Annotated in this window: 50 protein-coding genes and 3 tRNA genes (2 of these 53 only partly in view); 35 read left to right on the forward strand and 18 right to left on the reverse strand. The window is 71.2% G+C overall.

Going from position 1 to position 57671, the window contains the following annotated elements; genetic code table 11:
• The 3 genes from ITJ56_RS09315 to ITJ56_RS09325 form a co-directional block, all read left to right on the forward strand.
• Positions 1-1155, forward strand: the 3' portion of a protein-coding gene (locus tag ITJ56_RS09315; RefSeq protein WP_194630021.1) for an alpha-mannosidase. It extends 1863 nt beyond the left edge of the window; the window shows 1155 of its 3018 coding nt (coding positions 1864-3018); its start codon lies beyond the left edge, outside the window; its stop codon occupies positions 1153-1155.
• Between the two features lie 28 nt (positions 1156-1183).
• A complete protein-coding gene (locus ITJ56_RS09320; RefSeq protein WP_194630023.1) occupies positions 1184-2149 on the forward strand; it encodes an endo-beta-N-acetylglucosaminidase H in 966 nt (321 codons plus the stop codon).
• Between the two features lie 286 nt (positions 2150-2435).
• Entirely contained in the window at positions 2436-2663 is a 228-nt protein-coding gene (locus ITJ56_RS09325) for a DUF1905 domain-containing protein (protein ID WP_194630025.1), read from the forward strand.
• Positions 2664-2686: 23 nt separating this feature from the next.
• Here the strand turns inward: ITJ56_RS09325 and ITJ56_RS09330 are convergent.
• Positions 2687-2760 (reverse strand) — tRNA-Gly (locus ITJ56_RS09330).
• A 54-nt stretch (positions 2761-2814) separates the two neighbouring features.
• On the opposite strand from ITJ56_RS09330, the gene ITJ56_RS09335 reads away from it, so the two are divergent.
• The 5 genes from ITJ56_RS09335 (at position 2815) to ITJ56_RS09355 (ending at position 6107) form a co-directional block, all read left to right on the forward strand.
• Complete coding sequence (locus tag ITJ56_RS09335; protein WP_194630026.1) at positions 2815-3090, forward strand: hypothetical protein; 276 nt, start codon at positions 2815-2817, stop codon at positions 3088-3090.
• A 93-nt stretch (positions 3091-3183) separates the two neighbouring features.
• A tRNA-Pro gene (locus ITJ56_RS09340) sits at positions 3184-3260 on the forward strand.
• A gap of 53 nt (positions 3261-3313) precedes the next feature.
• Positions 3314-4621: a trigger factor gene (gene tig, locus ITJ56_RS09345; RefSeq protein WP_194630028.1), complete on the forward strand. Its 1308-nt coding sequence runs from the start codon at positions 3314-3316 to the stop codon at positions 4619-4621.
• 170 nt (positions 4622-4791) lie between these two features.
• Positions 4792-5421, forward strand: a complete 630-nt coding sequence (locus ITJ56_RS09350) for an ATP-dependent Clp protease proteolytic subunit (protein WP_194630030.1) — start codon at positions 4792-4794, stop codon at positions 5419-5421.
• A 26-nt stretch (positions 5422-5447) separates the two neighbouring features.
• Complete coding sequence (locus ITJ56_RS09355) at positions 5448-6107, forward strand: ATP-dependent Clp protease proteolytic subunit (protein ID WP_111075987.1); 660 nt, start codon at positions 5448-5450, stop codon at positions 6105-6107.
• A gap of 64 nt (positions 6108-6171) precedes the next feature.
• On the opposite strand, the gene ITJ56_RS09360 is transcribed toward ITJ56_RS09355, so the two are convergent.
• Positions 6172-6780, reverse strand: coding sequence for a copper resistance CopC family protein (locus tag ITJ56_RS09360; RefSeq protein ID WP_194630032.1), 609 nt, complete (start codon positions 6778-6780; stop codon positions 6172-6174).
• 50 nt (positions 6781-6830) lie between these two features.
• Positions 6831-7559: a YcnI family protein gene (locus tag ITJ56_RS09365; RefSeq protein WP_194630034.1), complete on the reverse strand. Its 729-nt coding sequence runs from the start codon at positions 7557-7559 to the stop codon at positions 6831-6833.
• Positions 7560-7781: 222 nt separating this feature from the next.
• Between ITJ56_RS09365 and clpX the strand changes: the two genes are divergently transcribed.
• The gene (gene clpX / locus ITJ56_RS09370) at positions 7782-9062 is read left to right on the forward strand and encodes an ATP-dependent Clp protease ATP-binding subunit ClpX (RefSeq protein ID WP_194630036.1); all 1281 of its coding nucleotides are present in this window, start codon (positions 7782-7784) and stop codon (positions 9060-9062) included.
• Between the two features lie 88 nt (positions 9063-9150).
• Here clpX and ITJ56_RS09375 read toward each other — a convergent pair whose 3' ends face one another.
• Positions 9151-11175, reverse strand: a complete 2025-nt coding sequence (locus ITJ56_RS09375; protein WP_194630038.1) for a M3 family metallopeptidase — start codon at positions 11173-11175, stop codon at positions 9151-9153.
• 225 nt (positions 11176-11400) lie between these two features.
• The gene (locus ITJ56_RS09380) at positions 11401-11982 is read right to left on the reverse strand and encodes a TetR/AcrR family transcriptional regulator (RefSeq protein WP_194630039.1); all 582 of its coding nucleotides are present in this window, start codon (positions 11980-11982) and stop codon (positions 11401-11403) included.
• A gap of 124 nt (positions 11983-12106) precedes the next feature.
• Between ITJ56_RS09380 and ITJ56_RS09385 the strand changes: the two genes are divergently transcribed.
• The gene (locus tag ITJ56_RS09385; RefSeq protein ID WP_194630041.1) at positions 12107-12946 is read left to right on the forward strand and encodes an alpha/beta fold hydrolase; all 840 of its coding nucleotides are present in this window, start codon (positions 12107-12109) and stop codon (positions 12944-12946) included.
• A gap of 136 nt (positions 12947-13082) precedes the next feature.
• On the opposite strand, the gene ITJ56_RS09390 is transcribed toward ITJ56_RS09385, so the two are convergent.
• Both ITJ56_RS09390 and valS read right to left on the reverse strand, forming a co-directional pair.
• Entirely contained in the window at positions 13083-13334 is a 252-nt protein-coding gene (locus ITJ56_RS09390) for a hypothetical protein (RefSeq protein WP_194630043.1), read from the reverse strand.
• A 44-nt stretch (positions 13335-13378) separates the two neighbouring features.
• Positions 13379-15973, reverse strand: coding sequence for a valine--tRNA ligase (valS, locus tag ITJ56_RS09395; protein ID WP_228517433.1), 2595 nt, complete (start codon positions 15971-15973; stop codon positions 13379-13381).
• Between the two features lie 267 nt (positions 15974-16240).
• Here valS and proP point away from each other — a divergent pair, with 267 nt between their 5' ends.
• Positions 16241-17806, forward strand: a complete 1566-nt coding sequence (gene proP / locus ITJ56_RS09400) for a glycine betaine/L-proline transporter ProP (RefSeq protein ID WP_194630045.1) — start codon at positions 16241-16243, stop codon at positions 17804-17806.
• Between the two features lie 150 nt (positions 17807-17956).
• Here proP and ITJ56_RS09405 read toward each other — a convergent pair whose 3' ends face one another.
• The 4 genes from ITJ56_RS09405 to ITJ56_RS09420 form a co-directional block, all read right to left on the reverse strand.
• On the reverse strand, positions 17957-19663 hold the full coding sequence (locus ITJ56_RS09405) for an ABC transporter ATP-binding protein (RefSeq protein WP_194630047.1): 1707 nt from the start codon (positions 19661-19663) through the stop codon (positions 17957-17959).
• Positions 19660-20559, reverse strand: coding sequence for an ABC transporter permease (locus ITJ56_RS09410; RefSeq protein WP_194630049.1), 900 nt, complete (start codon positions 20557-20559; stop codon positions 19660-19662). Before ITJ56_RS09410 ends, ITJ56_RS09405 begins: the two co-directional genes overlap by 4 nt.
• A complete protein-coding gene (locus ITJ56_RS09415; protein ID WP_194630051.1) occupies positions 20556-21524 on the reverse strand; it encodes an ABC transporter permease in 969 nt (322 codons plus the stop codon). The genes ITJ56_RS09410 and ITJ56_RS09415 overlap by 4 nt, the downstream gene beginning before the upstream one ends.
• Positions 21525-21624: 100 nt before the next feature.
• The gene (locus ITJ56_RS09420; protein WP_194630053.1) at positions 21625-23262 is read right to left on the reverse strand and encodes an ABC transporter substrate-binding protein; all 1638 of its coding nucleotides are present in this window, start codon (positions 23260-23262) and stop codon (positions 21625-21627) included.
• A 32-nt stretch (positions 23263-23294) separates the two neighbouring features.
• Between ITJ56_RS09420 and ITJ56_RS09425 the strand changes: the two genes are divergently transcribed.
• Positions 23295-23894: a TetR family transcriptional regulator gene (locus ITJ56_RS09425; RefSeq protein WP_194630055.1), complete on the forward strand. Its 600-nt coding sequence runs from the start codon at positions 23295-23297 to the stop codon at positions 23892-23894.
• A gap of 244 nt (positions 23895-24138) precedes the next feature.
• Here ITJ56_RS09425 and ITJ56_RS09430 read toward each other — a convergent pair whose 3' ends face one another.
• On the reverse strand, positions 24139-25161 hold the full coding sequence (locus tag ITJ56_RS09430) for a cation diffusion facilitator family transporter (protein ID WP_194630057.1): 1023 nt from the start codon (positions 25159-25161) through the stop codon (positions 24139-24141).
• Positions 25162-25402: 241 nt separating this feature from the next.
• On the opposite strand from ITJ56_RS09430, the gene ileS reads away from it, so the two are divergent.
• Genes ileS through ITJ56_RS09455 form a run of 5 tightly spaced genes read left to right on the forward strand, consistent with a single transcriptional unit; the run spans position 25403 to position 31887 of the window.
• Complete coding sequence (ileS, locus tag ITJ56_RS09435) at positions 25403-28660, forward strand: isoleucine--tRNA ligase (protein ID WP_194630059.1); 3258 nt, start codon at positions 25403-25405, stop codon at positions 28658-28660.
• A complete protein-coding gene (locus ITJ56_RS09440; protein ID WP_194630061.1) occupies positions 28657-30150 on the forward strand; it encodes a bifunctional folylpolyglutamate synthase/dihydrofolate synthase in 1494 nt (497 codons plus the stop codon). Before ileS ends, ITJ56_RS09440 begins: the two co-directional genes overlap by 4 nt.
• A complete protein-coding gene (locus ITJ56_RS09445) occupies positions 30147-30563 on the forward strand; it encodes a DUF4233 domain-containing protein (RefSeq protein WP_194630063.1) in 417 nt (138 codons plus the stop codon). The genes ITJ56_RS09440 and ITJ56_RS09445 overlap by 4 nt, the downstream gene beginning before the upstream one ends.
• Before the next feature lie 41 nt (positions 30564-30604).
• Positions 30605-31024, forward strand: a complete 420-nt coding sequence (ndk, locus tag ITJ56_RS09450; RefSeq protein WP_194630064.1) for a nucleoside-diphosphate kinase — start codon at positions 30605-30607, stop codon at positions 31022-31024.
• Positions 31025-31038: 14 nt separating this feature from the next.
• Positions 31039-31887 carry a DsbA family protein gene (locus ITJ56_RS09455; RefSeq protein WP_194630065.1) on the forward strand — a complete coding sequence of 283 codons (849 nt, stop codon included), beginning with the start codon at positions 31039-31041 and terminating at the stop codon, positions 31885-31887.
• Between the two features lie 73 nt (positions 31888-31960).
• On the opposite strand, the gene ITJ56_RS09460 is transcribed toward ITJ56_RS09455, so the two are convergent.
• Together ITJ56_RS09460 and ITJ56_RS09465 are read right to left on the reverse strand one after the other, a co-directional pair.
• Complete coding sequence (locus ITJ56_RS09460; protein WP_194630066.1) at positions 31961-32812, reverse strand: DsbA family protein; 852 nt, start codon at positions 32810-32812, stop codon at positions 31961-31963.
• A gap of 122 nt (positions 32813-32934) precedes the next feature.
• Positions 32935-33537, reverse strand: a complete 603-nt coding sequence (locus ITJ56_RS09465; RefSeq protein WP_323749771.1) for a vitamin K epoxide reductase family protein — start codon at positions 33535-33537, stop codon at positions 32935-32937.
• 350 nt (positions 33538-33887) lie between these two features.
• Here ITJ56_RS09465 and ITJ56_RS09470 point away from each other — a divergent pair, with 350 nt between their 5' ends.
• Positions 33888-36872 (forward strand): Rne/Rng family ribonuclease, encoded by a 2985-nt coding sequence (locus tag ITJ56_RS09470; RefSeq protein WP_194630067.1) that lies wholly within the window; start codon positions 33888-33890, stop codon positions 36870-36872.
• A gap of 227 nt (positions 36873-37099) precedes the next feature.
• Positions 37100-37795 carry a hypothetical protein gene (locus ITJ56_RS09475; RefSeq protein ID WP_194630068.1) on the forward strand — a complete coding sequence of 232 codons (696 nt, stop codon included), beginning with the start codon at positions 37100-37102 and terminating at the stop codon, positions 37793-37795.
• Between the two features lie 206 nt (positions 37796-38001).
• Here ITJ56_RS09475 and ITJ56_RS09480 read toward each other — a convergent pair whose 3' ends face one another.
• Positions 38002-38274: a DUF4031 domain-containing protein gene (locus tag ITJ56_RS09480; RefSeq protein ID WP_194630069.1), complete on the reverse strand. Its 273-nt coding sequence runs from the start codon at positions 38272-38274 to the stop codon at positions 38002-38004.
• A 178-nt stretch (positions 38275-38452) separates the two neighbouring features.
• Between ITJ56_RS09480 and rplU the strand changes: the two genes are divergently transcribed.
• The 15 genes from rplU to ITJ56_RS09555 all read left to right on the forward strand — a co-directional run bounded on the left by rplU (position 38453) and on the right by ITJ56_RS09555 (position 54540).
• A complete protein-coding gene (rplU, locus tag ITJ56_RS09485; protein ID WP_027464715.1) occupies positions 38453-38761 on the forward strand; it encodes a 50S ribosomal protein L21 in 309 nt (102 codons plus the stop codon).
• A 12-nt stretch (positions 38762-38773) separates the two neighbouring features.
• Positions 38774-39025, forward strand: a complete 252-nt coding sequence (rpmA, locus tag ITJ56_RS09490; RefSeq protein ID WP_111081199.1) for a 50S ribosomal protein L27 — start codon at positions 38774-38776, stop codon at positions 39023-39025.
• Between the two features lie 104 nt (positions 39026-39129).
• Positions 39130-40674 (forward strand): GTPase ObgE, encoded by a 1545-nt coding sequence (gene obgE / locus ITJ56_RS09495; RefSeq protein ID WP_194630070.1) that lies wholly within the window; start codon positions 39130-39132, stop codon positions 40672-40674.
• Between the two features lie 7 nt (positions 40675-40681).
• The gene (gene proB, locus ITJ56_RS09500; RefSeq protein WP_228517434.1) at positions 40682-41500 is read left to right on the forward strand and encodes a glutamate 5-kinase; all 819 of its coding nucleotides are present in this window, start codon (positions 40682-40684) and stop codon (positions 41498-41500) included.
• A gap of 236 nt (positions 41501-41736) precedes the next feature.
• A complete protein-coding gene (locus ITJ56_RS09505; RefSeq protein WP_194630071.1) occupies positions 41737-43002 on the forward strand; it encodes a glutamate-5-semialdehyde dehydrogenase in 1266 nt (421 codons plus the stop codon).
• Between the two features lie 41 nt (positions 43003-43043).
• Entirely contained in the window at positions 43044-43244 is a 201-nt protein-coding gene (locus ITJ56_RS09510; RefSeq protein ID WP_194630072.1) for a hypothetical protein, read from the forward strand.
• A gap of 11 nt (positions 43245-43255) precedes the next feature.
• Positions 43256-43855: a nicotinate-nucleotide adenylyltransferase gene (nadD, locus tag ITJ56_RS09515; RefSeq protein ID WP_194630073.1), complete on the forward strand. Its 600-nt coding sequence runs from the start codon at positions 43256-43258 to the stop codon at positions 43853-43855.
• Positions 43852-45318, forward strand: coding sequence for a hypothetical protein (locus ITJ56_RS09520; RefSeq protein WP_194630074.1), 1467 nt, complete (start codon positions 43852-43854; stop codon positions 45316-45318). The genes nadD and ITJ56_RS09520 overlap by 4 nt, the downstream gene beginning before the upstream one ends.
• A 131-nt stretch (positions 45319-45449) precedes the next feature.
• Positions 45450-45824: a ribosome silencing factor gene (rsfS, locus tag ITJ56_RS09525; protein ID WP_194630082.1), complete on the forward strand. Its 375-nt coding sequence runs from the start codon at positions 45450-45452 to the stop codon at positions 45822-45824.
• Positions 45825-45932: 108 nt separating this feature from the next.
• Positions 45933-46008 (forward strand) — tRNA-Ala (locus ITJ56_RS09530).
• A 79-nt stretch (positions 46009-46087) separates the two neighbouring features.
• Positions 46088-47011, forward strand: coding sequence for an aldose 1-epimerase family protein (locus ITJ56_RS09535; RefSeq protein ID WP_194630084.1), 924 nt, complete (start codon positions 46088-46090; stop codon positions 47009-47011).
• On the forward strand, positions 46990-48510 hold the full coding sequence (locus tag ITJ56_RS09540) for an anthranilate synthase component I family protein (protein ID WP_194630086.1): 1521 nt from the start codon (positions 46990-46992) through the stop codon (positions 48508-48510). Before ITJ56_RS09535 ends, ITJ56_RS09540 begins: the two co-directional genes overlap by 22 nt.
• 36 nt (positions 48511-48546) lie before the next feature.
• Positions 48547-49404 carry a hypothetical protein gene (locus ITJ56_RS09545; RefSeq protein WP_228517435.1) on the forward strand — a complete coding sequence of 286 codons (858 nt, stop codon included), beginning with the start codon at positions 48547-48549 and terminating at the stop codon, positions 49402-49404.
• Positions 49401-51038, forward strand: coding sequence for a DNA polymerase Y family protein (locus tag ITJ56_RS09550; RefSeq protein ID WP_194630088.1), 1638 nt, complete (start codon positions 49401-49403; stop codon positions 51036-51038). Before ITJ56_RS09545 ends, ITJ56_RS09550 begins: the two co-directional genes overlap by 4 nt.
• 46 nt (positions 51039-51084) lie before the next feature.
• Positions 51085-54540: an error-prone DNA polymerase gene (locus tag ITJ56_RS09555; protein ID WP_194630090.1), complete on the forward strand. Its 3456-nt coding sequence runs from the start codon at positions 51085-51087 to the stop codon at positions 54538-54540.
• A gap of 42 nt (positions 54541-54582) precedes the next feature.
• Here the strand turns inward: ITJ56_RS09555 and ITJ56_RS09560 are convergent, their stop codons facing one another.
• Positions 54583-56094: a sensor histidine kinase gene (locus tag ITJ56_RS09560; protein WP_194630092.1), complete on the reverse strand. Its 1512-nt coding sequence runs from the start codon at positions 56092-56094 to the stop codon at positions 54583-54585.
• Positions 56091-56768: a response regulator transcription factor gene (locus ITJ56_RS09565; protein ID WP_111084549.1), complete on the reverse strand. Its 678-nt coding sequence runs from the start codon at positions 56766-56768 to the stop codon at positions 56091-56093. The genes ITJ56_RS09560 and ITJ56_RS09565 overlap by 4 nt, the downstream gene beginning before the upstream one ends.
• A 198-nt stretch (positions 56769-56966) precedes the next feature.
• Here ITJ56_RS09565 and ITJ56_RS09570 point away from each other — a divergent pair, with 198 nt between their 5' ends.
• The gene (locus tag ITJ56_RS09570; RefSeq protein WP_194630094.1) at positions 56967-57275 is read left to right on the forward strand and encodes a hypothetical protein; all 309 of its coding nucleotides are present in this window, start codon (positions 56967-56969) and stop codon (positions 57273-57275) included.
• A 174-nt stretch (positions 57276-57449) separates the two neighbouring features.
• On the opposite strand, the gene ITJ56_RS09575 is transcribed toward ITJ56_RS09570, so the two are convergent.
• Positions 57450-57671 carry the 3' portion of an FUSC family protein gene (locus ITJ56_RS09575; RefSeq protein ID WP_194630096.1) on the reverse strand. Its footprint extends 864 nt past the window's final position, so only the last 222 of its 1086 coding nucleotides appear in the window; its start codon lies off the right edge, out of view — the gene reads right to left on this strand; the stop codon is at positions 57450-57452.

Consider the following 57671-nt stretch of genomic DNA (forward strand, 5'->3'; position numbering starts at 1 on the left):
GTCGTCGTGAACCCGGCCCCGTTCCTCCAGGCCGGTGCACCCGCGCAGGGCGCGGTCCTGGCGGCCGACCTGGCGGCGCCGACCGCCGTGTCCCTGTCCGAGCAGGGCGGCGGGTACGTGCTGGCGAACGACCTGGTGCGGGTCGTCGTCGACGCGCAGGGGCTCGTGACGAGCGCCGTCGACCTGGCGAGCGGGCGCGAGGCGATCGCGGCAGGCGAGGCGGCGAACCTGCTGCAGCTGCACCAGGACTTCCCGAACATGTGGGACGCGTGGGACGTCGACCGGTACTACCGCAACCGCGTCGAGGACCTCGTGTCGACCACCGGGCTGACCGCCTCGGTCGACGAGTCCGGGGTCGCACGGGTCGTCGTGTCCCGGGCGTTCGGTGACTCGACGGTGACGCAGGAGGTCGTCCTGGCGCCGGGGTCCCGCACCCTGGAATTCGACCAGGTGACCGACTGGCACGAGACCGAGAAGTTCCTCAAGGTGGCGTTCCCGCTCGACGTCCGCGCCGAGCACACCATCGCCGAGGCGCAGTTCGGCGCGCAGAAGCGGGTGACGCACACGAACACGTCGTGGGAGGCCGCGAAGTTCGAGACCTCGATGCACCGCTACGTGCTGGTGTCCGAGCCGGGCTTCGGTGTCGCGCTCGTCAACGACTCGATCCACGGCTTCGACACCACGCGTGACGCCGTCGACGGGCACGTCACCACCACCGTGCGGCTGTCGCTGCTGCGGGCACCGCGGTTCCCGGACCCCGAGACCGACCAGGGCGTGCAGACGCACCGGTACGGCATCGTCATCGGGACCGACCAGCTCGGTGCCACGTCGGCCGGTGTGCGGATGAACGCGGGCGCGCGGACCATCACCGGAGCGCACGGCTTCGACCCGCTGGTGCAGGTCTCCGGCGACGTCGTGCTGTCGAGCGTCAAGCTCGCCGACGACCGGTCGGGTGACCTGGTCGTGCGCGTCTACGAGCCGTCCGGGCAGCGGGGGACCGGTGGAATCGCGGTCTCGGCCGACGAGACCTTCGACGCTGCCGTCGAGGTGACCCTGCTCGAAGAACCGCTCGGTGACGCGTCGTCCGACGCCGATGCGTCCTCGTTCACCGTCGACGCCTACGAGGTCCGCACCTTCCGGTTCCCGCGCAACTGATCCACCCGTCCATCCAAGGAGGAACATCATGAAGCAGTCCACGAAGTTCAGCATCGCGACCGCACTGGTAGCCATGCTCGCGGCACCACTGGTGCCCGCCGCAGCATCCGCGGCGCCCTCCTCGTCCGGATCCAGCCACGGGCACGGTGCGTCCCACGGCGGTGGGCACGGTCACGGTCACGGGCACCACGCTGCGCCCACCAAGTCCGGGCCGACGAGCATCGCCTACGTCGAGGTGAACAACGACGAGCTCGCCAACGTCGGCCGGTACACACTGGCCAACGGCGCGAACGCGTTCGACGTGGCCATCATCTTCGCCGCGAACATCAACTACGAGGACGGCAAGGCGGTCCTCCACAACAACGAGAACGTGCAGCGGACCCTCGACGAGGCCGCCACGCAGATCCGACCGCTGCAGGCCAAGGGCATCAAGGTGTCGCTCTCGATCCTCGGCAACCACCAGGGCGCCGGGATCGCGAACTTCCCGACGAAGGCCGCGGCACGGGACTTCGCGGCGCAGGTCTCGGCGACGGTCAAGAAGTACGGACTCGACGGGGTCGACCTGGACGACGAGTACTCCGATTACGGCGTGAACGGCACCCCGCAGCCGAACCAGCAGTCCATCGGCTGGCTCATCAGTGCCCTCCGTGCCGACATGCCGGGCAAGATCATCTCGTTCTACGACATCGGCCCGGCGTCCGATGCCCTGAAGACCGCGAGCCCGACGATCGGCAAGCAGCTCGACTACGCCTGGAACCCGTACTACGGCACCTACACGGCGCCGACGATCCCGGGCCTGCCGAAGTCGAAGCTGTCCGCCGCCGCGATCGACATCCAGAACACCCCGCAGGCCACCGCGGTGTCGCTCGCACAGCGCACGAAGGCCGACGGGTACGGCGTCTTCATGACGTACAACCTGCCCGGAGGCGACGAGTCCGCATACGTCTCCTCCTTCACCAAGGTGCTGTACGGACAGGCCGCGTCGTACCGCTGACGCTCGCGTCCTGACTGCGGCTCGCGCCCCGTGCTCCCCGGCTCCGGCCTGGAGGCGCGGGGCGCGTCCGTCGTGCTGGTCCCGCTGGGCGGGCTCCCGCGGCCTGGTGTGCGGGGCTCGTGGGCTCGTGGCTCGGCGTGGTGCGAGGGCGCTTGCGCTTGACGCTTCGTGTGGTGCGAGGTTGCGCACTCGGTGCGAGCGCGACGCGGTCGCACCGAGTACGGAATCTCGCACGGAGTTCGGCGCACCTCGCACCGTGCGAGGTGCGCGGCCGTACGATCGCCGCATGGAGCTCGAGTTCCGCGGCCAGGTCATCGCGGACCTCGCGCCGGTGCTCACCTACGGGTGGGGCGTCATCCCGGCGCGCGTGACGATCGGCTCGGTGACGTGGACGACGTCGCTGTTCCCGAAGGACGGCGGGTACCTCGTGCCGCTGAGTACGGCGGAGCGGAAGCGTGCCCGGGTCGAACTCGGCGACACCCCGCAGATCACCCTCGAGTTCGCCGACCCCTGAAGCGCTTGCGCCGAGGACTTCGGTGGAGGGGATGACGGGAATCGAACCCGCGTAGCCAGTTTGGAAGACTGGGGCTCTACCATTGAGCTACATCCCCGCGCCTGCGCACCAGGCGCAGCCCGACCATCGTAGCGGACGAACGAGCACCGACATGCCGACGCGCGTCATCCCCAAGCCCGACGCCGGTGCCGAGCGCACGATCCGCCGGTCGCGGGTGGTCTCGTACGTGCTGGTGGTCCTCGCCGCCGCGGTCCTGTCTCTGCGCCCCGACCTGTTCGGGGACCCGCAGTCGCAGCCCGTGCACGCCCTGCTGCACGTCTGGCGGATCGTCGTCGGGCTGCTGCTCGCGGTCGCCGCACTCGGGGTCCAGGTCGTGGTCGGCGTGCGCTGGCGACGCGGCCTGCGACGCGCTGCCGACGACGACTGAACAACGTCCGGGAACAGCGCGGCGTCGGACCGCTAGACTCACCGGGGTCGCATGCGCCCTGCGCGTGCGCGGCCGATCCCTGGCACACACCAACGGGGCGTAGCTCAGCTTGGTAGAGCGCCCGCTTTGGGAGCGGGAGGTCGCAGGTTCAAATCCTGTCGCCCCGACCAGGTCCTTCGAGCACCACCGACCACACGAACGTCAACCAACAGGAGAACATCCCTTGGCCACCAGCACCGTCGACAAGGTGAGCGACACCCGCGTCAAGCTCACCGTGAACGTGACGCCGGACGATCTCAAGCCGAGCATCGACCACGCCTACAAGCACATCGCCGAGCAGATCAACATCCCCGGCTTCCGCAAGGGCAAGGTCCCGCCGGCGATCGTCGACCAGCGCGTCGGCCGCGGCGAGGTCCTGAACCACGCCGTCGGTGACGCCATCGACAACTTCTACCGCCAGGCGGTCGAAGAGCAGGAGCTGCGCATCCTCGGCCGCGCCGAGGCCGACGTCGCCGAGCTGCCGAACGTCGCCGACTTCACCGGCGACCTCGTCCTCACCTTCGAGGTCGACGTCCGCCCCGAGTTCGACCTGCCGGACTACTCCTCGTACGAGCTCACCGTCGACGCCGTCGAAGTGTCGGACGACGAGATCGACGAGGAGCTGCAGAACCTCCGTACGCGCTTCGGCACGCTCGTGACGGTCGACCGTCCGGCGAAGACCGGCGACTTCGCGCAGATCGACCTCACGGCCAGCATCGGCGACGACGAGGTCGACTCGGCCACCGGCGTCTCCTACGAGATCGGCTCCGGCGACCTGCTCGAGGGCGTCGACGAGGCGCTCGAGTCCCTCACCGCCGGTGAGTCGACGACCTTCGAGTCGAAGCTCGTCGGTGGCGACCGCGAGGGCGAGACCGCCCAGATCGCCGTCACCGTCACCGCCGTCAAGGAGCGCGAGCTCCCCGAGGCCGACGACGAGTTCGCCCAGATCGCCAGCCAGTTCGACACCATCGACGAGCTCAAGGCGGACCTGAAGGAGCAGATCGCGAAGTCCAAGACCTTCGGTCAGGGCGCCGCGGCTCGCGACAAGCTCGTCGAGAAGCTCACCGAGGACGTCAACATCCCGATCTCGGAGCAGCTCATCGCGGACGAGGTGCACCGTCACCTCGAGCAGGAGAACCGTCTCGAGGACGAGGAGCACCGCAAGGAGGTCTCCGAGTCCAGCGAGCAGGCCTTCCGCTCGCAGATCCTCCTCGACGCGATCGCCGAGAAGGAGGAGATCCAGGTCTCGCAAGAGGAGCTGACCCAGTACCTCATCCAGGCCGCCGCGCAGTACGGCATGGAGCCGGCCGAGTTCATCAAGGTCATCGACCAGAACGGCCAGATCCCCGGCATGGTCGGCGAGGTCGCCCGCTCGAAGGCGGTCGCGACCGTTCTGTCCAAGGTGACCGTCAAGGACACCAACGGCGACGCCGTCGACCTGTCCGCCTTCACGGCGGGCGTCGCGCAGGAGCCGGCAGGGGACGCCGAGTAACGATCTCGACGCCACCAGCATGAAGGACGGGAGGCACGGTGCCAGCTGGCACCGTGCCTCCCGTTCGTCCGTATCCGCCCCTGATGCATTGCTGTCGGCGAACAGACGAGAACTGGTGCGTTGCACCCGATAAGTTCGACAACAAGCGACAACTGAACGGGAGCTTTTCCATGGCCGAAGCAACACTGAACCCCAGTGTTTTTGACCGCCTTCTGAGAGACCGGATCGTGTGGCTCGGCTCCGAGGTCCGCGACGACAACTCGAACGAGATCGCAGCCAAGCTGCTGCTGCTCGCCGCCGAGGACCCTGAGAAGGACATCTACCTCTACATCAACTCGCCCGGTGGTTCGATCACCGCCGGCATGGCGATCTACGACACGATGCAGTTCGTGCCGAACGACATCGTCACCGTGGGCATCGGCCTGGCCGCGTCGATGGGACAGTTCCTGCTGTCCTCCGGCACGCCGGGCAAGCGCTACATCACGCCGAACGCCCGCGTCCTGCTCCACCAGCCGTCCGGTGGGTTCGGTGGCACCGCCGCCGACATCCAGACGCAGGCGAAGGTCATCCTCGACATGAAGCAGCGCATGGCGGAGCTCACGGCCGAGCAGACCGGCAAGTCGATCGAGCAGGTCCTCAAGGACAACGACCGCGACAACTGGTTCAGCGCCCAGGAGGCCCTCGAGTACGGCTTCGTCGACCACCTCCGCGCCTCGAGCGCCGAGGTCATCGGCGGCGGCGGCACCGTCGGCGACGGGGAGACCCCCACCAGCGCGGCCGAGCCCGACGCCCAGTCCTGATCCCCACCGAAGAAAAGGAAACGAGAATGCATCTCCCAATGCTCGGTGGCGCGCAGAACGTCCCGGCTCCGTCCGATCGGTACATCCTGCCGAGCTTCGAAGAGCGCACGGCCTACGGCTACAAGCGCCAGGACCCGTACGCGAAGCTCTTCGAGGACCGCATCGTGTTCCTCGGCGTGCAGGTCGACGACGCGTCGGCTGACGACGTCATGGCCCAGCTGCTCGTGCTCGAGTCCATGGACCCCGACCGCGACATCGTCATGTACATCAACTCGCCCGGTGGCTCGTTCACCGCGATGACGGCGATCTACGACACGATGCAGTACATCCGCCCGCAGATCCAGACGGTCTGCCTCGGCCAGGCGGCCTCGGCCGCGTCGGTGCTCCTGGCCGGTGGCACCCCGGGCAAGCGCCTGGCGCTGCCCAACGCCCGTGTGCTCATCCACCAGCCCGCTGTCCAGCAGGGTGGCGGCCAGGCGTCCGACATCGAGATCCAGGCGGCGGAGATCCTCCGCATGCGCACCTGGCTCGAGGAGACGCTGTCGAAGCACTCCAACAAGACGCCGGCGGAGATCAACCACGACATCGAGCGCGACAAGATCATGTCCGCGCAGGAAGCCGTGGAGTACGGCCTGATCGACCAGGTCCTCACCAGCCGCAAGAACCTGCCGGCGCTCGTCAAGTAGCACCAAGCAGGTACGACGAAGGCCCCGCACCGATCGGTGCGGGGCCTTCGTCGTGCGGTGGTGGCTAGTCGTCCGTGTCGTCGGACTCCGGGGTCGGCCTGCGGCGCAGGAGCAGCAGGACCGCGACGACCGCGGCGACGAGCACGACGCCGCCCGCGCCGATCCAGAGCGCGTCGGAGGCAGCCGAGTCGCTCGAGCCCGCGGCCGTGCCGGTGGTGGTGTCGGAGTCACCGCCGTCGTCATCCGCGGTGGCGCAGGTCGGGGGCTTCGACGCTCCGGTCGCGGCGGTGAAGCCGGACGGGGCCTTCCACGTGAACGGGTACTCGTCGGAGACGGTGTGCCCGTCGGCGGAGACGATCTGCCACTCGACCGTGTAGCCGCCGGAGTCGCCGAGTGCGGCGGTCGTGGTCATCGACGGCCCCTCGATGTCGACGCAGCCGTCCTCGTAGTACTTGCCATCGGGGCCGACGATCCGGAACGCGAAGCCCGAACCGGAGCCGCCGATGTCGAGCAGCTTGTCGTTCGTCGTGATGTCGAAGGTCTTCGGCAGTGCGGTCAACGTGCCGCCGACCTCCGGGTCGGACGCGACCAGGTAGTTGTGCGCGCTGGCCGGGCCGGCGAGCCCGAGGACCGCACCACCGGCGATCGCGACGGCCACGGCGGTCCCGGCCACGAGCCTCCAGGCAGAGGGGCGCGGGCGGGACCGACGTGAGCCGCGCGGCGTCATTTGGCTGAGCTCCGACGACGCGTGCTGGCGACCGCGACGACCAGGGCGACGGCACCGAGCACCAGGCCGCCGAGGCCGAGGAAACGGCCGACCAGGTCGGGGTCGGCGGGGGCGGTCGCGGCGGCGGCCTCGGCCGTCGGGGTGGCGGCGATCGGGTCGCCGTCGTCGTCCGTGGCCGCGGCCGCGGTCAGGGTGATCGAGGGTGCCGGGTGCTCGGGCTCGGCCTCGCCGGCGACCTGCTCCTGGTTCCACTTGACGCTGCCCGTCTCGCAGGTCTGGATCGCGGGGAACTCGACCAGGTCACCGGACTTGCCGTCCGGAAGCGAGAACGAGAGCGCGAAGGTGTCGCGCTCGTCGGCGGGCAGCGGGGTCTTCGCGGTGTACGTGACGCTGGTGACGCGCTCGGCGGCCGTCTCGGCGTGGTCCTCGTCCGATGCCGAGGCCGACGGGTCGGTGTAGGGCTCGGTCGCCTTCGTGATCGTCCAGTTCGGGTTCACGGTGGGCGTGACCTCGATGACGGACTCCGGCACCTGGAACTCGATCTTCGTCGTGGGGGAGCCGTCGCAGCCGTGCGGGACCGAGAAGGTCGCCGTGGTGTACGAGCTCGCGGCGGTCGAGGTGGCCGTCGCGGACACGTGCGCACTGGCTGACGTGGCGCTGCCGAGGACGATGACGGCTGCGACACCGAGAGTGACGGCGCCGCCGGCGGCGAGACGCTTCTGCATGGGGTTCCTTCCGGGGTGGTTCTACAAGTTGTAGAGAAGTCCCGCTCACCGTAGCAGGCTCGCACGCCCTGGGCGAACGCGCGGGCGGATACCGGAGGGGCATCGCGGTCGGTGTCACCGGTTGCGGTTAGGCTCGTGTCCACGACGGGGTGCCCACCAGCAGCGGTGCACCAGCGGTGGTGCGACAGCGCGGCCGGCATGTCCAATCAGGGAGGCACGGGAATGGCACGCATCGGAGAGAGCGGCGATCTCCTCAAGTGCTCGTTCTGCGGCAAGAGCCAGAAGCAGGTCCAGCAGCTGATCGCCGGACCGGGCGTCTACATCTGCGACGAGTGCGTCGAGCTCTGCAACGAGATCATCGAGGAACGTCTGGCCGAGGCCGGCGAGGACACCTCGAGCGGTGACTTCGAACTGCCGAAGCCGCGCGAGATCTTCGACTTCCTGCAGGAGTACGTCATCGGGCAGGATCCGGCGAAACGCGCCCTCGCCGTGGCCGTCTACAACCACTACAAGCGCATCCGGGCGCAGGGGCAGATCACCGCCGCTGAAGACCGCGACGACATCGAGATCGCAAAGTCGAACATCCTGCTGATCGGCCCGACGGGCTGTGGCAAGACCTACCTGGCGCAGACGCTGGCCAAGCGGCTCAACGTGCCCTTCGCCGTCGCGGACGCCACCGCCCTGACCGAGGCCGGCTACGTCGGCGAGGACGTCGAGAACATCCTCCTCAAGCTCATCCAGGCGGCCGACTACGACGTGAAGCGTGCCGAGACCGGCATCATCTACATCGACGAGGTCGACAAGATCGCCCGCAAGGCCGAGAACCCGTCGATCACCCGCGACGTCTCGGGCGAAGGCGTGCAGCAGGCCCTGCTCAAGATCCTCGAGGGCACGGTCGCCTCGGTCCCGCCGCAGGGCGGCCGGAAGCACCCGCACCAGGAGTTCATCCAGATCGACACGACGAACGTGCTGTTCATCGTGGCCGGGGCGTTCGCCGGGCTCGAGGACATCGTGTCCTCCCGCGTCGGCAAGCGCGGCATCGGCTTCGGGGCTCCGCTGCACAGCGCTTCCGACCACCAGGACCTGTACTCCGAGGTCCTGCCGGAAGACCTGCACAAGTTCGGTCTGATCCCCGAGTTCATCGGTCGTCTGCCCGTCGTGACCACGGTGTCGCAGCTCGACCAGTCCGCGCTCATGCAGATCCTGACGGAGCCGAAGAACGCCCTGGTCAAGCAGTACCAGCGGATGTTCCAGATCGACGGTGTCGAGCTCGAGTTCGACCAGGGTGCACTCGAGGCCATCGCGGACCTCGCGGTGCTGCGCCAGACCGGTGCACGTGGCCTCCGGGCGATCCTCGAAGAAGTGCTCGGCCCGGTGATGTTCGACGTGCCGTCCGACGACGACGTGGCCCGCGTGGTGATCACCCGCGAGTCCGTGCTCGAGAACGCGGCGCCGACGATCGTGCCGCGGCCCCGGGCCAAGCGCGTCGAGAAGTCGGCGTAGCGCTCCGGAACCACCGAACGGACACGGCACCACGGAATTCCGTGGTGCTGTGTCCGTTTCGTGGAGCGGGGCCGACGCGCGCCGACGCCTACTCGAGTCCGCGGCGCCGCAGCAGCGGGCCGACCTCGGCATCGCGGCCGCGGAAGTCCCGGTACGCCTCGAGCGGGTCCTTTGCCCCACCGACGCCGAGCAGCCGTTCGGCGAACCGCCTGCCCGCCGACCGGTCCAGCCCGCCGTTCTCGCGGAACCACTCCACCGTGTCGGCGTCGAGCACCTCGGACCAGATGTAGCCGTAGTAGCCGGCGTCGTACCCGCCCGAGAACGTGTGCGCGAAGTACGTCGACGAGTACCGCGGCGGCACGGCCTCGACGGCGATGCCGGCCGACTCCAACGCCGAGCGCTCGAAGTCCTCGACGGACGTCACGGCGGCGGCCTCAGCAGAGGACAGGCGGTGCCACGCCTGGTCGAGCAGAGCCGCGGCGAGGTACTCGGTGGTCGAGAAGCCCTCGTTGAAGCCCGCCGAGTCGCTCAGGCCCAACACCAGCTCGGGCGGCAGTGGCGAGCCGGTCTCGTGGTGCTTGGCGTAGTTGGCGAGCACGGACGGCCACGACATCCACATCTCGTTCACCTGGCTCGGGAACTCGACGAAGTCGCGCTCCACGTTGGTGCCGGAGAACCGCGGGTAGGTGGTCCGGGCGATGAGGCCGTGCAGGGCGTGGCCGAACTCGTGGAAGAGCGTCTCGACCTCGTCCTGGATGAGCAGTGTGGGGGAGCCCGCCGCCGGCTTCGCGACGTTGAGGTTGTTCACGACGACCGGCAGGGTGCCGAGCAGTTCGGACTGCTCGACGACAGGGTTCATCCACGCACCGCCGCGCTTGCCGTCGCGCGTGTACAGGTCGAGCAGGTACAGCCCGACGGGCTCGCCGTCCTCGTCGGTGACCTCGAAGACCCGGACCTCGTCGTTGTAGCCGTGCAGGTCGGGTCGCTCCGTGAAGGTCAGGCCGTACAGGGCACCGGCGGCGTGGAAGACGCCGTCGTGCAGCACACGGTCGGCTTCGAAGTACGGGCGGAGCGCCGAACTGTCCGCGGCGAACTGCTCGCCCCGGAGGATCTCGGTGGCGTACGCCCAGTCCCACGACTCGACGTCGAATCCGACCGTGCGCGACCTGACGGCCCGCTCGTCGTCGGCGTTCCGGGCGGCGGCACCGACGAGCGAGGACAGCAGCCCGTCGACGGCCTCCGGGGTCTTCGCGGTCTCGTCGGCCGTGACGACGGCGGCGTGGTTCGGGAACCCGAGCAGCTCCGCTCGCTCGGCTCGGAGTCGCACGATGCGGAGCAGGACCGCACGGTTGTCGTACTGGTTGCCGCGTCGGCCGCGGGCGAGCGAGGCACGCATGACCCGCTCGCGCAGGTCGCGGTTCGCGAGCGACGACAGCCACGGGTGTCCGGTGTAGAGCGGCAGCGTGATGAGCCAACCGTCGAGCCCGCGGTCGGCGCCGGCACCGGCGGCGGCGGACTTCGCGCCCTCGTCGAGGCCCTCGAGCTCGGCCTCGTCCGTGATGTGCACGGCGGAGTCGTTCGTGTCCTCGAGCAGGTTGCGCTCGAACGTCGTGGTGAGCGTGGACAGTTCCTGGTTGATCGCGGTGAGGCGTTCCTTGCCCGCGTCGTCGAGGGCCGCGCCCGCCAGGGTCATCTCGGCGTGGGTCCGCTCGACCAGTCGCAGCGCCTCACCGGTCAGCCCGGCGGCCTCGGCACCGTCGAGCACCGACTGCACGCGGGCGTACAGGCGGGAGTCGAGCGTGATCGCGTCGCGGTGGGCGGCGAGGAGCGGCGAGACCTCGGCCTCGAGGTCGTGCAGCTCGGGCGTGGAGTCCGCAGAGGACAGCGTGAAGAACACGTGGCTGACGCGGGTCAGCAGCTGCCCGGATCGCTCGAGGGCGACGAGGGTGTTCTCGACCGTCGGGGCGTCCGGGTCGGTGGCGATGGCCTCGACCTCGGCGCGCTGCTCGGCCATGCCGGCTTCGAACGCCGGTCGGTAGTGCTCGAGTCGCACGTCGCCGAAGGGCGGCAGGGCGTAGGGGAGGGTGCTCGGGACGTCGAACGGGGTTGCCATCTGCCCACCCTATGCACGGGCGCGCGGGTGCGTTCCTTCCCATGACGCCCGGACTGGGAAGCGGATTCGGGTGTACCTGGTCGAAAGAACCGAGCCGGTACGCCCGGAACGACCAGGTACGCCCGGGATGACCCGGCAAGCGCCCCGCGCCCGGCGCGACCAACGGGCGGACGGGAGGCCCGTGGCGGCACCACCGCGGGCCTCCCGTCCGCACCGTGGCGCGTGTCAGCGGGTGGCGGCGTCGATCAGGGTCTCGGCGGCGCGACGCGCCTGGGCGGCCGGCGCCGTGGTGCCGGCGATGGCGGCCGTGGTCTGCGCGCCCTCCGCCAGGAGCGCCAGCTGCGCGGCGAGGTCCTCAGCCCGGTCCGGATCGGCGACGACCTCGGCGGTGAGACCCTGGATGAACCGCTGGAACGAGTTCTTGTGCTGCCGCGCGATCTCGGCGACCGCGGGCGAGGTGGCGCCGAGCTCGCCGAAGGCGTTGATGAAGCCGCACCCTCGGAACGTGTCGTCGGCGAACCAGGACTCCAGGAATTCGTACACGGCGAGCAGCTTGGCGAGCGGGGTCGCCGCAGCGTCGACCGCACCGTGCACACCCTGCTCCCAGATGTCGTGCCGGCCGGCCAGGACAGCGGCGATGAGCTGCTCCTTGCCGGGGAAGGCCGCGTACAGCTTCTTGAGCGACACCCCTGCGCCCGTGCGGATCTCGTCCATGCCGACCGCCTGGATGCCGCGCGCGTAGAACAGCTGGTCGGCGACCTCGACGATGTGCGCCCGGACGTCCGGCTCGATGGTGCTGGTGGCCATGTGTGTGTACCCCGTTCCCTGAGTGTTCACCGTTCTCGACTTGCGCCGGGAACGAGCGTTCTCTAGTGTAATCCACATCGACGGAGAACGCTCGTTCTCCGCGAGGCTCAGGGAAGGAACCACCATGGCTGCCATCACCGTCGGGACCGAGAACAGCGTCGACATCGAGCTCCACTACGAGGACAAGGGCCAGGGACAGCCGATCGTGCTGATCCACGGCTTCCCGCTCGACGGCAACTCGTGGGAGGGGCAGGTCCCGATGCTCCTCGAGTCGGGCTACCGCGTCATCACGTACGACCGTCGCGGCTTCGGCCAGTCCTCGCAGCCGTCCACCGGCTACGACTACGACACCTTCGCCGACGACCTCCACACGCTGCTCGAGACCCTCGACCTGCGCGACGTGATCCTCGTCGGCTTCTCGATGGGCACCGGCGAGATCGCCCGCTACATCGGCCGCCACGGTGAGGACCGGATCGCCAGGGTCGCGTTCCTCGCCTCGCTTGAGCCGTTCCTCGCGATCACGGACGACAACCCCGACGGCGCAGCACCGATGTCGTTCTTCGAAGGTGTCTCCGCGGACGTGAAGAAGGACCGCTACGCGTACTTCACGAACTTCTACCAGGACTTCTTCAACCTGTCGGAGAACCTCGGCACCCGCATCTCCGAGGAACAGGTCCGCAACGCCTGGAACATCGCCGCCGGCTCCGGCTCGATCGCGTCGGCGGCAGCACCGCTGACCTGGCCGACCGACTTCCGCCAGGACATCCCGAAGGTCACCGTCCCCGCCCTGATCGTGCACGGCACGGCCGACAACATCCTGCCCATCGACGCCACCGGCCGCCGCTTCACGAAGGCACTGCCCGCGGCGGAGTACGTCGAGATCGAGGGCGCCCCACACGGCCTGCTCACCACGCACACCGCCGAGGTGAACGAGGTTCTGGGCACCTGGCTCGCCGAGTCCTGATCCCTCGGCGACCACGCGGGCGCGCCCTTCTGAGGCCACCCGCATCGTGAGCAGAAATGGTCGGGTTCCCATGGGGACCCGACCATTTCTGCTCACCACGCGAGGCGCGAGGCGCGCGGCACGTGCCGAGGCGGCGCTAGTCCTCTTCGCCCGCGTCGTCCGGGTTCGTGACCTGCGCGTGTCCGGCATCGTCGAGGTGGATCGCGGTGCCGTCGTCGAGTTCGACGATCGGCTTGCCCTCGAGGAACGTCAGGGTCCAGCCCCAGGTCCCGGTGTCCACGGACTCCGCCGCGAGTTCGTCCTCGACCCCCCGCACGGCGACGACCATCGCCTCGGGCAGTCGCGCAGGCGGCTCCCCACCCACGTTCCAGCGTGTGCCCAACTGCATCCGTGCCTCCAGTCCGTCGTGCCGACCCCGTCGCGGACGTGACGTTACGCCTGCTGCTCCGCGAGCTCGATCTCGACGACCTCGAGCGCCTCGCCGTCTGTGAACGAGAGGTCCTCGATACGGCCGACGGCCGCCAGGTCGACCGCCGCGCGCTCGATGAGCGCCCGCGTCTCCACCGGTGCCGCGACCACGGCACGCGTGACGGGCGTCTTCTGGGATGCCTTCGCCTGCGTCTTCGCGCCACGGATCCCGATCAGCGCCTGTCCGACGGCCGCGAGCAGCCCGGTGGGGGCCGCATCGGTGGGCAGGTCGGCCGCGGTCGGCCAGGAGGCCCGGTGCACGCTGGTGTCGTGGGTCCAGGCCCACACCTCTTCCGTCGCGTACGGGAGGAACGGTGCGAGCAGTCGGAGCAGCACGTCGATCGCGCCGCGCAGCGCCAGGACGGCACTCGCCTGCGTCTCGTGCGTCGCGTCCGCCGCGGTGCCGTAGGCGCGCTCCTTCACGAGCTCGAGGTAGTCGTCGCAGAACGTCCAGAAGAAGCGCTCGGTGATCTCGAGGGCACGGGCGTGGTCGAAGCCGTCGAACGCCGCGGTGGCCTGCTCGACGACCGAACCGAGCTCGGCGAGCATGTCGACGTCGAGGGCCTCGGTGACGCTCGTGGCACCCTCGGGCAGCGGGAAGCCGTAGACGAACTTCGCCGCGTTGAGCACCTTGATCGCCAGACGACGGCCGACCTTGATCTGCTTCGGGTTCTGCGGGTCGAACGCCGCGTCGGTGCCGAGCTTCGACGAGGCCGCCCAGTAGCGGACCGCGTCGGCGCCGTGCTGCTCGAGGATCGACAGCGGCGTGACGACGTTGCCCTTCGACTTCGACATCTTCTTGCGGTCGGGGTCGACGATGAAGCCGGAGATGGAGGCGTGCTTCCACGGCACCACGTCGGCCTCGAGCTGGCTGCGGAGCACCGTCGTGAACAGCCACGTTCGGATGATGTCCTGCGCCTGCGGGCGGACGTCGTACGGGTACAACAGGTCGTACAGGGCCGGGTCGGTCTCCCACTTGCCCGCGAGCTGCGGGGTGAGCGACGAGGTCGCCCAGGTGTCCATGACGTCGAGCTCACCCTGGAACCCGCCGGGCACGCCGCGCTGGTCCTCGGTGAAGCCGGGCGCGGGCTCGGAGGCCGGATCGACGGGCAGCTGGGCCTCGGTCGGCACGATCGGCTGGTCGAACACCGGGTTGCCGTCGGCGTCGAGCGGGTACCAGACCGGCAGCGGCACGCCGAAGAAGCGCTGGCGCGAGATGAGCCAGTCGCCGGACAGGCCGCCGACCCAGTTGTCGTACCGGACGCGCATGAAGTCCGGGTGGAACGCGATCTCCTCGCCGCGCTGCCGGAGCGTGCTCTTCAGCTGCTCGTCGCGCGCGCCGTTGACGATGTACCACTGGCGGGTCGACACGATCTCGAGGGGCTTGTCGCCCTTCTCGAAGAACTTCACCGGGTGCTGGATGGTCGTGACGTCGCCGATCAGCTCGCCGGACTCGGTCAGCGCGTCGACGACGACCTTCTTGGCAGAGAACACCGTCTTGCCGGCCATCTCGGCGTAGAGCTCCTGGCCATTCGACGACTCGATCCAGGCGGGCTCGTCCGAGCGGACACGGCCGTCGAAGCCGATGATCGCGCGGTTCGGCAGCTGCAGCTCGCGCCACCAGACGACGTCGGTGGTGTCACCGAAGGTGCAGACCATCGCGATGCCGGCGCCCTTGTCCTTCTGCGCCAGGTGGTGCGCGAGCACCGGGACCTCGACGTCGAACAGGGGGGAGCGCACGGTGGAGCCGAAGAGGTCCTGGAACCGCTCGTCGTCCGGGTGCGCCACCAGGGCGACGCAGGCGGGAAGCAGCTCGGGGCGGGTGGTCTGGATCACGACGTCGTCGCCGCCGTCGGTGCGGTGGAAGGCGATGCCGTGGTACGCGCCGGGCATCTCCTTGTCCTCGAGCTCGGCCTGCGCGACCGCGGTGCGGAACGTGACGTCCCACAGGGTCGGGGCGTCGGCCTGGTAGGCCTCGCCGCGCTCGAGGTTGCGGAGGAAGGCGCGCTGCGCGCTCGCCCGCGAGGTGTCGTCGATGGTGCGGTACGACTGGGTCCAGTCGACCGACAGGCCGAGCGTGCGGAAGAGCTCCTCGAACTGCTGCTCGTCCTGCACGGTCAGCCGCTCGCACAGCTCGATGAAGTTGCGGCGCGACACCGGCAGCTGGTCGGCGGCCTTCGAGGACTTGCCGTCGCCGCCCTCGAACGGCGGCGTGAAGTCGGGGTCGTACGGAAGCGTCGGGTCGCAACGGACGCCGTAGTAGTTCTGCACGCGGCGCTCGGTGGGCAGACCGTTGTCGTCCCAGCCCATCGGGTAGAAGACGTGCTTGCCGCGCATGCGCTCGAACCGGGCCTTGAGGTCCGTGTGCGTGTACGAGAACACGTGACCGATGTGGAGCGAACCGGAGGCGGTGGGCGGCGGGGTGTCGATCGACCAGACGGCGTCGCGGTGACCGGCGGCGTCACGGTCGAAGCGGTACGTGCCGTCCTGTTCCCAGACGGGCCCCCAGACCTGCTCCAGTCCGTCGACGCTCGGCTTCTCGGGCATGGGTTTGGTCATGGGTGTGCCTTCCGTACGTGTGTGCGGCACCGAGTCCGTGATGAGGTGCCTGAGTGTTGCGCGCCTGACGCGCGGTGCCCCAATCGTAGCGGCCGTCCAAGGCGGTCCGGCGTAGCGTCCGAGCACCGACCAGCACACCGACCTCTCGGACACGCTGGCCGCCTGGTAGTCTGTCGGGGTTTGTCCGGCGAGCGCGAGGTTCGCAGGAGCTGCAAGGTCGCCGTCCGCCGGACGCCCGAAGGACGCACCGCACACCGGAGGAACGACTTGGCACCGAACAACGCACCCCACCCGCACGGCGATCGGCCGGTTCGCGCGAAGGGCGCCGCGAAGCGCGCTCGTCGCGACCTCACCGAGGACGACGTCACCGTCGTCGAGGAATCGCTGCTCAAGCGTGCCGTCGCGGCGGCCGCGCTCGGCAACGCCATGGAGTGGTTCGACTTCGGCATCTTCGCGTACCTGACCGTCACGATCTCGCAGGTGTTCCTGCCCCAGGGTGACCCGGCGGCGAACATCGTGGCGACGTTCGGCTTCTTCGCGGCGGCGTTCATCGTCCGACCCATCGGCGGCGCCGTCTTCGGCCCGATCGGCGACAGGATCGGCCGACAGAAGGTCCTCGCGCTGACGATGATCCTGATGGCCGCCGGCACGCTCATGATCGGCCTGATCCCGTCCTACGACTCGATCGGCTTCTGGGCGCCGGTCCTGCTGCTCGTCGCCCGCTTCGTGCAGGGCTTCTCGACCGGCGGGGAGTACGGCGGTGCCGCGACCTTCATCGCCGAGTACTCGCCGGACAAGCGCCGCGGGTTCATGGGCTCGTGGCTCGAGTTCGGCACGCTCGCCGGGTACGTGCTCGGCGCGTCGATCGTCACGGGCCTGCAGTTCGGGCTGTCCGAGGACGCCCTGCTCAGCTGGGGCTGGCGCATCCCGTTCATCATCGCCGGCCCGCTCGGCCTCATCGGTCTCTACCTCCGCCTGAAGCTCGAGGAGACCCCGGCCTTCCAGAAGCAGCAGGAGCAGGCCGCCGAGCGCGAGGGGCAGAAGACACCGTTCCTCAAGCTCTTCGCGGAGAACTGGCGCTCGCTCATCATCTGCATCGGCCTGGTCCTGGTCTTCAACGTGACGGACTACATGCTGCTGTCGTACATGCCGACCTACCTCGAGCAGAACCTCGGCCAGAGCGCCACGTTCGGGCTCATCCTGATCGTCGTCGTGATGCTGCTCATGATGGTCGTCATCACCTTCGGAGGCCGGCTGTCCGACCGGTTCGGTCGCCGACCGGTGCTCGCCGCCGGCTGCGTCGGCTTCATCCTGCTGTCCTGGCCGGCCCTCAAGCTCGTCCAGACGGGCACGGGCATCGGGGTGTTCGCCGGGCTCCTGATCCTCGGGGTCGTGCTCGTCACCTTCACCTCGACCATGCCGTCGACGCTGCCCGCGCTGTTCCCGACGATCATCCGCTACGGCGCCCTGGCGATCGCGTTCAACGTGTCGGTGTCGCTCTTCGGAGGGACGACCCCGCTCGCGACCGCCGCGCTCATCAACGCCGCGAAGGACGCCGGGTACGGCTGGGCCGAGGACATCCCCGCGTTCTACCTGATGCTGGCCGCCGTGATCGGTCTGGTCGCGGTGTACTTCACGAAGGAGACCGCCTCGTCCCCGCTGATGGGCTCCGGCCCGACGGTCGGCTCCGAGGACGAGATCGCCGGCGTCATCGAGGACTACAACGACCCGACGTCGGAGCTCGCGCAGTCCGACTGGGCCAAGGACTTCTCGACGAGCGAGATCCCGATCATCTCGGCCGACGCCGCCCGCAAGGAGCCCTCCGGCTCCTGACCACGGGGCCGCCCCGCGGCAACCCGGCCTGGAGGCCCGGCGCACGTTCCGTCTCGGAACGCGCGCCGGGCCTCCAGGCGGTTCCAGGGCCGTCTGTCACGTCACCCGCGCAGCGACAGTCCACGCGCACGGCGGCGCGTGGAGTGTCGCTCAGTCCGTGAGGTCGGCGGCCGCTCCGTCGGCGGCGGACCGCTGCGCGGGCCCGGCGGCCAGCCGCGCCACGGCGTGCAGCAGCCGCGCCGTCACCGGGTGGGCCGGGCGCGCGAAGACCTCGGCGGCGGGGCCGTGCTCGACGACCGCGCCCCGGTGCACCACGAGCACCTCGTCGGCCATCCGCCGGACCGCCCGGAGGTCGTGCGACACCAACACCATCGCCACGCCGGTCTCGTCGCGGAGCCGCTCGAGCAGCCGCAGCACCGCGTCCTGCACCGTGGCGTCGAGGGCGGTCACCGGCTCGTCGAGCACGACGACCTCGGGCCCGGTCGCCAGCGCGCGGGCGATCGCGAGCCGTTGCCGTTGCCCGCCGGAAAGGGTGCGGGGGGAGCGGGACCGGAGCGCTGGGTCGAGGTCGACCTGTCGCAGTGCCGAGTCGACCCGGTCGCCGAGCGCTCCGCGCGCCCGCCGTTCGTCGCCCCGCGAGAACGCGTCGGCGAGGACCCGCTCGACCGTCCACCGCTCGTCGAAGGTGGCACCGGGGTCCTGCACGACCGCCGCCACCCGGTGACGTCGAGGGCGGCGCTCGCGCTCGGGCAGCGGGACCCAGGGCTCGTCGTCGAGCGTGACCGTGCCGGCGTCGGGCGTCTCGAGCCCGAGGAGCATCCTGACCACCGTCGTCTTGCCCGATCCCGAGGCCCCGATCACTCCGAGCACCCGGCCGCGCTCGAGCCCGAACGACACATCGTCGACCGCGAGCACCCCGCCGTACTCCCGCGAGAGCCCCCGCGCCGCGAGCACGCCGCCCCTCGCACCGTGCGAGGTCGGCTGCGAACCGTGCGAGGTTCCGTCGTCCGTGCGAGCGTCGGAGCCTCGCACGGACGACGGAACCTCGCACCGAACCACAGCGGGCGCAGCCGCAGCCGAGCCGGCCGCCGCCGCATCCGCCGCACGCACCAGCGCCCGCGTCGCCGGGTGCACGGGCGCCGCGAAGACCTCGGCCACCGCCCCCTGCTCGACGATCCGCCCCTCGTGCACGACGGCGACCCGGTCGGCCCACCCCGCGACCAGCCCGAGGTCGTGCGTGATGACGAGCAGCCCGGCGCCTCGGGCCTGGGCCGCACGCAGCTGCTCCATCACGGTGACCGCGACCCCGGCGTCGAGCGCCGTCGTCGGCTCGTCGGCCACCAGGAGCGCGGGCGAGCCGACGGTGGCCGCGGCGATGAGGGCCCGCTGTCGCATCCCGCCCGACAACGTGCCGGCGAGCCGGCCGTCCGTCGTGATGTCCGGGTCGAGGCCCACCGCCTCGAGGGCATCGCGCACGGCGTCCACGCGCTCGGCCGCACCCATCTCGGTGTGCAGGCGGAGGGTGTCGGCGACCTCGCGGCCGACGGGACGCAGCGGGTCCAGCGCACCCAGGGCCTCCTGGCCGACGTAGCCGACCCGCGACCCGCGCACCCGGCGCCACCGTCGGTCGGACCAACCGCGGACGTCGAGTCCGTCGACGCCGAAGGTGTCGGCGTGCACGGCGGCGCCGGCCGCGGACAACCCGAGGACGGCGCGGGCGGTGACGGTCTTGCCGGAGCCGGAGGCACCGACCAGCGCGACGCACTCGCCGGCGTCGACGCGCAGGTCGACCCCGTGCACGATCCGCGTGCTGCCGATCGAGACGGTGAGTCCGCGGACGTCGAGGACGGCGCTCACCGGGCCGCTCCCGTCTGTCGGATCGCCCGGCCGAGCACCGTGACCGCCGTCGCGAGGACCACGATCGCGAGCCCCGGGAACGTGCTCATCCACGGCGCCGTCTGCAGGTAGGTGCGGCCGTCGGCCAGCATCGCGCCCCACTCCGGTGCCGGCGGTGGTGTGCCGACTCCGAGGTAGCTGAGCGCCGAGGCCCACACCACGGCCTGTCCGACCCCGAGCGTGGCGACGGCGACGACGGGCCACAGCGCGGTCGGCAGCACGTGGCGGGCGACGATCCGGGCTGGGGAGCGGCCGAGCAGCACCGCGGTCTCGACCACCTGGGAACCGCGCGCCGCCCGCACCAGCCCCCGGACGATACGGGCGTACCCGGGCGCGGTCGCGAACCCGACCGCGAGCACGGCCGGGACCGGGCCGGGGCCGGTCACGGCGATCACGACCAGGGCGACGAGCAGGAGCGGCAGGGCGAACGCGACCTCGGTGGCGCGCCCGATCACGGCGTCGAGCAGGCGACCGAGGCGACCGGCGCCAGCGCCCAGTCCCGCGACGACGCCGAGCAGGACCCCCGCTCCGCCGCCGATCAGGGTGGCGGCGACGCCGACGACGAGCGACGCGCGGGTGCCCGCGACCACCCGTGCCAGGACGTCGCGGCCGGACTCGTCGGTGCCGAACGGGTGGGCGCCGCTCGGGGCCTGCAGCGCATCGGCCGGGTGCACCGCGAGCGGGTCGCCCCCGCCGAGCAGGCCGGGCCAGGCCGCCGCCACCACGGCCACCAGGACGACCGCCCCCGCAGCGATGCCGCCGACGCCGAGCGTCCCCCCACGGACGCGCTCGGTGTCGACGGCGCTCTGGCGCCCGGATGATCCGGTCTGGAGGCCCGGGTCGGCGATCCCGCTCACCGCGCGCCCGCCCGTCGGCCGGGTCCACGGCCGTGCGCACGGCCTCGCCCGCGCCGGCCAGTCGCGGCACGCGGGTCGACGGCACGCTCGACGAGGTCGGCCACGGCGAGCACCACGACGTACGCCGCCGCGGAGACCAGGGCGATCCCGGCGACGAGCGGCATGTCCCGCTGGGTGACGGCGGTGACGAGGGCGCGGCCGATGCCGGGCAGCGCGAACACCGATTCGACGACGACGGCTCCGGAGACGAGCGAGCCGAAGGCCCAGGCGGACAGCGCGATCCCGGGCAGGGCGGCGTGCCGGAGCAGGTGCCGCCCGAAGAGCCCGAGCCGCGTCTCGCCCCGTCCCCGCGCGGCGAGCGCGAAAGCCGATCGCTGCGCATCGACGACACCGTCCCGCACGGTCTCGGCGAGGTACCCCGCCACCGGCACGGCCACGGTCAGCACCGGCAGGACCCACCCGCGAGCGGTGCCGTCGCTCACCGCGGGCACCCACCCGAGGGCGCTGGCGAACACGACGATGAGCACGCTGCCGAGCCAGAAGTGCGGCATGACGCTCGCGGTGACGCTGAGTGCGCTCGTCAAGCCCGCCGCGATCGGGCCCTGCTGGGTCGAGAACCAGGCCGCGACGACCGCCAGGACCCAGGCGACGGCGAGCCCCGTGACCGCCAGGGTCAGGGTCACGGGCAGCTGCTGTCCGAGCAGCGTCGCGACCGGGGTGCGGAACGCGTACGAGTCCCCGAGCTGCCCGGTCGCCAGGCGTCCGAGGAACACCGCGTACTGCACCAGGACCGGACGGTCGAGGCCGTACTCGTGGCGGACCTGGGCAACGGCCTCGGCGGAGGCCTGCGAGCCGGGGCCGCCGAGGATCGCGAGCGCGGGGTCACCCGGGATGAGCCCGATCGCGACGAAGACGATCGTCGCGACGGCCCAGAGCACACCGATGCCACCGAGGACGCGCCGCACCGCCCAGAGCGTCCAGCGCCCTGCGGCCGAGCCACGAGTCGTCCGCAGGCGGTCCACCGGGCGCGGGCCGGGCCTCCTGTCCGATCTGTCCGTCACCGCGTCAGCGGTCGATCCAGGCGGTGCCGAACCACGGCGTCGACACGGGGGTCGTCTCGATGCCGTGCACGGCCGAGCGCACCAGGAAGTGGTTCTGCTGGTCGTAGAGCGGCAGGACGGTGTCGCTCGCCAGGATCGCCTTCTGGGCCCGCTCGTACAGGTCGGCGCGCTCGTCGGCGTCCGACGTGCGGGCGGCCTGCTCGAGCAGCTCGTCGAGCGCGGGGTCGTCGAGCTGGGCGAGGTTGGCGAAGTAGCCGGACGGAGCCGGTTCGATGCTCGCACTGTCGTACAGGATGCGCAGGACGTCGGGGCCGACCTTCGTGTACGGGGCGCTGACCACGTCGTACTCGTTCGCAGCGAGGGCCGCGTACCAGCTGGACAGGTCGAGCTCGTCGAGCACCACCTTGAACCCGACGGCCTTCTCGGACGCCTGGATCTGCTGGAACAGGCTCCGCTCCGCAGGCACCGACTGGTTCGTCGAGACCGGGAACGTCACGGTGAGCTGCTGGCCGTCCTTCTCGCGGATGCCGTCCGACCCGACCTTCCACCCGGCGTCGTCGAGGAGCTGCTCCGCCTCGGCGGGGGAGTACTCGAACCGGCTCTTCTCCGAGTACGCCAGCGGCTCGGCGCTGGAGAGCACCGAGGAGGAGCGCTTCGCGGTGCCGAGGAACAGCGACTGCAGGCCGGGGTCGATCTCGGCGCCGGCGATGAAGGCCCGGCGCACGGCATCGTCGCGGAAGACGCCGTGCCCGGAGTTCAGCTCGAGGCGGTTCGAGGCGCCCGGGCGCGGGGCGTCGAGGTCACGGACGGCGCCCTTCGCCGAGGCGGCCTTGAGCTGATCCGGCTGGGCGTTGTCGATCACGTCGACCTGACCGGCCTGCAGTGCGGCGTAGCGCGAGGTCGAGTCGGGCAGGAACCGCCAGGTGATGCCCGACAGGCGCGGTGTCGTGTCCGAGCCGCCGAGCGGGGTGTAGTCGGCGTTCTTCGTCAGGGTGACGCGGTCGCCGTGCTTCCAGCCGGTGACCTCGAACGGGCCGGTGCCGACGGGGGACTCGCAGTTCGTGGCCTGCTTGCGCTCGAGCGCCTTCGGGGACTCCATGCCGACCCACGGCTGCGAGAAGGACTCGAGCAGGGCGCTGTCCGGACGGCTCAGGGTCAGGGTCACGGTGTGCTCGGCGGTGGCGGTGGCCTTCGTGATCGACTGCAGCGCCAGGTAGCCGGTGCTCGACGCGGTGGCCGGGTCCTGCACGTGCTCGATGTTCGCGACGACCGCAGCGGCGTCGAACGGGGTGCCGTCGGTGAAGGTGACGTCGTCGCGCAGGGTGAACGTCAGGGTCTTGCCGTCGTCGCTCGTCGTCCACTTCGTCGCGAGTTCCGGTGTGGGCTCGCCGTCCTCGAGCCCGACGAGCTCCTCGATGTACTGCGTCGCCAGGAGTGCCTGCGGGTAGTTGCCGCCGACGTGCGGGTCGAGGCAGGTCGGCTCGGCGTCACCGGAGGCGTAGGTGAGCGTGCCGCCCGCGACGGGGCTGCTGTTCCCCGTGCTCGAGTCGCCCCCGGCGCCGCTGCACGCTGCGAGGGTGAGGGCGATCACGGTGGCGCTGGCGACGGCGGCGACGGTTTTCTGTACTGAGTCCAAGATCATGGCTGGACGAGTCTAGCGGTTTACTGGGGGCCATGGACGAACCGATCCGCCGCGGTGGCCGCCCCCGACGTTCGAGCGCTCAGGTGCTCGCGGACGCGGCCGCCGAACTGTTCCTCGAGCAGGGGTACGGACGCACCACGATCGACCAGATCGCCGCCCGCGCCGGGGTCAGCCGCGGGACGTTCTTCAACTACTTCCCGGCGAAGGCCGACGTGATGTGGCTCGAGCTCGACGCCGCCGTGGCCGGGCTGCCGGGGTACCTGGCGGCCTCCACCGAACCGAGCGTCGTCCGGGCCGTCGAGCAGGCGCTCCTCGCCGCCGCCCGCGCGCACGATCCCGAGCGGGTGCCGTGGGCGGTCGCGCAGGCCGAGGTGATGGACATCGGCTCGGAGCTCGTCGCGGGGGTCGCTGTGCGGGTGACGGCGCAGCACGAGGCCGTCGCCGCCTTCGTCGCCGGGCGCACGGGGGAGCAGCCGCACTCGCTCTGGCCGCAGACGGTGTCCGGCGCGATGCTCGGGGCCGCCGCCGCCGCGTTCGGCGTGTGGGTCACCGACGGGGTCGGCCGCCGATCGCTCGTCGAGTACGTCGCGGCGGCGCTCACCCCGGTGGTCGCGGGCCTCGACGCCCGCTGACGCGCCGGCGTCCTCCGGTCGCGCCCGGGGCGGTGGGCGTGACCGACGGTCGGTCTGGAGGCCCGTGGCGGCCTGGCCCCGCGCCTCCCGTCCGCCGGTCGGTCGCGCTGGGAACACGCCGTCGGCTTGCCACGACGCCGCCTCGCAGCCGAGACGCCGCCGAATCCGGAGGCGCCTCGAGCGCACGGCGGCGTCAGGCGAACACGCCGGCGTCCTGCGAGACGCCCCCGCCGCCCGCTGACGATCACTCCGTCCGCAGGGTCCCCGCACCACCGGACGCCACGTCCGAGGCCGTCCCGTCCCGGACGACCTCGGGCACGTCGCCGTCGGTCGGCACCAGGGACTCGTCGCCCGGGTAGCTCAGGGTGAGGACGGCCTCCTCGATGTACGGGCTCTCCTCCAACGACTCCTCGACGTTCCGGAGCCGGATCGCGACGTGCTCCTCGGTCTCGTTGCCGGTCAGGTCGACCGCCGCGACGAGGTAGACCCGCGACGGCCCGACGAACTCCAGGTGCAGGTAGGTGACCCGCTCCACCTGCGGCCGGCCGAGCAGCTCGACGAGCACCGCGTTCTCGAGCTCCGGCGACGTGCTCTCGCCGAGCAGGAACCGGCGGTTGCGGTCGATCAGGACGATGGCGACCACGCCGAGCAGGACGCCGATCGCGATCGAGCCGAGCGCGTCGAAGACCGCCAGCCCGGTGACCTGGTGCAGGAACACCCCGAGGAACGCGACGACCAGGCCGATCAGTGCGGCGGCGTCCTCGGCGAACACCGCACGGAGGGTCGGGTTCGACGACTGCAGCACGTGCCGGAGGACCGGCACCTTCCGCTTCGTCGCGGCACCGTGCGCCTGGCGGTAGGCCTGCAGGAAACTCGTGCCCTCGAGGCAGAACGACACCCCGAGCACGATGTAGTTGAGCACGACGTCCTCGGCGGGGCCGGTGTCGCCGAACTCCGTGATGCCGTGGTAGATCGACACGATCGCACCGGCCGTGAACAGTCCGAAGGCCGCGAACATCGACCAGATGTAGGTCTCGCGCCCGTACCCGAGCGGGTGGGCGGTGTCGCGCTGCTTGCCGCCCCGACGTTCGGCGACGAGCAGGAAGATCTCGTTGCCGGTGTCCGCCCACGAGTGCGCGGCCTCGGCGACCATCGAGGCGGACCCCGACACGAGTGACGCGATGGTCTTCGCGATCGCGACGAGCAGGTTCGCCCCGAACGCGATGAGGACGGTGACGAGCGACTCGGGGCGTTCTTCTGCGGGCATCGTTCAAGCATGCTCCCGTCCGGTAAAGTCGTCTTCCAAGAGCGTCGATCCGGCCATCACCGGGGAGCTTCCGGAAGAACGCGGGCCGCAGCACGGGCCCGTCAGTAGAACCGGGCGGGTTCGGGACCGTCACCACCCCGACACAGAGCGGTCGCACAGCACACACTGGGCGGCAAACGAGGTGGTACCGCGGAGCACGCTCCGTCCTCGTGGAGATCGAGCGAACCCACAAGGAGTCCCGGTGCCGTACCCGCTGAACGCAGACGCCGATGGCGTCGTCCCCTCGCCGAGCTTCCCCGCCGTCGAGCAGGGCATCCTCGCCTTCTGGAAGCGCGACGACACGTTCCGAGCGTCGATCGACCAGCGCGAGGGCTGCCCGGAGTGGACCTTCTACGACGGCCCGCCCTTCGCCAACGGCCTGCCGCACTACGGTCACCTGCTGACCGGGTACGCCAAGGACGTCTTCCCGCGCTACCAGACCATGCGCGGCAAGCAGGTGCACCGCCGCTTCGGCTGGGACACCCACGGCCTGCCCGCCGAGCTCGAAGCGATGCGGCAGCTCGGCATCACCGAGAAGCACGAGATCGACGCCATGGGCATCGACGTCTTCAACGCCGCCGCCAAGAAGTCCGTGCTGCAGTACACCGACGAGTGGCAGGAGTACGTCACCCGCCAGGCGCGCTGGGTGGACTTCGAGGACGACTACAAGACCCTCGACGTCACGTTCATGGAGAGCGTGCTGTGGGCGTGGAAGCAGCTCTGGGACAAGGGCCTGGCGTACGAGGGCTTCCGGGTCCTGCCCTACTGCTGGAACGACCAGACGCCGCTGTCCAACCACGAGCTGCGCATGGACGACGACGTCTACAAGATGCGCCAGGACCAGTCCGTCACGGTTGCGTTCCCGCTGCACGGCGACCGCGCTGCGGCGCTCGACCTGACCGGTGTGCGGGCGCTCGCCTGGACGACGACCCCCTGGACCCTGCCGACGAACGCCGCCCTCGCGGTCGGTCCGGAGATCGCGTACGCGGTCGTCCCGGCAGGGCCTGGAGGCGCGGCTGACGGTGCCGACGCCGGGTCCGTCTCCTACCTGCTCGCGTCCGACACCGTGGCCGCGCACGCGAAGGAGCTCGGCTACGCCTCGGGTGACGAGGCGCTCGCCGCCGTCGCTCGCACGCTGACGGGCGCCGAGCTCGACGGCGTCGAGTACGAGCGCCTGTTCGACTTCCTGGCCGACGCCGAGGGCTACGAGCACGCCTGGCGCATCCTGGTCGCCGAGTACGTCGAGACCGGTGAGGGCACCGGCATCGTGCACCAGGCCCCGGCCTACGGCGCAGACGACCAGGAGGTCTGCGCCGCCGCCGGCATCCCCGTCGTGCTGTCCCTCGACGAGGGCGGCGTCTTCACGTCGCAGTTCGGCGAGGTCGCCGGCATGCTCTGGTCGGACGCGAACAAGCCGCTGACCAAGGCCGTCCGCGACGCCGGTCGACTGCTCCGCCAGGCGTCGTACGAGCACAGCTACCCGCACTGCTGGCGGTGCCGGAAGCCCCTCATCTACAAGGCCGTCTCGTCGTGGTTCGTCCGCGTGACCGAGCTCCGCGACCGCATGGGCCAGCTCAACCAGGACATCAACTGGGTGCCGGACAACGTCAAGGACGGTCAGTTCGGCAAGTGGGTCGGCAACGCCATCGACTGGTCGGTCTCCCGCAACCGCTACTTCGGCACGCCGATCCCGGTGTGGCAGTCCGACGACCCCGAGTACCCGCGCACCGACGTGTACGGCTCGCTCGCCGACATCGAGCGCGACTTCGGTCGCCTGCCGGTGAACGCCGAGGGCGAAGTGGACCTGCACCGCCCGTTCATCGACGACCTGACGCGGCCGAACCCCGACGACCCCACGGGCGGGTCGACGATGCGCCGGATCACCGACGTGTTCGACGTGTGGTTCGACTCCGGGTCGATGCCGTACGCCCAGGTGCACTACCCGTTCGAGAACCGGGAGTGGTTCGAGTCGCACAGCCCGGCCGACTTCATCGTGGAGTACATCGGGCAGACCCGCGGCTGGTTCTACGTCATGCACGTGCTCTCCACCGCCCTGTTCGACCGGCCGGCGTTCCAGAACGTCATCAGCCACGGCATCGTCCTCGGCTCCGACGGCCAGAAGATGTCGAAGTCGCTCCGGAACTACCCGGACGTCTCCGAGGTCTTCGACCGTGACGGCGCCGACGCCATGCGCTGGTTCCTGATGTCCTCGTCCGTGATCCGCGGCGGCAACCTCGTCGTCACCGAAGAGGGGATCCGCCAGGGCGTCCGCGAGTTCATGCTGCCGCTGTGGTCGACGTACTACTTCTTCACCCTGTACGCGAACGCCTCGGGGCCGGAGGGCTACCGGGCCGAGCGCCGGACCGACTCGACCGACGTGCTCGACCGGTACCTGCTCGCGAAGACCCGGGTGCTCGTCACCGACGTCCGGACGCACCTCGACGCGCTCGACACCCCGCTCGCGGCCCAGGCCGTCCGTGACTTCGCCGACGTGCTGACGAACTGGTACGTCCGCCGCTCGCGCGACAAGTTCTGGACCGGTGCCGACGCGGACGCCGGTGCCGAGACCCGTGCGGCGTTCGACACGCTGTACACCGTGCTCGAGACCCTGACCCGGGTCGCCGCACCGCTCGCGCCGCTCGTCACGGAGGAGATCTGGAAGGGCCTGACCGGTGGGCGGAGCGTCCACCTGACGGGCTTCCCGGACCCCGACGAGTTCCCCGCCGACGACGCCCTCGTCGACGCGATGGACCGCGTGCGGGACGTCGCCTCGAAGGGGCTCGCCCTCCGCAAGGCCACCGGCAAGCGCGTCCGACTGCCCCTCGCCACGCTGACCCTGGTCGTGCCGGACCCGGCGGCGGTCGAACCGTTCGCCGACATCCTGCGCGACGAGCTCAACGTGAAGCGGGTCGTGCTCGAGGAGCAGGCCGAGGAGTCGCTGGCGCAGTACGGCATCGAGCGGAAGCTCACCGTGAACGCCCGCGTCGCCGGGCCCCGCATCGGCAAGCAGGTGCAGCAGGTGATCCCGGCCGCCAAGCGGGGCGACTGGACCGCGACCGACACCGGCGTGACCGTCGGTGGCGTCGACCTGATCGAGGGGGAGTACTCGCTCGACCTCACCGTGGCCGACCCCTCGGTGGCGGTGGCGTTCCTCGACGGGGGCGGCTTCGTGGTCCTCGACACCGTGACCACGCCCGACCTCGAGGCCGAGGGGCTCGCCCGCGACGTTGTCCGCGCCGTCCAGCAGGCCCGCCGCGACGCGGACCTCGACGTCAGCGACCGCATCGCCCTGACCCTCCGGGTGGAGGACACGGCCGACGGCGCGGTCCGCGCACACCAGGAGCTCATCGCGGGGGAGACCCTGGCGACGAGCGTCGAGATCGTGCCCCTCGGGGCGGACGACACCACCACCGACGTCGGTGACGGTGCGAAGGTATCCGTGGAGGTAGCACGCGCATGAGTGACGACGACCAGTACGACGACCACGAGGCGAACGAGGAGTTCGTCGGACACGACGACCTGGACGGGCGCGACGAGGACGGCATCCGGATCCCGGTCGGCCCCTCCGGCGACGGTCCCGCCGACGCCCTGCCCTACGGCGGCGACGACGACGAGGTCCGCCGCGTCGAGGCCGCCCTGTACGCCCGCATCGGCGAACAGGCACCCGAGCGCCGGTTGACCGCCACGCGCCGCGCCGTCGAACTGCTCGGCGACCCGCACCTGGCGTACCCGGTGATCCACGTCACGGGCACGAACGGCAAGACATCGACCGCGCGCATCATCGAGAGCATCGTCCGCGCACACGGCCTGCGCACCGGACTGATGACGAGTCCGCACCTGGTGTCCATCCGCGAGCGCATCGTCGTCGACGGCCAGCCGATCGCGGCCGACCGGTTCGTCGAGAACTGGGACGACATCGCCCCGGTGCTCGAGATCACCGACCGCGAGCTCGCCGACAGGGGCGAACCCCCGCTGACCTTCTTCGAGGCGCTCACCGTCCTCGCCCTGGCGTGCTTCGCCGAGGCGCCGGTCGACGTCGCCGTGATCGAGGTCGGCATGGGCGGCGAGTGGGACTCCACCAACGTCGTGCAGAGCCAGGTGTCGGTGTTCACGCCGATCGCCATCGACCACGCGAAGCAACTCGGTGCCACGGTGGCCGAGATCGCCCGCACCAAGTCCGGCATCGTCAAGCCGTCGTCCGCCGTCGTGTCGAGCCAGCAGGTCCCCGAGGCCCTCGCCGAACTCGAGCGCGCTGCCGAGCTCACCGAGTCCACCCTGGCCGTCGAGGGCTCCGGGTTCAGCGTCGTCGACGTCACCCCGGCGGTGGGCGGCCAGCTCATCACCGTGCAGGGCATCGCCGGCCGCTACGACGACCTGTTCCTGCCGCTGTTCGGCCGGTACCAGGCCGACAACGCCGCCGTCGCGATCGCCGCGGTCGAGTCGTTCCTCGGCCGTGGGGCGCAGGCCCTCGACGAGGACGTCCTGTCCGAGGGCATCGCCGGCACCACGAGTCCCGGCCGCCTGCAGCCGATCGCCCAGGACCCCACCGTCGTGGTCGACGCCGCGCACAACCCGCACGGCGCGAAGGCCCTGGCCGCGGCACTGCCGGTCGCGTTCCCGTCCGAGCACGTCGTCGGTGTCGTCGGGATCCTCGCCGACAAGGACGCCCGCGGGTTCGTCCGTGCGCTCAAGGACACCGTCGCGACGTTCGTCGTCACGCAGCCCCCGGGGGACCGTGCGCTCGACGCGGACGAGTTCGCCCGGGTCGTCGTCGACGAGGTCGGTGTGGACCGGGTCGTCGTCGAGCCGTCGCTGGCGTCCGCCCTGCAGGAGGCGCGCTCGCTGGCGGACGAGGCCGATGCCGACGACGCCCTCGTGCTCGTTGCGGGCTCCATCGTGATGGTGGGCGCGGTCATGGACCTGGTGCACCGCGAAGGCGGGGCGAAGTGACGGACGCTCCCGGGGCCTCCCGGCCGGGGCGCGCACCCCGAACCCGGAAGCCTCGACGCGAACGCGGGGCGCAGGAGAGCCTGCTGTCGATCGCCCTCGTCCTCGAGGCGATCATGTTCTTCTTCCCGATGCTCGTCGTGTTCGGCAAGGGCACGCTCCCGCCCGCTGCGGCCTTCGGCGGCGGCATCGGCGCGATCATCGTCCTCGCAGTGGCCTCACGCCTGACGGGCAACCGGGCCGGTGTATGGTTCGGTTGGCTGCTGCAGGCGGCCATCCTCGCCACCGGGTTCATCGAACCGTTCATGTTCGCGGTCGCCGTGGTGTTCCTGGCGCTGTGGGTCTTCTGCTTCGTCAAGGGCGGTCAGCTCGACCGCCAGAATGCCGCGCGCCGAGCGGCCATGGGCGAGGACTGACCATCCCCCTTTCGACCCTGCGAACACACTAGGAGTACTGCGTGTCCGACCTCGAAGAGACCCTTGTCCTCGTCAAGCCCGACGGCGTCGCCCGCCAGCTCACCGGTGAGATCCTCCGCCGGATCGAGGCCAAGGGCTACGAGATCGTCGACCTGAAGATGCTCACCGCGCCGCGCGACCTGCTGGACGCGCACTACGAGGAGCACCAGGGCAAGCCGTTCTTCGAGCCCCTCGTCGAGTTCATGCAGTCCGGCCCGGTCGTCGCCGTGCGCGTCGCCGGCAACGGCGTCATCGCCGGGTTCCGCTCGCTCGCCGGCACGACCGACCCGACCTCGGCCGCGCCCGGCACCATCCGTGGTGACCTCGGTCGCGACTGGGGCCTCAGGGTGCAGCAGAACCTGGTGCACGGTTCGGACAGCGCCGAGTCGTCGGCCCGTGAGCTCGCGCTCTGGTTCGCCTGAGCAGCGGGGACGACGTGACGAACAACGACCGACCCACCAAGAACGAGCGACGCCAGCACGCCCGAGAGGTCGCACGGCAGCGCGCCGACGCCGAGAAGCGCCGCAAGCGCCGCAACAGGTGGTTCCTGCAGGGCGGCATCGGCCTGGGCATCGTGGCGATCGCCGCGATCATCACCATCGTCGTGGTGAACGTGAACAACGCACCCGCCGTCTCCGCGGCCGGCCCGAAGAACATGGCCACCGGCGCGATCCAGTTCACCGGCGAGGACGGCGAGGTCACCCCGGTGACCACGAAGGCCGTCCCTGCGAAGGGCACGCCGTCCGCGGTCCCGACGGCGAACGCCGACGGCGCCGTCACGGTCACCGAGTACGTCGATTGGGCCTGCCCGGTCTGCAAGCAGTTCGAGGCCGCCTACGCCGACCAGATCCTCGACAAGGTGAAGTCGGGCGACGCGACGCTCGCGATCCAGCCGGTGTCGATCCTCGACCGCAGTTACGCCGGCTCCCGGTACGCCAGCCGTGCCGCGAACGCCGCCATGTGCGTGGCGAACTACGCGCCGGACAAGTTCCTCGACGTGCAGACCCAGTTCTTCGAGAACCAGCCGGCCGAGGGCACGAAGGGCCTGACCAACGCCGAGATCGCGAAGCTCGTCAAGGCGGGTGGCGCGACCGGTTCGGACCTGTCCCAGTGCCTGTCGACCGAGCAGTTCAAGGGCTGGGTGACCAAGTCGACCAGCGCCGTCACCTCGGACGAGGCGCTCGCAGGGACCCAGGGGTTCGGCACGCCGACGGTGGTCGTCGACGGCAAGCGCCTGGACGACCTCAGCACGGTCATCACCGCGATCGACGCGGCGGCGAAGTAGCGCCACCCGCACGAACGAGGCCCCCGCTTCCATCCGGAAGCGGGGGCCTTCGCTCGTGTCGGAAGCCTGCGGGTCAGGCGGCGCCGCCGTTCTGCTCGACGAAGGACGCGAAGGCGTCGGTGTCGGTCAGCGAGCCGCTGTACTGCTTGCCGTTCACGATCACGGTCGGGGTGCTGGTCACCGCGTCGAGCGACGAGTTCGGGATCGGGTCGTTCAGCACCCGGTTCGTGGCGTCGGCGACCCACCCGGCGAAGTCCTGCCCGGCGATGCACGAGGCGACCTTGCCGTTCGTCGCGCCGGCGTCCTTCGCCAAGGACGCCAACTCGTCGTTCGTCAGCCCCCTGGTGCTCTCGGACGGCTGGTGCTCGTAGAGCGACGTGTTGTACGCCAGGAACGCGTCGGGGTCGTAGTTCGCCACGCACGCCGCAGCGGCCGCGGCCCGGGTGGAGTACTCCGACCCGAGGGACACCCGGTCGAGCAGGTTGAACGGGTGGAGCTCGAGCGTCGCCGAGCCGTCCTGCACCCACTGCTCGATCTGGTCCATCTGCGCGGTCTCGAACTGGTTGCAGTAGGGGCACATGTAGTCCGAGTACACGGTGATGTTCGCCACCGAGTCGTCCTGCTTCGTCGCCGTCGGGGTGCCTCCGTCCGGCGTCGCCGTCGTCTCCACGGGGATCACCTGCCCGTCCGACCCGGTGAACAGGATGCCGTCACTCGCCATGTTCTTCGGTCCGGGGCCGTCGGGCTGCACCGAGTTCGCGATCACCACGACGACGATCGCGATCACCGCGAGGCCACCGATGATGATCCCGCTGATGCCCAGCGTCCTGTTGCGGCGACGTCGCGCCTGCTCCTTCGCCCGGGCTTCGCGCGCGCGTTCCCGCGCGGCGTCACGACGGACCCTCTTGCTCTCGTTCTCGCTCATCGAATCCGAGCGTAGGGGCTGCGCGGGCGACGGTCGGCTGTCGGTGCTGGGAACCACCCAGGAATTCGATGACACGTCATCGTCGAGTCACTGCCGGGGCATCGACAACGTCCAGCGACGGATCAGAAGGCCGTCAGGATCGTTGGGAACTTGATGATGATCGTCACGATGATGAACAGGTAGTTCGCCAGCGGGAACGCCCAGCAGAAGGGTAGGAGCGTCCGTCCGACACGCTGCATGCGGGCACCGAACCGGCCCTGTGCAGTGTTCCAGATCGTGAACACCCAGAACATCGGGATCGTCATCGACCAGACGAGCATGCACCACGGGCAGAGCGCTCCGATGAACCAGACGGTCTGCGTGAAGAGCCACGTCACGAACACCCACGCCAGGAACACGCCGGCGTTGAAGGCGATCCAGAACCATCGCGAACCGTTCCGGAAGCCCGCGAGCATCATCACTGCGACCGCGATCGGCGCGACGAAGCCCATCACTCCGAGCAGCGGGTTCGGGAAGGCGAACAGGTGCCCCTGCCAGCTCGCCATCACGTCCGAGCAGCTGATGAACGGGTTGACGTCGCATGACAGCACGGTGTCCGGATCGGCGTACTTCTTGAACTCGTCGAGGACCAGGGAGAAGGACCCGTACAGGCCGACGATCCCGGTGATCAGGAGGAAGACGGCCATCGCGACAGGACGACGGGGGGCAGGCGCTGACGTGCTCACGGCGTCATCATCCCATGCGGGTTCCGGTCCTTTCCGAGTGCGGCATGCGATAATGCCTGGAGGTCGTGCGGCCAACCGCACACCGAAGAGAGCTTTCCGAGCAACGTCCCACGGGGCAGTGCCCGGACGATCAGGTGCGGTGAGAGTGCACTGTGGTCGGGACAGCGTCACTCCGACGCCCGAGCCGAGCCGGGCCGGGTGCCCGGAACGGAACGGGTGCGGACGCAACGAGAAGTTGACGCAGACCGATCACGAGACAGCGAGCGCGGGGGCGTCGACGCCGCCCGCCACAACTACAGAATTCCCGCCGCCCGAGAGGGTGCGAGTGGGGCCGAGGAGTGCGCCAGTTCATGGTGGAGCAGAACAACGACAACACGACCAACGACGAGAACGCGCCGAAGCGCCGGAGCCGCCTGTTCGGCGGTCGCCGCGCCCGGTCGTCCGGCCAGGAGGCCCGCGGTGACGCCGTGCAGGCACCGCACGTCGACGAGACCCTCGCGCTGACGGGCCGCGCGGACGCTCGTCCCGCGGCCGGCGCCGGGTCTCCCGACTCGCCGGATTCTCCCGACTCGCCGGATTCACCGGTGTCACCGGTCGGCTCGACCGACACTGCGGTGACCGGCACCGGCACCGGTGCGGTCTCCGTCGCGGTCGAGGCCGTCGCCGACCGCGGCGCCGAGCCGCACGACGTGAGCACGCTGACCGGCGACCTGCCGGTCGTCCTGGGTGACCAGGCCACGGGCGTGACCGACGGGGTGGAACCGAGCCGGGCCTCCCGTCCGGCCGAGGCCGAGCCGACGACCCGGGCGAGCACACCCGCTGCGGCCGCCGACGAGCCGTTCGTGCCGAAGGCGACGAGCACGCTCAGCCTGATCTTCCACGCGCCGGTGCTGCCCGAGCTGCCGCAGCGCGCCCCCCGGTACGACCGTGACCGTGACCGCGACCGCGATGATGACGACCGCTACGAGCGCGAGGACCGCTTCGACCGCGACCGCGACCGCGACCGTGACGACCGCGACCGTGACGACCGCGACGAGCAGGCCGGCTCCCGCCGTCGCTCGCGTCGTCGTGGTTCGAGCGCCGAGCGCGAGGCCCGCGAGCCGCGCGACCACCAGGAGCCGCGCCGCCGCGAGCCGGAACTCATCACCGAGCCGCAGCGCATCAAGGGCTCGACCCGTCTCGAGGCGAAGAAGCAGCGACGCCGCGACGGCCGCGACGCCGGACGCCGCCGGCAGGTCGTGAGCGAGGACGAGTTCCTCGCCCGCCGCGAGAGCGTCGACCGCCAGATGATCGTCCGCTCCAGCTCGTCGACGATCGAGATCGGCGTGCTCGAGGACGGCATCCTCGCCGAGCACTACATCACCAAGTCCGAGAACGTCTCGCTCATCGGCAACGTCTACCTCGGCAAGGTGCAGAACGTCCTGCCCTCGATGGAGGCAGCGTTCGTCGACATCGGTCGTGGCCGCAACGCCGTGCTGTACGCCGGCGAAGTCGACTGGAACTCCGTCGAGACCGGCAACCACGGTCGGCGCATCGAAGCCGCGCTCAAGCCGGGCGACAAGGTCCTCGTGCAGGTCACGAAGGACCCGGTCGGCCACAAGGGCGCCCGTCTCACCAGCCAGATCTCGCTGCCCGGTCGCTACCTGGTCTACGTGCCGAACGGTTCGATGAACGGGATCTCGCGCAAGCTGCCGGACACCGAGCGCGCGCGCCTGAAGAAGATCCTGAAGGAGGTCCTGCCGGAGCACGCGGGCGTGATCGTGCGCACCGCTGCCGAGGGAGCGACCGAGGAGCAGCTCACCCGCGACGTGCAGCGCCTGACCAGCCAGTGGGAGGCCATCCAGAAGAAGGTCGCCGGTGGCCAGGCCCCGGTGATGCTGCACTCGGAGCCCGATCTGCTCGTCAAGATCGTCCGTGACGTCTTCAACGAGGACTTCACGAAGCTCATCATCGACGGCGAGGCCGCCGGCGGCACCATCGACGAGTACCTGTCAGCCGTGGCGCCCGACCTGAAGGACCGCGTCGTGCGGTACGAGGGCCCGGACTCCTTCGAGGAGTACCGCCTGAACGAGCAGATCGACAAGGCGCTCGACCGCAAGGTCTGGCTGCCCTCCGGTGGCTCGCTCGTCATCGACCGCACCGAGGCCATGACGGTCGTCGACGTGAACACCGGCAAGTTCGTCGGCTCCGGGGGCAACCTGGAAGAGACGGTCACGAAGAACAACCTCGAGGCCGCCGAGGAACTCGTCCGCCAGCTCCGCCTGCGCGACATCGGCGGCATCATCGTCGTCGACTTCATCGACATGGTGCTCGAGGAGAACCGCGACCTCGTGCTCCGCCGCCTGGTCGAGTGCCTGAGCCGCGACCGCACGAAGCACCAGGTCGCGGAGATCACCTCGCTCGGCCTGGTGCAGATGACCCGCAAGAAGATCGGTGTCGGCCTGCGCGAGTCGCTCGACGAGGTCAACGCCAAGGTCAACGACAACAACGCCGACCCGGGCCCGAGCAAGGGGCGTCGCAAGGGTCGTGGCGGGAACGGCAACGAGAACGGCCGGTCCGGCGGCAACGGCAACGGCAGCGGGAACTCCGGTTCGGCGGCGTCGTCGAACGGGGCCTCGAGCCAGGCGCACCAGATCACCGACGACGTGAAGCACGCGCTGTCGCGGATCGCCGCGTCGACCATCCCGCACGACGAGCAGGACGGCGTCGGTTCGGCCGTTGCGCCGACCTCGGCGGAGGCACCGACCTCGGCCGACGCGTCGACCGGTACGGACACCAGCGGTGGCGAGCAGTCCACCGGCTCGAAGCGCCGTCGTCGCGGCCGTGGCGGACGCGGTGGGGAGCAGCAGACCGCTGCCGTCGCCGAGACCGTCGAGGCACCGGAGACCGCTCACGGGTCCGGAGGGGGCATCGAGCCGACGGGCACCGCGTCGAAGGGCGCCGCGCCCGGGGCGGTCGCGTCGAAGACCGCCGCCGAGCCGAAGCGCGCCGCGGAGCCCGAGGCCGCCACGGAGCCGAAGGCCGCCAAGGCCCCCGCCCGTCGCCGGGTGAGCTCGAGCGCCCCCGTGACCCCGACCGAGAACTCGGTCGCGATCCTGGACATCCCGATCGCCGCCGCACCCAAGCGTGAGCCGCGCACGGTCGCACCGGACGCCGAGTCCCTGCTGGACTCGGTGCTCCAGGCGCTGCCCGAGCCGAAGCAGCCGGGGCAGGGGCGTTCACGCTCCCGCCGGGTCTCGTCGCCGAGCATCAGCGCTCCGGCGACGGCGACCCCGTCGGGGGAGTCGAAGGACGAATCCGACGGTCCTGACGGCTCCGTGATCCTGGGGAACTGACGGTGTCGAACCCGGGCGACCCGCAGCAGCAGCGCGGGTACTACGGTGCGGGCTGGTCACAGCCCGCACCGCCCGGCCCGGGGGCGCAGCCGAGTGGCGGTCAGCCACCACAGGCCGGCCCCGTACCACCCCACGGACGCCAGCCGGGTGCCGGTGCGCCCTACGCCCCACCGCGTCCGCCCCGCACCCCGGCCGACCCGCGTCGAGCCTTCGCGCCCGGTGCGTCGGTGACGAACACGGCAGGTGCGCTGATCGCCGTGGTCGCCCTGGTGCTCGTCGAGTTCGTGTCCGGGCTGTTCGGTCTGCTCGGCACCTCGCTGGTCGTCAACCCGTTCTCGCACTACGGCTCCGCTCCGAGCCTGCTCGGGGGCTTCACGACAGGCGTCTTCGCGGCACCGTTCCCCTTCTACGCCGGCGCCTTCCTCGCCCTGGCCTTCCTGACACCGATCGACCGGCGCAGTCCGCTGCCGAAGCTCCTGCTCCGCGCCGTCCTCGCCGGAGCGGCCGGCACCGTCGCCCTGGCCCTCGTCGGGGTCTTCACGGGTTCGTTCGCCGCGACGAGCTCCGGCGGCTCACGGCTCGTCATCGACGTCCTCACCAGGCCGCTGCAGAACGGCGTGCCGTTCACGGTCATGCTCCTGGCGACCGCCACCGCCGCCTGGCTCTGGCTGGGGCGCCCCCGCCGTGCCCGTGGTGGCACGCCGGCGTCCGGCCTGCCCGGGACCGTCCGGCCGGCCGACGCCGTCCCGCCGGCGACCGTGCACCCCTCGCAGCAGCCGCAGCAGCAGCCTCCGGCGCCGTACGGCCAGGGGCTCGTCCGGCCGGACCCCCGTGGTCAGTACGGCGGTCAGTACGGTGCACAGCCGCCGACGGGCCAGCAGCAACCCCCGGTCAACCCCTGGGGCCCTCCCGCGCCCCGCTGAGCCCGACGCGTGTGCCTCGCACCGTGCGAGGCCCCGCCGCGTGCCCGAGACCCCGTGCGAGGTTCCGTACGCCGTGCGACCGCCTCCGCGTCGCACCGAGCGCGGAACCTCGCACCGTTCGCGTCGCTCTGCGAGCCGGCCCCGCACCGTGCGAGGTGCCTGGCGGGGCGGACCCGCGCCGGGCCTCCAGGCCGCCTGACGCGCCGTCAGCGCGCGCGCTTGTCCCGCTGTGCCACGCGCAGGCCGCTGCGGATGAGCCGCAGCACGAGCTCGCGACCGGTCACCGCGGAGGCACCGGCAGCCACCAGTTCGTCGTACCGCGAGAGCGGGACGTCGTAGTGGTCGTGGTCGAACGCGCGGCGTGGAACCCCGGCCCGTGCAGCGAACGCGTGCAGCTCCGCGTAGGATTCATCACTGACGAGGTGCGACCACAGTGTGTCGTGGGCGGGCCACGTCGGTGGGTCGATCAACACGGTCACCGGGCAATCGTACGTGTGTCGCCGTTTGACCGAACCCAGGTGGATCGAGTATTCTCGGTCCCTGGTGCCAGCGGGCCGTTCTGCCTGCGTCGCCGATCGGGCCCGGCCTCCGGGAGCCGCTCGTGCAGAAGTGGGCACCCGAGACTTCCCTCAAGCAGAGTTACGTAAGGATTTCCACGTGGTTTACGCAGTAGTGCGCGCCGGCGGCCGTCAGGAGAAGGTCGAGGTCGGCACCATCCTGACCATCGACCGTGCCAAGGCGGACGACAAGGGCAACATCGACCTCGCCCCCGTGCTCCTCGTGGACGGTGACAAGATCACGTCGGCGGCTTCCGAGCTCGCGAACGTGACGGTCACCGCCGAGGTGCTCGACGACCTCCGTGGTCCCAAGGTCATCATCCAGAAGTTCAAGAACAAGACCGGGTACAAGAAGCGCCAGGGTTTCCGCGCTGAGCTGACCCGCGTCAAGATCACCAAGATCGCGTAAGGGAGTCAGCTCATGGCACACAAGAAGGGTGCGAGTTCCACTCGCAACGGTCGTGACTCGAACGCACAGCGCCTCGGCGTGAAGCGTTTCGGTGGCGAGGTCGTCAACGCTGGCGAGATCATCGTCCGCCAGCGCGGAACCCACTTCCACCCGGGCGCCAACGTCGGCCGCGGTGGCGACGACACGCTGTTCGCCCTCTCGGCCGGTTCGGTCGAGTTCGGCACCAAGGGTGGCCGCAAGGTCATCAACATCGTCAACGCGTAGTCGTTCGATCGACTGCAGCGGGAGGGGCGGGCCGAGTGCCTGCCCCTCCTTCGCTTTTCCCGCCGACGTTCCCGTCGGCACAACGAAATTCCAGGAGTGGACCCATGGCGACATTCGTCGACCGCGTGACCCTGCACCTCAGCGCGGGGCACGGCGGCAACGGCTGCGTGTCGGTCCGCCGTGAGAAGTTCAAGCCCCTCGCGGGGCCCGACGGCGGCAACGGCGGTGACGGCGGCGACATCGTGCTCGTGGCCGATCCGCAGGTGACGACGCTGCTCGGCTACCACCGCTCGCCGCACCGTTCGTCCAAGAACGGGCAGCCCGGCATGGGCGACCACCGCAGCGGCGTCAGCGGCGAGGAGCTCGAGCTCCCGATGCCGGTCGGCACCGTCGTGTACGACGAGTCCGGCGAGGTCATCGCCGACCTGACCGAACCCGGCATGCGCGTCATCGTCGCCCCGGGCGGGCAGGGTGGCCTCGGCAACGCGGCGCTCTCCACCACGAAGCGCAAGGCCCCCGGCTTCGCGCTCCTCGGAACCGAGGGCTGGGCCGGTGACATCAGCCTCGAGCTGAAGACCATCGCCGACGTCGCCCTGGTCGGGTTCCCGAGCGCGGGCAAGTCCTCGCTCATCGCGGCGATCTCCGCCGCCAAGCCGAAGATCGCGGACTACCCGTTCACGACGCTCACCCCGAACCTCGGTGTCGTCGAGTCCGGCGACACCCGCTTCACCGTCGCTGACGTCCCCGGCCTGATCGAGGGCGCGTCCGAGGGCAAGGGCCTCGGCCTCGAGTTCCTGCGCCACGTCGAGCGCTGTGAGGCGCTCCTGCACGTCATCGACTGCGCCACGCTCGATCCGGGCCGCGACCCGATCAGCGACCTCGACGTCATCCTCGGTGAACTCGAGCGCTACCCGGTCCCCGAGGGTCAGGTGCCGCTGCTCGAGCGCCCGCAACTCATCGCCCTCAACAAGGTCGACGTGCCCGAGGCGCAGGAGCTCGCCGACTTCGTGACTGCCGAGCTCGAGGGCCGCGGCTACCGCGTCTTCCCGATCTCGACCGCGTCCCGCAAGGGCCTGCGCGAGCTGACGTTCGCGATGGCAGACGTCGTCGAGCAGGCACGCGCCTCCCGTGCGGCCGAGCCGGTGCCGGAGCGCATCGTCCTGCGCCCCCGTTCGGTCAACGAGAAGCCCTTCACCGTGCGCGCCGAGGGCGGCGAGGAACACCGCTTCTACCGCGTCCGCGGTGCCAAGCCGGAGCGCTGGGTCCAGCAGACCGACTTCACCAACGAAGAGGCGATCGGCTACCTGGCCGACCGGCTCGCGAAGCTCGGCGTCGAGGACGGCCTGTTCAAGGCCGGAGCCGTCGCCGGGTCCACCGTCGTCATCGGCGGCGACGGCGGCATGGTGTTCGACTGGGAGCCGACCCTCACCTCGACCGCGGAGCTCATCACGAGCGCCCGCGGGACCGACGCGCGCATCGGCGCGACCTCGCGGCCGACCCGCAACGAGCGCCGCGAGGAGTACTTCGAGCGGATGGACGGCAAGGCTGCCGCCCGTGCCGAGCTGGAGCAGGAGCGCGTCTCCGGCCTCTGGGCGGACGACGACGTCGTGACCAGCGACCAGCTCGAGACCGGCGACCAGAAGGACTGACCGCGGCATGACCGACACGACCGCCCGCACCGACCTCGGACCCGTCACCCGGCGCGAGGACATCCCGCGTGCGCGGCGGATCGTGGTCAAGGTCGGGTCGTCGTCGGTCAGTGGTGACGCAGCCGGCCAGATCGGCCCTCTCGTCGACGCCCTGGCGGCCGCGTACGGTCGGGGCACCGAGGTCGTCCTGGTGTCCTCCGGCGCGATCGCGACCGGATTCCCGTTCCTCGGACTCGAGGGACGACCGGACGACCTCGCCACCCAGCAGGCAGCGGCGGCCACCGGGCAGAACGTCCTGATGTTCCGTTACCAGAAGGAACTCGACCGCCACGGAGTCGTCGCCGCGCAGATCCTGCTCACCGCAGGTGACCTGCAGAACCCGACGCACCGGGTGAACGCGCAGCGGGCCATCGACCGGCTGCTCGCCCTGCGGGTGCTGCCGATCGTCAACGAGAACGACACCGTCGCCACGCACGAGATCCGCTTCGGCGACAACGACCGACTCGCCGCCCTCGTGGCGCGGCTGCTCGGAGCCGACGCCCTCGTGCTGCTCTCCGATGTCGAGGCGCTCTACACGGCGCCCCCGGAGCAGCCCGGAGCGACCCGCATCGACGAGGTCCCGTTCGGCGACGAGCTCGCCGGCGTCACCTTCGGCTCCATCGGCAAGGCCGGCGTCGGCACCGGGGGAGCGGGGACGAAGGTCGCCGCCGCGCGGCTCGCGGCCGAGGCCGGCACCGCGGTGCTCGTGACCGCCACGGCGCTCGTCGACCGCGCGCTCGCGGGGGAGCACCTCGGCACCTGGTTCCACGCCGCGCCGCGTCCCTGACACGGGTCGCGGCCGAGCCGTCGGCGGGCCCAATCGGTCACGACTCCCCGTCGGGACGACGTCGAGTGGTCGGGAGTCGCCGGCGCGGGTGGCGCGCAGCGACGATCTGCGACCAGTTGGCGGGCGGGGCACGACGTGTCGCGACCGGTCGGTCGGCGCAGTGTGCACGAGCCTGGAGGCACGGCGTGCGTCCGTCACGCCCGTCACGAACCGAGGGGCGCGCCTAGGATCGGAGCATGTCGCTGCCCGCGCCCGCCCCGACCCTGACCGACAAGCTCGTCGCCGCCCGTGCCGCGTCGTCGGCCCTCGCCACCGCGACGACTGGGGTCAAGGACGCCGCGCTCGTTGCCATCGCGTCGGCGGTCCGCGCGGCGACGGACGAGATCGTCGCCGCGAACCACGGTGATCTGGTGGCCGGCGAGGAGAGCGGGCTGTCGTCCGGGCTGGTCGACCGCCTGCGGCTCGACCCCGCTCGCACCGAGGCGCTGGCCGCCGCGGTGGAGCACGTCGTCGGGCTCACCGACCCGGTGGGCGAGCACGTGCGCGGGTCGCAGCTGGCCAACGGGCTGCAGCTCACCCAGGTGCGCGTGCCGTTCGGCGTCGTCGGGGCGATCTACGAGGCCCGCCCGAACGTCACGGTCGACATCGCGTCGCTCGCGCTGAAGTCGGGCAACGCCGTCGTGCTCCGCGGGGGATCGGCGGCGCAGCGGACCAACGCGGTGCTCGTCGCCCGGATCCAGGACGCCGTCGAGTCGGTCGGCCTGCCGCGCGAGCTCGTGCAGACCATCGACGAGTTCGGTCGCGCCGGAGCCACGGAGCTCATGCGCGCCCGCGGCCTGGTCGACGTCCTCATCCCGCGGGGGAGCGCCACGCTCATCCAGACCGTCGTGACCGAGTCGCAGGTGCCCGTGATCGAGACCGGCGCGGGCGTCGTGCACGTGTTCCTCGATGCGTCGGCCCCGGAACAGCGTGCCGTCGACATCGTCCTGAACAGCAAGGTGCAGCGGCCGAGCGTGTGCAACGCCCTCGAGACCCTCCTGGTGCACGAGGCGGCGGCCGAGCGGCTCCTGCCGGTGCTCGCGGAACGGCTCCGTGCCTCCGGTGTGACCCTGCGGGGCGACGACGCCACGCGCGCGATCGTGCCCGGCGTGCTCCGGGCCACCGACGACGACTGGGGCACCGAGTCGATGGACCTCGACCTGTCGATCCGCGTCGTGACGGACGTCGACGCCGCGATGGCCCACATCGCGCGGTGGTCCACGCACCACACCGAGTCGATCGTCACGAACGACGTCGACACCGCCGAGCGCTTCCTGGCAGCGGTCGACTCGGCGGTCGTGATGGTGAACGCCTCGACCCGGTTCACCGACGGCGGTGAGTTCGGCTTCGGCGCCGAGGTGGGCATCTCCACGCAGAAGCTGCACGCTCGCGGACCGATGGGCCTGCCCGAACTGACGAGCACGAAGTGGATCGTGCGCGGCCACGGGCAGATCCGCGGCTAGACTGAACGGCGTCTTTCCCCGACGAAACGGAGCACCGAACGATGACCTTCCTCGCAGAAGCTGCGGAGCACGCCTCCGGCGCCCCCGCGTTCGTCTTCCCCCTCGTCGGCGCGCTCTTCTTCATCTTCCTGGGCTTCGTCACCTGGAGCTTCCGTGACGTGGCCTACCGCCACTCCCAGAAGTTCGAGGCCACCCGCCACCACGAGACGGGTGTCGACGAGTTCGGTCACACCAAGATCTGACCACCCACTCGATGCTCGAGAGCACCGGACGGCCACGCATCGGCGTGATGGGTGGCACGTTCGACCCCATCCACCACGGGCACCTGGTCGCGGCGTCGGAGGTGGCACGGGCGTTCGACCTCGACGAGGTCGTGTTCGTCCCCACCGGTCAGCCGTACATGAAGTCCGACGTCACCGACGCCGAGCACCGGTACCTGATGACCGTCATCGCCACCGCGTCGAACCCGATGTTCACGGTGAGCCGCGTCGACATCGATCGTCCGGGTCCGACCTACACGGTCGACACGCTGCGCGACCTGCATGAACAGCGACCGGATGCCCAGCTCGTCTTCATCTCCGGCGCAGACGCCGTTCAGCAGATCGTCGACTGGAAAGACCATGATGGTCTCTGGGACCTCGCGCACTTCGTCGCCGTGACGCGTCCGGGACACGCGCTGAGCATCACCGGATTACCCGAACGAGACGTAAGCTTGCTCGAAGTCCCCGCGCTGGCCATATCGTCGACGGATTGCCGTGACCGGGTGAGACGAGGGTTCCCCGTCTGGTACCTGGTCCCCGACGGCGTCGTCCAGTACATCTCCAAGCACCATCTGTATCGGAGCGTTGCATGAGTTCGTCCGACGCGCAGCCGCCCCTGTCGCGGCGCCAGGCGCGCGAGCGGGAGCGTGCCGCCGCGGCCGGTTCGCAGCCCGCGACGCCGCCCCCGACCGTCGTCGCGCCCGAGGACCCCGGTGAGTCCCGTCGTCGCCCCGGGTCGCACGTGGCCCCGGCCCCGGACGGACCGGCCCAGGCATCCGTGCCGGTCTCGGCACAGTCCGCACCGACGTCGGCGCAGTCCGTCCCGGTGTCGGCACCCGCAGCCGGTGTCCCGTCCTTCCCGCCGGCGTCCGCGACCGAGATCGTCCCCGGCAGCGGTGGCCTGACCCGTCGGCAGATCCGCCAGCTCCGGGCCGCCGAGCGGCAGACCGGTCTGCCGGTCCCGCTGCAGAACCCGACGCCGCAGTCGTCCGACCGCACCGTCGAGGACGTCATCGAGTCGGTCGACACGATCGATCCGTCCAGCGCCCCCGATGCAGACCGGCAGCCGACGGTCACAGCCGAGCCGGAGCCCGTCACCGTCCTCGACCAGGCCGCGGTCGCCCAGGCCACCGAGGCCGACGGCTCGCCGGACGCCCTCGAGCCCCTGGACGAGGCCGCCGCGCACGCCGAGGAACCCCGCCGTCACCGCTCGACCTGGTCGCCGCCGGCCGACACCGCGCAGCCCGAGGCGGTCGAGGCCGACGCCGTCGTCCCAGCCACCGAAGTCGCTGTGGACGAGGCCGTCGAAGCCCGCGCCGATGACGCCCGTGCTGACGGAACCCATGGGAACGCGGACACGAGCGCGCCCGCTGCGGCCGAGCGGCAGCCCGTGGTCAGCCCGGTGCCGATCGCGCCGAGTGCCGAGGCTGCGACCCCTGCCGTGTTCCCGCTCTCGCTGGACGCCGAGGACGACGACACCAACGAGGTCCCGTTGCCCGAGCCGGCAACCGCCGCACCGAAGGTACCCGCCTCCTTCCAGCGTCCGTCCGAACCGAAGCCGATGACGACGGCGTTCGAACCGCCCGTCGGGCACTGGTCGCAGCAGGCGCACGACTCGAACGACTCCGAGGTGCACGACGAGGAGACCGGCGCGCGCCGGATCGCCGTGACCAACACGAACGCGATCATCTTGCCGAACTCCGCCCTGGCCGACCCCACCGGGGCGCTCAACGCGACGGGCGAGGTGATCCTGACCGGATCGATCGACCTGCCGGCGTCGCTGTCCTCGACCGGGTCGCACCGTCCGATCGACGGTGCCGAGGTCGACCGCCTGCTCGAGCAGCAGGACGAGCAGCCCGAGACCGACGCCAGCCCCGTCCGTGCGAGCCGTGCAGTGTCGAGCCACACGTCGACCCGGCAGGTGGTGCTCGCCGCGGCGAAGCCCAAGGAGTCGCGTACGCCGCTCATCCTCGGCGTAACGGTCGGCGCGGTCGGGCTGGCAGCGGCCGGCGTCATCATCACCGCACTGCTCACCACCCACGCGTTCGGCGGCTGACCGCTGGCGTCCCCGACGTCCGATCCCGGCACCCCGCCGACGCTGGCCTGGCCGCTGTCGGCGGGGTGGCTTATGATCGTGACCCATCAAGCGAACCGGCTGCCTGCCGGTTCGACGACCGGAAGGAATCCGTGACCGCCTCCACTCGCGCACTGGAACTCGTGCAGGCCGCAGCACTCGCGGCCGACGCCAAGCAGGCCGAGGACCTCGTCGCTCTCGACGTGACCGGGCCGTTGCAGCTCACGGACGTGTTCCTGCTCGCAACCGGTCGGAACGAGCGCAACGTGCAGTCCATCGCCGATGCCGTCGAGGAACGCCTCCTCGAACTCGGCGCCAAGACGCTCCGCCGGGAAGGCCGGGCCGAGGGCCGCTGGGTCCTCATCGACTTCGGTGACGTCATCGTGCACGTGTTCCACGACGAAGACCGTCAGTACTACTCGCTCGAGCGCCTGTGGGCCGACTGCCCGGCGATCCCGCTCGAGCTCCCGGTGGACCACCCCGCCTGATCAGCGACGCGCCCGGGTGACGGCTTCGATTTCGTCTCCCGGCGTTCGCGTGGTGTACGCTTCTATGGTGCCTCCGGGGAACCGGTCGGTACGAAAGTGCAAGAGTCTGGGTCTGTGGCGCAGCTGGTAGCGCACCTGCATGGCATGCAGGGGGTCAGGGGTTCGAGTCCCCTCAGATCCACCAACAACCCCCGTCGTTCCTCGGAACGGCGGGGGTTTCGTCGTTCGTGCAGCAGGGCGCAGCCGCCCGATACGCTGAGTGCATGAGCAACGACGCCCCGCTGTCCGGGTCCCCGATGACGATCGCCTCCGCCGGGTACACGGCCGACATCGCCACCGTCGGCGCGACGCTGCGGACGCTCCGCCACGACGGTCGTGACCTGGTCGTGCCGTTCGACGCCGACGAGGTCCGCCCGGTCTTCCGCGGTGCCGTGCTGGCGCCGTGGCCGAACCGCGTCGTCGACGGCGAGTACACCTTCGGCGGCGTCGACCACGAACTCGCCCTCACCGAACCGGCACGGCACCACGCCCTGCACGGCCTCGTCGCGTGGACGGACTTCCGGGTCGAGGCGCAGGAGTCCGACCGGGTGGTGCTCGGCACGACCGTCCAGGCGCAGCAGGGCTACCCGTACCGCGTCGAGGTCACCGTGGAGTACCGCCTCGGCGCCGAGGGGCTGCACACGACGATCACGGGCACGAACACCGGTGCGGAGGACGCCCCGTGGGGGACCGGCCCGCACCCGTACCTCGTCGCGGGCGCCGGCACGGTCGACGACTGGACCCTCAGCCTGCCCGCCGCCCAGGTGCTCGAGGTGACGCCGGACCGGCTGATCCCGACCGACCTGGTCCCCGTGCACGACGAGTTCGACCTGCGGACGCCGACGCTGATCGGTGACCGGTTCATCGACCACGCCTTCACCGGATTCGACCGCGACACCGCCGGTCTCGCCACCATCGCGGTCACGGCGGCGGACGGTCACGGCGTCCGTGCGACCTTCGGCCCGGAGTGCGGTTGGGCCCAGGTGCACACGGCGGACCACGTCGTGCCCGAGTACCACCGCGCGGGTCTCGCCGTCGAGCCGATGACGTGCGCGCCGGACGCCTTCAACGACGGCGAGGCCCGCGGCCTCGTGGTGCTCGCCCCGGGCGCCGCGCACGCCGCCGCATGGACGATCGCCGCGATCTGACCGGCTCGGTCCCCGGCGTCCGCGTCGCGGTCCGCCGCCTCGATGCGGTGCCGGACCTCGCCGCGTTCGCCACGGCGGCCGGGTCCGACCTGGTCTGGCTCGACTCTGGCCTGCCCGAGGGTTCGCCGATCGCCGCCCGACCGCGGGCACGGTGGTCGCTGCTGGCCTGGACGGACGGGCCCTTCGCCGCCCGGTTCCGCCACCAGGACCGCCGCGCACACCTGACGGTCGGGGAACCCGCCGTCGGCTGGTTCGGCCGCGCCCGTGTCGAGGACCGTCCGGCCTTCGCGGTGCTGGCGGACCTGCTCGACCGCACGCCGCGCTCGCCCGAACCGGTCGCAGGGTGCGGGTTCGCGCTCGGCTGGGTCGGGTTCCTCGGGTACGAGCTCGGCCGCGAGTCCGGTGGGCCAGACCGCACGGCCGACGGACACGCCGACGCCGACCTGCGGTTCGTCGACCGCGCGGTCGTCGTCGACCACGCTGGCGGTGGCGCCTGGGCGCTCGCGCTCGTCGCCGACACGGAACCGGCTGCCAGCGCGCGGAACCGCGCGTGGCTCGAGACGGTGCGCGACCCCGCGACGTGGGCCGGCGCCCCGGACGCGGCCACGGTCCTCCCGGCCGGGGTGTCCCCGGCGACCGGACGCGTGTCGCGTGCCGCCCACGAGCGTGCGGTCGATGCGTGCCGCGCCGAGATCCGCGAGGGCAACGCGTTCCAGGTCTGCCTCACCACCGCCTTCGCGGTCGGACGGGAGGCCCGGGGCGGCTCCGGTACGGACCCGTACCTTCACGAGTACCTGCGGATGCGTGCCGCGGACCCCGTCCCGTTCGGCGCGTACCTGCGGCTCGGCCCGCTGCGCGTGGCGAGCCGGTCGCCGGAGCGGTTCCTGCGGATCGACGCGGCCGGGAGCGTGCTGGCGGAGCCGATCAAGGGCACGCGACGACGGCTCGCGGACGCCGCTGCGGACGCGGTCGTGCGGGACGAGCTCGCGGTGAGTGCGAAGGACCGCGCGGAGAACGTGATGATCGTCGACCTGCTGCGGAACGACCTGCTGCGGACGGCCGTGCCGGGCTCGGTGCACATCGAGCGGCTGTGCGAGGTCGAGACCTACGCGAGTGTGCACCAGCTGGTGTCGACGATCGGCGCGGTGCTGCCGGCTGGCACGTCGCGGGCGGACGTCGTGCATGCGTCCTTCCCGCCGGGATCGATGTCCGGCGCGCCGAAGATCAGCGCCATGGGGATCGCGGACCGGCTCGAGGGGGCGCCGCGCGGGGTGTACTCGGGGGTGATCGGGTACTTCTCGGCGAGCGGGGCGGTCGACCTGTCGGTGGCGATCCGTACCCTCGTGACGGTGCTCGACGGGGCGGGGAGTGTTCGTTCGCGCATGCTCGGGGCCGGGGGAGCGGTGACGTGGTCCTCGGTGGCGGCGGACGAGGCGGACGAGGTCGAGACGAAGACCCGGTCGGTGCTCGGTGGCCTCGGCGCGGTCGCGTCCTGGTGAGCTGACCGAACACGTGTTCGACCCGACTGTCCACGGATGTCGGACGCGATTGACATCATCGAACACATGTTCGAATATGAGGGCATGCAGACGGCGACGGCACTCCGGTCGGCCGCTCCGGATCGGGGTGGGCGGAGCGGTGCTGCACGCGGAGCCGGCGGCGGTGCCCGTCGCGGGACCGACCACCTCGGGGACGCTCGTGCGGCGTTGGACCGCATCACGTCCCTGCGGTCGCGGGTCGCCGACATGGAGTCCACCCGTGTCGACACCGCCGGGCTCCCCACGGCCGCCGCGTTGGAACCCCTGCTGCCGGGTGGCGCGATCCGGGCCGGCGGCACCTACGCCGTGCCCGAGTCGGTGCTGCTCGCGATGACCATGCTGCAGGCGGCCTCGGCGGCCGGGGCGTGGTGTGCGGTCGTCGGGGTGCCGTCCTTCGGGGTCGAGGCCGCGGTGGCGGCGGGGATCGATCTCGAACGACTCGTGCTCGTCCCCGATCCGGGCGACCAGTGGCTCGCGGTGACGGCGGCGATGGCCGACGTCGCCCAGGTCGTCCTCACCCGACCCCTCGGCCGGGTCGTCCCCGGCGACGTTGCACGGCTGTCGGCCCGGCTGCGGCAGCGTGGCGGGGCGCTCGTCGCGCTCGGTTCCTGGCCGGGAGCGGACGTCACACTGCGCGTCACGTCGTCGACGTGGAGCGGCATCGGGCAGGGGCACGGGCACCTGACGGAGCGCCGAGCCACCGTGACCGCGACCGGTCGGGCCGGAGCCACGCGTCCGGCGACCGCCGAGCTGCTCCTGCCGGCGGCGGACGGCACGGTCCGTGCAGCGACCCCGCTGGCGACGGTGGGATCCGGGGACACCCGCGTGCTGCGGCCCGTGGCGGTGGCGTCGTGATCGCCCCGGGCCGCGTCCGTGCCGACGCGATCACCCGTGGTGCGGCGTTGCCCGAACCACCGCCGACCCGGACCATCGTGCTGTGGTGCCCGGACTGGCCGGTCATCGCGGCGGCCCGCGCGGCCGGGACCCCGCCGGAGCAGCCCCTCGCCCTGGTCGCGAAGGGACTGGTGTTCGCCAGTTCCGCCTCGGCCCGGCAGCAGGGCGTCGCTCGGGGCCTCCGCGTGCGCGAGGCACAGGCACGCTGCCCCGAGCTGGTCGTGCAGCCCTACGACGACGCGCTCGACCACCGCGCGTTCGAGCCCGTCATCCGTGCGGTCGAGGCAGCGGTCCCCGGGGTCGAGGTCCTGCGTCCGGGCACCCTCGCCCTGCGCGCCCGCGGCCCGGCCCGGTACTACGGGGGCGAACGGGCCGCGGCGGCGACCCTCGCCGGGATCGCGGCTGACCACGGCGCCCCCGCGGTGCGGGCCGGGGTGGCCGACACACCGTTCGCGGCGGAGCAGGCGGCGCGGGCCCGTCCGGTGCGTCCCGGTGAACGGGTGCGACTCGTGCCGGTCGGCGGATCCTCGGACTTCCTCGCACAGCTGCCGCTCGGCGTCCTCGGTGACCCCGACCTCGCGACGGTGCTCGACCGGCTCGGCATCACCACGCTCGGCGAGTTCGCGTCGCTCGGTGATGAGCAGGTGCGCGAACGGTTCGGCATCGCCGGAGCGTTCCTGCACCGGCTGGCGGGTGGCCGCGACCCGCGGGAGATCTCGGCGCGGGAGATCCCGCCGGAACTCCGGATCGAGGCGTCGTTCGAACCACCGCTCGACCGGGCCGACCAGATCGCGTTCGCGTTCCGGCGGTCCGCCGACGACTTCGCCGAGCGGCTCCGTGCCGCGGGGCTCGTGGCGACGACCATCCGGGTGGGCATCCTCGACGAGCGGGACATCCTGCTCGAACGGACGTGGGCGCACCCGCGCTGGTTCGACGCGGCCGACGTGGTCGACCGGGTGCGCTGGCAGCTCGCCGGCGGGGTGGACCCGACCGGGCTCGAGGCGCCGGTCATCGCGGTCGTGCTCGAGCCGGTCGCCGTCGACGACATGGCGAACCACGAGCGTGGCCTGTGGGGTTCCGGCCCGGACGAGCGCGTGCACCACGGGCTCGCCCGGATCCAGGGCATGGTCGGGCACGACGGTGTGGTGAGCCCCCGCGTCGGCGGTGGCCGCACCCTGTCGGAGCGTGTGGTGCTCGTGCCGTGGGGCGACGCGCCTCCCGGCGGGGAGCGCGCCCTGGCGACCGTCCGCGACCGTCCGTGGCCCGGAAAGCTGCCCGGCCCGCCGCCCGCCACGGTGCTCGAGCGACCCCGACCCGTCGACGTGGTCGCCGCCAGCGGCGAGAGCGTCGACGTCGATGAGCGCGGCGTGCTGTCCGGCGTGCCCGAACGGTTCCGTGCCGAGGGCGACCGGGGCGACCGGGGCGGCGGGTTCGCCGCCGTCACGGCCTGGGCAGGTCCGTGGCCGCTCGTCGTGCGCTGGTGGGAGTCCGGCGGCCGACGCCTGCACCGACTGCAGCTCGTCGATGCCGAGGGGCGTGCCTGGTACCTGGTCCTGGCGGACCACCGGTGGTGGGCCGAGGCGGTCGCGACGTGAACCAGACCACCACCACCACCACCAGCAACAGCAGGAGCGTGCCCTGATGGGCTACAGCAACCCACCCATCCCGTGGTCGCAGTTCGAGCGCGCCCTGTCCGACAAGCGGAGCCCGGGCACAGCACACGAGGGTGATGGCGGGGACAGCCCGGCGTGGTCGCGGAAGCGCGAACCCTACGTTCCGTCGGCGCTCGACACCGACGGCGGCCCCGCCGTGCCGTACGCCGAGCTGCACGCGCACTCGGCCTTCAGTTTCCTCGACGGCGCCAGCCAGCCCGAGCACCTCTTCGAAGAGGCCGCTCGGCTCCGCTTGCACGCCCTCGCCCTCACCGACCACGACGGCTTCTACGGGGCCGCCCGGATGGCCGAGGTCGCCGAGTCGTACCCAGAGGTCGGCACCGTCTTCGGCACCGAGCTCTCGCTGGGGTTGACCGAACCGCAGAACGGCGTGCCCGACCCCGAGGGCTCGCACCTGCTCCTGCTCGCCGACGGGCAGGACGGCTACCACCGGCTCGCGGGTGCGGTCACGAGCGCGCACCTGGCCGCCGGGTCCGAGAAGGGCAGCCCGCAGTACGACCTCGACGACCTGGCGGCGCGGGCGGACGGCCACTGGCGCGTGCTCACCGGCTGCCGCAAGGGCACCGTGCGGCAGGCCCTCGAACGGGGCGGGGAGTCCGCGGCCGAGGCGGCGCTCCGGACGCTGCTCGACCGCTTCGGCAGCCGCAACGTCGTGGTGGAGCTGCTCGACCACGGCGACCCGCTCGACAGCGCCCGCAACGACGCCCTGGCTGCCCTCGCCGCGAAGCACGCGCTGCCCCTGGTCGCCACGGGCAACGTCCACTACGCCACTCCCGACCGCTTCCCGGTGGCCACCGCACTCGCTGCGGTCCGAGCCCGACGGAGCCTCGACGAGATCGACGGGTGGCTGCCCGCCGCCGACACCGCGCACCTGCGGTCCGGCGCCGAGATGGCTCGGCGGTTCGGACGCTACCCGGGTGCGATCGAGCAGACCGTCGCCCTGGCCGACGAGCTCGGGTTCCGCCTGAGGACGGTCAAGCCCGGGCTGCCCGACCTCGACGTCCCGGACGGGCACACCGCGATGTCGTGGCTGTGCGAGCTCACCTGGACCGGGGCCCGGCGGTTCTACCCCGGCAGCGCCGACGGCGTCGACCCGCGCAAACGGGAGCGCATCGAACGCGAGCTCGCCGTCATCGAGGACAAGAACTTCCCCGGGTACTTCCTGATCGTGCGCGACATGGTGCAGTACGCCCGCGGCCGGGGGATCCTCTGCCAGGGGCGCGGCTCGGCGGCGAACTCGGCGGTCTGCTACCTGCTCGAGATCACCGCGGTGGACTCGATCCGGTACGGACTGCCGTTCGAACGGTTCCTGTCGGCGATGCGCGACGAGGAGCCCGACATCGACGTCGACTTCGACTCGGACCGCCGCGAGGAGGTCATCCAGTACGTCTACGCGAAGTACGGGCGGTACAACGCCGCTCAGGTCGCGAACGTCATCACCTACCGGCCGAAGGGCGCGGTCCGCGACATGGCGAAGGCACTCGGGCACAGTCCGGGGCAACAGGACGCTTGGTCGAAGCAGGTCGAGCGGTGGGGATCCGTGACCGAGAGCCAGGACCACGACATCCCGCCTGCGGTCGTCGGGCTCGCGAGCGACGTGCTCGGGTTCCCGCGGCATCTCGGCATCCATTCCGGTGGCATGGTGCTGACCGACCGCCCGGTGGGCGAGGTCGTGCCGATCGAGCCCGCCCGGATGGACGGCCGGACCGTCCTGCAGTGGGACAAGGACGACTGCGCCTTCATGGGACTCGTGAAGTTCGACATGCTCGGGCTCGGCATGCTCGCGGCGCTGCAGTACTCGTTCGACCTCGCCGATGCGCACTGCGGGGAACGCTGGGAGATGCACTCCATCCCGAAAGAGGAACAGGGGGTCTACGACCAACTCTGTCGTGCGGACACCATCGGGGTGTTCCAGGTGGAGTCCCGCGCGCAGATGGGCACGCTGCCCCGACTGCTCCCACGGCGGTTCTACGACCTGGTGATCGAGGTCGCCCTCGTCCGTCCCGGGCCGATCCAGGGCGGTGCGGTGCACCCGTACATCCGGCGGCGAACCGGCGAGGAACCGATCACGTACCTGCACCCGGCGCTCGAACCGGTGCTCGAACGCACCCTCGGGGTCCCGCTGTTCCAGGAGCAGCTCATGCAGATGGCGATCGCGGTCGGCAACTGTTCCGGGGACGACGCCGACCTGCTGCGGCGGGCGATGGGTTCGAAGCGCGGGCACGAGAAGATCGACCGGCTCCGCGACAAGCTCTACGCGGGGATGGCGGACAACGGCATCCACGGTGCGGACGCCGACGCGATCTACGCGAAGATCCAGGCGTTCGCGAACTTCGGCTTCGCGGAGAGCCACTCGATCAGCTTCGCCCTCATCGTCTACGCGAGCGCGTGGATGCGGCTGCACTACCCGGGCGCTTTCCTCGCGGCCCTGCTCCGGGCGCAGCCGATGGGCTTCTACTCGCCGCAGACCCTGGTCGCCGATGCCCGGCGGCACGGTGTCCAGGTGCTCCGGCCGGACATCCTCCGGTCGGGCGTCGACGCGACGCTCGAACCGTTGGCCGACGGATCGGCCGTGGGACCGGGCGGCGGGGCCGCACCGGACGGCGAGACCGCACCGCCGACCGGGGACGACGCCTGCCTCACCACCGAGCAGCAGCCGGTCCTGCCCTTCGACAAGTCGCTCCCCGACGACACCGCACGGCACCGCCGCGACGGTGCCTTCGCGGTGCGGCTCGGACTCGCCGAGGTTGCGTCCCTCAGCCGGAAGACCGCCGAGAAGATCGTCGCCGAGCGCACCGCCGCCGGCCCCTTCACCGACATGTCCGACCTGGCACGCCGGGTCGGCCTGACCACGGCGCAGCTCGAGGCCCTCGCCGCGGCCGACGCCTTCGCGCCGTTCGACATCGACCGCCGCGGGGCGATGTGGTCGGCGGCCCAGGCCGCCGCCGAGCGTCCGGACCAGCTGCCGGACACGCAGGTGTTCGTGCAGCCGCCGCTGTTCGGCCAGATGACGAGCGGTGACGTCCTGATCGCGGACATGTGGTCGACGGGCATGACGACCGACGACCACCCCGTCCGGCACGTGCGGGACCGGCTCGCCGCACGTCGGGTGCTCAGCGTGCAGGACACCGCGACCGCCGAGACGGGCCGTCGGGTCGAGGTCGGCGGAATCGTGACGCACCGGCAGCGCCCGGCGACGGCGTCCGGGATCACGTTCCTGAACGTCGAGGACGAGACCGGGCTGGTCAACGTCATCTGCAGCGTCGGGGTGTGGGGCCGCTACCGCCGGGTGGCGCGTGAATCCCCGGCGGTGATCGTCCGGGGGATCCTCGAGCGTTCGCCCGACGGCGTGGTCAACCTGGTGGCGGACCGCATCGAGCACCTGTCGCTGTCCGTCCGGACGCGGTCGCGGGACTTCCAGTGACCGGCGGACGACGTGACCGGCGCGGCGACGTGCCCGGCGTGGTCAGCGCACCTCGGGCAGGCGCACCGTGACCTCGAGTCCACCGGAGGGCACGTTGCGGAGCGAGGCCGTGCCTCCCGCCCGTTCCGCAACCGCACGGACGATCGCCAGCCCCAGGCCGGAACCGCCGGGCAGGGCGCCCGCCCCGCTGGCGGTGTCCGGGTGCGGCCGCGATGTCCGGGCCTCGTCCGGGCGTGTGAACCGGTCGAACGCGACCGGGATGAACGACTCGGGGACACCGGGGCCGTCATCGGTGATCTGCAGCACGCCTTCGCCGCCGGTACTGCGCCAGGAGACGAAGATGCCGCCGCCGCGGGGGAGCGCGGCCACGGCGTTGCCCGCGATGTTCGTCACGAGCTGTGCCATCCCACCGGTGTCGATCCGGTAGTGCGGCTCGACGGTACCGCCACCGATGCCCGGGCCTGAGCCACCGACCGCGACCGGGGGTTCGAGGTCGAAGTCGACGGTGATGTCCTTCGCCGACGCGATGAGCCGGACGCGGTCGACCGCGGCCATCACCTCGTCGCCCAGGTCCGACCAGGCGGTGTCGGGGCGCTGGTCCCCGTCCTGTTCACGGCGTTCGGACTCCTCGATCCGCGAGAGCGCGAGCAGGTCGTTCGCCAGTCGCGACAGCCGGGCGACGCTGTGCTTCGCGCGCTCGATGTGTGCGGCCAGGGCCACCGCGTCGTCGCCGTCGAGCGAGGCGAGGTCCAGTTGGGTCGTCAGGATCGCGAGGGGCGTCCGGAGCTCGTGACTGGCGTCCGAGACCATCTGGCGCTCGCGTTCGGTGGCCTGTCGTGTCCGAGCGAGGAACGCGTTCAGAGTCGTGGCCAGGGACGCCAGCTCGTCCTGCGCGGGACCGACCGGCAGCTCGGCGCGCTCGGGCGCCACAGACAGCCGTTCCGCCTCACGCCGCATCCGGTTCACGGGACGGAGTGCGGCGGTCGCCAGCACCCAGGACGCGATGCCGAACGCGAGGAGGATGGCCACACCGGTCAGCGACAGGGTCGTCGTGAGGTCGTCGACGACGATGGCCTCGGCCTGCGAGTTCCTCGCGGCCACCACGGTCCAGCGACCGGCCTGGTTGACGGGATGCTCCACGACGACGCGGTACTCGGACCCGGAGACCCGGATGATCGAGGTCCCCGCGGCGGTCGACGTCAGGCTGCCGAATGCCTGCTCGACGCGGTCCGGCATCGTGGACAGCACGATGTCGCCGGACGGCGAGACGACGGCGACGAGCTGCGCGTTGCCAGGTGGCGACAGGTCGGGATCGCTGTCGACCTCGAGCGTGGCGACGTACGGGTCGGCGTCGGCGTCGAGCAGTGTGCGGGTCGCACTGGCGACCACGCTCACCACCTGGAAACGCATCACCAGGACGAGCAGCAGGATGACGATCGCGGCGATCGCGGTCGAGCCGATGGTGATCCGGGACCGCAGCGACAGCAGCCGCAGGGGCCGGATCGGACCGCGCCGTCGGCGGTCCGATCGTGGCGGGTCGGCGGCCCCGTTCACGCCCCGAGCAGATCCAGGCGGTACCCGCGGCCCCGGACCGTGGCGATCGCGACGGTGGCCTCGTGTGCGACGAGCTTCTTGCGGAGGTAGGAGATGTACTGCTCGACCACGTTCGGGTCGACGTGCTGCGACCCGTCCCAGACCTCTTCGAGGATCTTCGGGCGGTCGACGACGCTGCCGGCGGACCGGGCGAGCAACCGGAGCAGTGCGAACTCGGTCGGGCTCACGGCGACGCGTTGGCCCTTGATCGAGATGCGGCGTGCCTCGGAGTCGATCGAGACGTCGCCGACCTCGATCGTCCGCGGCGCTCCCGCGGACTCGCGGCGGCCGAGTGCCCGGAGCCGAGCGGTGAGCTCGGCGAAGGCGAAGGGCTTCGTGAGGTAGTCGTCCGCACCGGCGTCGAGCCCGAACACGCGGTCGTCCACGGCGTCGCGCGCGGTGACGAGCAGGATGCGCACCGGGTCCTCGCGCTCGCGGATGCGCCGTGCGAGTTCGAACCCGGACATGCCGGGCATCATGACGTCCACGACGGCCAGGTCGAACGCCTGCTCGCCGAGGGCGATGAGCGCCTCGACCCCGTTCTCCACCGCCGTCACGCGGTACCCCTCGGCAGCGAGTCCTCGCTCCATCAGGGCACGCATCTCGTCGTCGTCCTCGACCACCAACAGCCGCATAGTGGACCTCCTCGGACCCATCGTGGCATCGAACGGGCTCACTGGGCCGTTCTGCGGGCCGAACTCGCTGAATCTCGTCACAGGACAGAGCAGAACGGTCTGTCCCACGTTCTAGGGGCGTGAGCGGCGTCTGCTTCGTTGCTAGGCTCCCGCAGCGGACAGCGCGACCCGATGCGCCGCCCGCAGCACTGGGGGACCATGAACGACTCGATCGACCACCCTGCCATCGTGCGCCTGCGCGCCGAACTGGACGCGGCGTGGAAGGGGATCGGCGCACTCGCGCAGCTGGAGGACGTCCCGCGCGACCGTGTCGTCGCGGAACTGCGGACGGCGGTGCCAGACGTGGCGAGCCGCGCTGCACGCGAGGTCGGCAGCGACGCCGTCGTCGCCGAGATCACCCGCTACGCCGAAGCCGGGGCGCCGGAATCGGCGTCGGCGGTGCCCGCCGCGGTGATCTGGTGCGACGTCGTGCAGTCCGCGTCGGAAGCGGCGCGAGCCGCACGCTGACGCCAGCACGCCAGCACGCCAGCACGCCAGCACGCCAGCACGCCAGCACGCCAGCACGCCAGCACGCCAGCACGCCAGCACCCGAGCACGCGAGCACGTCAGCACGTCAGCACGTCAGCACGCGAGCACATCAGCGGCGAGTCGTCCACCGCCGGTCAGCCGCCCACGGGCTCGTCAGTCGTCCTCGCCCAGCAGCTCCTCGCGCACCCGCCGGATGTCCTCGAGCAGCGCCCCGATGAGCACCCAGTGCCGCGAGTTCGGGCGGACGACCTCGAGCGGCGCCGTCAGCGCGGGCTCAGAGTCGTCCGTCCACGCGTCGGCGTCGTCCCCGTCGGTCAGTCCGCCCGCGCCGAGTGCCGGGTCGAGCCGCGTGGACTCGACCCGGGCACTGAGCGC

Source organism: Curtobacterium sp. VKM Ac-1376 (genome assembly GCF_015351025.1).
GTDB lineage: Bacteria > Actinomycetota > Actinomycetes > Actinomycetales > Microbacteriaceae > Curtobacterium.

Bases quoted from the DNA above. Each gene is read 5' to 3' on its own strand.
- ITJ56_RS09470 (WP_194630067.1), top strand. From the start codon at position 33,888: ATGGTGGAGCAGAACAACGACAACACGACCAACGACGAGAACGCGCCG.
- ITJ56_RS09505 (WP_194630071.1), top strand. From the start codon at position 41,737: ATGTCGCTGCCCGCGCCCGCCCCGACCCTGACCGACAAGCTCGTCGCC.
- ITJ56_RS09440 (WP_194630061.1), top strand. From the start codon at position 28,657: ATGAGTGACGACGACCAGTACGACGACCACGAGGCGAACGAGGAGTTC.
- ITJ56_RS09380 (WP_194630039.1), bottom strand. From the start codon at position 11,982: ATGGCCACCAGCACCATCGAGCCGGACGTCCGGGCGCACATCGTCGAG.
- ITJ56_RS09510 (WP_194630072.1), top strand. From the start codon at position 43,044: ATGACCTTCCTCGCAGAAGCTGCGGAGCACGCCTCCGGCGCCCCCGCG.
- ITJ56_RS09540 (WP_194630086.1), top strand. From the start codon at position 46,990: ATGGACGATCGCCGCGATCTGACCGGCTCGGTCCCCGGCGTCCGCGTC.
- ITJ56_RS09520 (WP_194630074.1), top strand. From the start codon at position 43,852: ATGAGTTCGTCCGACGCGCAGCCGCCCCTGTCGCGGCGCCAGGCGCGC.
- clpX (WP_194630036.1), top strand. From the start codon at position 7,782: ATGGCACGCATCGGAGAGAGCGGCGATCTCCTCAAGTGCTCGTTCTGC.
- ITJ56_RS09325 (WP_194630025.1), top strand. From the start codon at position 2,436: ATGGAGCTCGAGTTCCGCGGCCAGGTCATCGCGGACCTCGCGCCGGTG.
- ITJ56_RS09420 (WP_194630053.1), bottom strand. From the start codon at position 23,262: ATGATCTTGGACTCAGTACAGAAAACCGTCGCCGCCGTCGCCAGCGCC.
- ITJ56_RS09430 (WP_194630057.1), bottom strand. From the start codon at position 25,161: ATGCCCGCAGAAGAACGCCCCGAGTCGCTCGTCACCGTCCTCATCGCG.
- ITJ56_RS09570 (WP_194630094.1), top strand. From the start codon at position 56,967: ATGAACGACTCGATCGACCACCCTGCCATCGTGCGCCTGCGCGCCGAA.
- proB (WP_228517434.1), top strand. From the start codon at position 40,682: ATGACCGACACGACCGCCCGCACCGACCTCGGACCCGTCACCCGGCGC.
- ITJ56_RS09425 (WP_194630055.1), top strand. From the start codon at position 23,295: ATGGACGAACCGATCCGCCGCGGTGGCCGCCCCCGACGTTCGAGCGCT.
- rpmA (WP_111081199.1), top strand. From the start codon at position 38,774: ATGGCACACAAGAAGGGTGCGAGTTCCACTCGCAACGGTCGTGACTCG.
- ITJ56_RS09320 (WP_194630023.1), top strand. From the start codon at position 1,184: ATGAAGCAGTCCACGAAGTTCAGCATCGCGACCGCACTGGTAGCCATG.
- ITJ56_RS09385 (WP_194630041.1), top strand. From the start codon at position 12,107: ATGGCTGCCATCACCGTCGGGACCGAGAACAGCGTCGACATCGAGCTC.
- ITJ56_RS09375 (WP_194630038.1), bottom strand. From the start codon at position 11,175: ATGGCAACCCCGTTCGACGTCCCGAGCACCCTCCCCTACGCCCTGCCG.
- ITJ56_RS09365 (WP_194630034.1), bottom strand. From the start codon at position 7,559: ATGCAGAAGCGTCTCGCCGCCGGCGGCGCCGTCACTCTCGGTGTCGCA.
- ITJ56_RS09390 (WP_194630043.1), bottom strand. From the start codon at position 13,334: ATGCAGTTGGGCACACGCTGGAACGTGGGTGGGGAGCCGCCTGCGCGA.
- ITJ56_RS09535 (WP_194630084.1), top strand. From the start codon at position 46,088: ATGAGCAACGACGCCCCGCTGTCCGGGTCCCCGATGACGATCGCCTCC.
- nadD (WP_194630073.1), top strand. From the start codon at position 43,256: ATGCTCGAGAGCACCGGACGGCCACGCATCGGCGTGATGGGTGGCACG.
- ITJ56_RS09545 (WP_228517435.1), top strand. From the start codon at position 48,547: ATGTCGGACGCGATTGACATCATCGAACACATGTTCGAATATGAGGGC.
- obgE (WP_194630070.1), top strand. From the start codon at position 39,130: ATGGCGACATTCGTCGACCGCGTGACCCTGCACCTCAGCGCGGGGCAC.
- ITJ56_RS09460 (WP_194630066.1), bottom strand. From the start codon at position 32,812: ATGAGCGAGAACGAGAGCAAGAGGGTCCGTCGTGACGCCGCGCGGGAA.
- ITJ56_RS09335 (WP_194630026.1), top strand. From the start codon at position 2,815: ATGCCGACGCGCGTCATCCCCAAGCCCGACGCCGGTGCCGAGCGCACG.
- valS (WP_228517433.1), bottom strand. From the start codon at position 15,973: ATGACCAAACCCATGCCCGAGAAGCCGAGCGTCGACGGACTGGAGCAG.
- ITJ56_RS09565 (WP_111084549.1), bottom strand. From the start codon at position 56,768: ATGCGGCTGTTGGTGGTCGAGGACGACGACGAGATGCGTGCCCTGATG.
- ITJ56_RS09555 (WP_194630090.1), top strand. From the start codon at position 51,085: ATGGGCTACAGCAACCCACCCATCCCGTGGTCGCAGTTCGAGCGCGCC.
- ITJ56_RS09355 (WP_111075987.1), top strand. From the start codon at position 5,448: ATGCATCTCCCAATGCTCGGTGGCGCGCAGAACGTCCCGGCTCCGTCC.
- ITJ56_RS09350 (WP_194630030.1), top strand. From the start codon at position 4,792: ATGGCCGAAGCAACACTGAACCCCAGTGTTTTTGACCGCCTTCTGAGA.